The organism is Zoogloea sp. (assembly GCF_041914405.1).
Lineage (GTDB): Bacteria > Pseudomonadota > Gammaproteobacteria > Burkholderiales > Rhodocyclaceae > Zoogloea.
Genome location: NZ_JAYSDK010000014.1, coordinates 57,672 through 112,766, shown reverse-complemented (window position 1 = coordinate 112,766; position 55,095 = coordinate 57,672). Strand labels below are relative to the sequence as shown.

At 63.8% G+C, this 55,095-nt stretch carries 53 protein-coding genes and 1 pseudogene (1 of these 54 cut by a window edge); 26 read left to right on the top strand and 28 right to left on the bottom strand.

Translation table 11 applies throughout. The features are described 5' to 3' along the window. From ACE3RX_RS10845 to ACE3RX_RS10835, 3 genes and pseudogenes are all read right to left on the bottom strand, one after another. Positions 1 to 859 (bottom strand): annotated as a pseudogene (locus ACE3RX_RS10845) (aconitate hydratase B); the annotation flags it as partial. A gap of 216 nt (positions 860 to 1,075) precedes the next feature. Next, positions 1,076 to 1,462, bottom strand: coding sequence for a response regulator (locus ACE3RX_RS10840; protein WP_374483241.1), 387 nt, complete (start codon positions 1,460 to 1,462; stop codon positions 1,076 to 1,078). 7 nt (positions 1,463 to 1,469) lie between these two features. Beyond that, positions 1,470 to 3,998, bottom strand: coding sequence for a sensor histidine kinase (locus tag ACE3RX_RS10835; RefSeq protein WP_374483239.1), 2,529 nt, complete (start codon positions 3,996 to 3,998; stop codon positions 1,470 to 1,472). 211 nt (positions 3,999 to 4,209) lie between these two features. Here ACE3RX_RS10835 and ACE3RX_RS10830 point away from each other — a divergent pair, with 211 nt between their 5' ends. Next, positions 4,210 to 4,593: a YchJ family protein gene (locus ACE3RX_RS10830; RefSeq protein WP_374483237.1), complete on the top strand. Its 384-nt coding sequence runs from the start codon at positions 4,210 to 4,212 to the stop codon at positions 4,591 to 4,593. A gap of 178 nt (positions 4,594 to 4,771) precedes the next feature. On the opposite strand, the gene ACE3RX_RS10825 is transcribed toward ACE3RX_RS10830, so the two are convergent. The 5 genes from ACE3RX_RS10825 to ACE3RX_RS10805 form a co-directional block, all read right to left on the bottom strand. Continuing rightward, positions 4,772 to 5,005, bottom strand: coding sequence for an RNA-binding S4 domain-containing protein (locus tag ACE3RX_RS10825; RefSeq protein ID WP_374483235.1), 234 nt, complete (start codon positions 5,003 to 5,005; stop codon positions 4,772 to 4,774). A gap of 96 nt (positions 5,006 to 5,101) precedes the next feature. Then, positions 5,102 to 5,434 carry a YkgJ family cysteine cluster protein gene (locus ACE3RX_RS10820; RefSeq protein WP_374483233.1) on the bottom strand — a complete coding sequence of 111 codons (333 nt, stop codon included), beginning with the start codon at positions 5,432 to 5,434 and terminating at the stop codon, positions 5,102 to 5,104. Positions 5,435 to 5,437: 3 nt separating this feature from the next. Beyond that, positions 5,438 to 6,151: a UPF0149 family protein gene (locus tag ACE3RX_RS10815; protein WP_374483231.1), complete on the bottom strand. Its 714-nt coding sequence runs from the start codon at positions 6,149 to 6,151 to the stop codon at positions 5,438 to 5,440. Next, positions 6,148 to 6,843, bottom strand: a complete 696-nt coding sequence (locus ACE3RX_RS10810) for a tRNA (guanosine(46)-N(7))-methyltransferase TrmB (protein WP_374483229.1) — start codon at positions 6,841 to 6,843, stop codon at positions 6,148 to 6,150. Before ACE3RX_RS10810 ends, ACE3RX_RS10815 begins: the two co-directional genes overlap by 4 nt. Before the next feature lie 9 nt (positions 6,844 to 6,852). Next, on the bottom strand, positions 6,853 to 7,827 hold the full coding sequence (locus tag ACE3RX_RS10805; protein WP_374483227.1) for a tRNA dihydrouridine synthase: 975 nt from the start codon (positions 7,825 to 7,827) through the stop codon (positions 6,853 to 6,855). 157 nt (positions 7,828 to 7,984) lie between these two features. Between ACE3RX_RS10805 and ACE3RX_RS10800 the strand changes: the two genes are divergently transcribed. Together ACE3RX_RS10800 and xpt are read left to right on the top strand one after the other, a co-directional pair. Continuing rightward, positions 7,985 to 9,313 (top strand): TAXI family TRAP transporter solute-binding subunit, encoded by a 1,329-nt coding sequence (locus tag ACE3RX_RS10800; protein WP_374483225.1) that lies wholly within the window; start codon positions 7,985 to 7,987, stop codon positions 9,311 to 9,313. A 70-nt stretch (positions 9,314 to 9,383) separates the two neighbouring features. Then, a complete protein-coding gene (gene xpt, locus ACE3RX_RS10795; RefSeq protein ID WP_374483223.1) occupies positions 9,384 to 9,995 on the top strand; it encodes a xanthine phosphoribosyltransferase in 612 nt (203 codons plus the stop codon). A gap of 108 nt (positions 9,996 to 10,103) precedes the next feature. On the opposite strand, the gene ACE3RX_RS10790 is transcribed toward xpt, so the two are convergent. The 8 genes from ACE3RX_RS10790 to ACE3RX_RS10755 form a co-directional block, all read right to left on the bottom strand. Continuing rightward, positions 10,104 to 10,919, bottom strand: coding sequence for an extracellular solute-binding protein (locus tag ACE3RX_RS10790; protein WP_374483221.1), 816 nt, complete (start codon positions 10,917 to 10,919; stop codon positions 10,104 to 10,106). Then, positions 10,901 to 11,647 (bottom strand): ATP-binding cassette domain-containing protein, encoded by a 747-nt coding sequence (locus tag ACE3RX_RS10785; RefSeq protein ID WP_374483219.1) that lies wholly within the window; start codon positions 11,645 to 11,647, stop codon positions 10,901 to 10,903. Before ACE3RX_RS10785 ends, ACE3RX_RS10790 begins: the two co-directional genes overlap by 19 nt. Beyond that, positions 11,644 to 12,348, bottom strand: coding sequence for an ABC transporter permease (locus tag ACE3RX_RS10780; protein WP_374483217.1), 705 nt, complete (start codon positions 12,346 to 12,348; stop codon positions 11,644 to 11,646). Before ACE3RX_RS10780 ends, ACE3RX_RS10785 begins: the two co-directional genes overlap by 4 nt. 18 nt (positions 12,349 to 12,366) lie before the next feature. Continuing rightward, complete coding sequence (locus ACE3RX_RS10775) at positions 12,367 to 12,678, bottom strand: hypothetical protein (RefSeq protein WP_374483215.1); 312 nt, start codon at positions 12,676 to 12,678, stop codon at positions 12,367 to 12,369. 3 nt (positions 12,679 to 12,681) lie between these two features. Further along, positions 12,682 to 12,933, bottom strand: a complete 252-nt coding sequence (locus tag ACE3RX_RS10770; RefSeq protein ID WP_374483213.1) for a MoaD/ThiS family protein — start codon at positions 12,931 to 12,933, stop codon at positions 12,682 to 12,684. After that, positions 12,930 to 14,216, bottom strand: coding sequence for an NAD(P)/FAD-dependent oxidoreductase (locus ACE3RX_RS10765; RefSeq protein WP_374483211.1), 1,287 nt, complete (start codon positions 14,214 to 14,216; stop codon positions 12,930 to 12,932). The genes ACE3RX_RS10770 and ACE3RX_RS10765 overlap by 4 nt, the downstream gene beginning before the upstream one ends. A gap of 111 nt (positions 14,217 to 14,327) precedes the next feature. Continuing rightward, complete coding sequence (locus ACE3RX_RS10760; protein WP_374483209.1) at positions 14,328 to 16,175, bottom strand: aldehyde ferredoxin oxidoreductase family protein; 1,848 nt, start codon at positions 16,173 to 16,175, stop codon at positions 14,328 to 14,330. A 10-nt stretch (positions 16,176 to 16,185) separates the two neighbouring features. After that, on the bottom strand, positions 16,186 to 16,659 hold the full coding sequence (locus tag ACE3RX_RS10755; RefSeq protein WP_374483207.1) for a 4Fe-4S dicluster domain-containing protein: 474 nt from the start codon (positions 16,657 to 16,659) through the stop codon (positions 16,186 to 16,188). Between the two features lie 345 nt (positions 16,660 to 17,004). Here ACE3RX_RS10755 and ACE3RX_RS10750 point away from each other — a divergent pair, with 345 nt between their 5' ends. Beyond that, positions 17,005 to 18,321, top strand: coding sequence for an MFS transporter (locus ACE3RX_RS10750; protein ID WP_374483205.1), 1,317 nt, complete (start codon positions 17,005 to 17,007; stop codon positions 18,319 to 18,321). 10 nt (positions 18,322 to 18,331) lie between these two features. Here ACE3RX_RS10750 and ACE3RX_RS10745 read toward each other — a convergent pair whose 3' ends face one another. Further along, positions 18,332 to 19,231, bottom strand: coding sequence for a LysR family transcriptional regulator (locus ACE3RX_RS10745; RefSeq protein ID WP_374483203.1), 900 nt, complete (start codon positions 19,229 to 19,231; stop codon positions 18,332 to 18,334). Between the two features lie 90 nt (positions 19,232 to 19,321). Between ACE3RX_RS10745 and ACE3RX_RS10740 the strand changes: the two genes are divergently transcribed. Genes ACE3RX_RS10740 through ACE3RX_RS10730 form a run of 3 tightly spaced genes read left to right on the top strand, consistent with a single transcriptional unit; the run spans position 19,322 to position 22,549 of the window. Beyond that, complete coding sequence (locus ACE3RX_RS10740) at positions 19,322 to 20,122, top strand: substrate-binding domain-containing protein (protein ID WP_374483201.1); 801 nt, start codon at positions 19,322 to 19,324, stop codon at positions 20,120 to 20,122. Between the two features lie 15 nt (positions 20,123 to 20,137). Then, the gene (locus ACE3RX_RS10735) at positions 20,138 to 21,451 is read left to right on the top strand and encodes an MFS transporter (protein WP_374483199.1); all 1,314 of its coding nucleotides are present in this window, start codon (positions 20,138 to 20,140) and stop codon (positions 21,449 to 21,451) included. Positions 21,452 to 21,469: 18 nt separating this feature from the next. Next, complete coding sequence (locus ACE3RX_RS10730; RefSeq protein WP_374483197.1) at positions 21,470 to 22,549, top strand: AbrB family transcriptional regulator; 1,080 nt, start codon at positions 21,470 to 21,472, stop codon at positions 22,547 to 22,549. Between the two features lie 394 nt (positions 22,550 to 22,943). On the opposite strand, the gene ACE3RX_RS10725 is transcribed toward ACE3RX_RS10730, so the two are convergent. Then, the gene (locus ACE3RX_RS10725; RefSeq protein ID WP_374483195.1) at positions 22,944 to 23,165 is read right to left on the bottom strand and encodes a hypothetical protein; all 222 of its coding nucleotides are present in this window, start codon (positions 23,163 to 23,165) and stop codon (positions 22,944 to 22,946) included. Between the two features lie 93 nt (positions 23,166 to 23,258). Here ACE3RX_RS10725 and glp point away from each other — a divergent pair, with 93 nt between their 5' ends. Then, a complete protein-coding gene (gene glp / locus ACE3RX_RS10720; RefSeq protein ID WP_374483245.1) occupies positions 23,259 to 24,506 on the top strand; it encodes a gephyrin-like molybdotransferase Glp in 1,248 nt (415 codons plus the stop codon). Here the strand turns inward: glp and ACE3RX_RS10715 are convergent. The 5 genes from ACE3RX_RS10715 to ACE3RX_RS10695 all read right to left on the bottom strand — a co-directional run bounded on the left by ACE3RX_RS10715 (position 24,503) and on the right by ACE3RX_RS10695 (position 30,157). Then, on the bottom strand, positions 24,503 to 25,498 hold the full coding sequence (locus tag ACE3RX_RS10715; protein WP_374483193.1) for a CapA family protein: 996 nt from the start codon (positions 25,496 to 25,498) through the stop codon (positions 24,503 to 24,505). The two genes, glp and ACE3RX_RS10715, sit on opposite strands and share 4 nt — an antisense overlap. After that, positions 25,495 to 25,890, bottom strand: coding sequence for a hypothetical protein (locus ACE3RX_RS10710; protein WP_374483191.1), 396 nt, complete (start codon positions 25,888 to 25,890; stop codon positions 25,495 to 25,497). The genes ACE3RX_RS10715 and ACE3RX_RS10710 overlap by 4 nt, the downstream gene beginning before the upstream one ends. A gap of 72 nt (positions 25,891 to 25,962) precedes the next feature. Then, the gene (locus ACE3RX_RS10705) at positions 25,963 to 27,858 is read right to left on the bottom strand and encodes a propionate--CoA ligase (protein ID WP_374483189.1); all 1,896 of its coding nucleotides are present in this window, start codon (positions 27,856 to 27,858) and stop codon (positions 25,963 to 25,965) included. Positions 27,859 to 27,943: 85 nt separating this feature from the next. Beyond that, a complete protein-coding gene (locus ACE3RX_RS10700; RefSeq protein ID WP_374483187.1) occupies positions 27,944 to 29,122 on the bottom strand; it encodes a response regulator in 1,179 nt (392 codons plus the stop codon). Between the two features lie 27 nt (positions 29,123 to 29,149). After that, positions 29,150 to 30,157 carry an oxidoreductase gene (locus ACE3RX_RS10695; RefSeq protein WP_374483185.1) on the bottom strand — a complete coding sequence of 336 codons (1,008 nt, stop codon included), beginning with the start codon at positions 30,155 to 30,157 and terminating at the stop codon, positions 29,150 to 29,152. A gap of 150 nt (positions 30,158 to 30,307) precedes the next feature. Between ACE3RX_RS10695 and ACE3RX_RS10690 the strand changes: the two genes are divergently transcribed. Then, entirely contained in the window at positions 30,308 to 31,195 is an 888-nt protein-coding gene (locus tag ACE3RX_RS10690; RefSeq protein ID WP_374483183.1) for an HDOD domain-containing protein, read from the top strand. A 5-nt stretch (positions 31,196 to 31,200) separates the two neighbouring features. On the opposite strand, the gene ACE3RX_RS10685 is transcribed toward ACE3RX_RS10690, so the two are convergent. Continuing rightward, positions 31,201 to 33,108 (bottom strand): ATP-binding cassette domain-containing protein, encoded by a 1,908-nt coding sequence (locus tag ACE3RX_RS10685; protein ID WP_374483180.1) that lies wholly within the window; start codon positions 33,106 to 33,108, stop codon positions 31,201 to 31,203. A gap of 216 nt (positions 33,109 to 33,324) precedes the next feature. Here ACE3RX_RS10685 and ACE3RX_RS10680 point away from each other — a divergent pair, with 216 nt between their 5' ends. From ACE3RX_RS10680 to ACE3RX_RS10665, 4 genes are all read left to right on the top strand, one after another. Further along, positions 33,325 to 33,516, top strand: coding sequence for a hemin uptake protein HemP (locus ACE3RX_RS10680; protein ID WP_374483178.1), 192 nt, complete (start codon positions 33,325 to 33,327; stop codon positions 33,514 to 33,516). Then, positions 33,513 to 33,683: a hypothetical protein gene (locus ACE3RX_RS10675; protein WP_374483176.1), complete on the top strand. Its 171-nt coding sequence runs from the start codon at positions 33,513 to 33,515 to the stop codon at positions 33,681 to 33,683. The genes ACE3RX_RS10680 and ACE3RX_RS10675 overlap by 4 nt, the downstream gene beginning before the upstream one ends. Before the next feature lie 35 nt (positions 33,684 to 33,718). Continuing rightward, positions 33,719 to 33,949: a (2Fe-2S)-binding protein gene (locus tag ACE3RX_RS10670; RefSeq protein WP_374483174.1), complete on the top strand. Its 231-nt coding sequence runs from the start codon at positions 33,719 to 33,721 to the stop codon at positions 33,947 to 33,949. Positions 33,950 to 34,123: 174 nt separating this feature from the next. Continuing rightward, on the top strand, positions 34,124 to 34,783 hold the full coding sequence (locus tag ACE3RX_RS10665; protein WP_374483172.1) for a TetR family transcriptional regulator: 660 nt from the start codon (positions 34,124 to 34,126) through the stop codon (positions 34,781 to 34,783). Positions 34,784 to 34,824: 41 nt separating this feature from the next. Here the strand turns inward: ACE3RX_RS10665 and glcC are convergent, their stop codons facing one another. After that, complete coding sequence (glcC, locus tag ACE3RX_RS10660; RefSeq protein WP_374483170.1) at positions 34,825 to 35,640, bottom strand: transcriptional regulator GlcC; 816 nt, start codon at positions 35,638 to 35,640, stop codon at positions 34,825 to 34,827. Positions 35,641 to 35,862: 222 nt separating this feature from the next. Here glcC and glcD point away from each other — a divergent pair, with 222 nt between their 5' ends. The 8 genes from glcD to ACE3RX_RS10620 all read left to right on the top strand — a co-directional run bounded on the left by glcD (position 35,863) and on the right by ACE3RX_RS10620 (position 47,100). Further along, positions 35,863 to 37,362 (top strand): glycolate oxidase subunit GlcD, encoded by a 1,500-nt coding sequence (glcD, locus tag ACE3RX_RS10655; protein WP_374483168.1) that lies wholly within the window; start codon positions 35,863 to 35,865, stop codon positions 37,360 to 37,362. Beyond that, on the top strand, positions 37,362 to 38,429 hold the full coding sequence (gene glcE, locus ACE3RX_RS10650; RefSeq protein ID WP_374483166.1) for a glycolate oxidase subunit GlcE: 1,068 nt from the start codon (positions 37,362 to 37,364) through the stop codon (positions 38,427 to 38,429). The genes glcD and glcE overlap by 1 nt, the downstream gene beginning before the upstream one ends. Before the next feature lie 37 nt (positions 38,430 to 38,466). Then, positions 38,467 to 39,690: a glycolate oxidase subunit GlcF gene (gene glcF / locus ACE3RX_RS10645; protein ID WP_374483164.1), complete on the top strand. Its 1,224-nt coding sequence runs from the start codon at positions 38,467 to 38,469 to the stop codon at positions 39,688 to 39,690. Positions 39,691 to 39,734: 44 nt separating this feature from the next. Continuing rightward, entirely contained in the window at positions 39,735 to 40,136 is a 402-nt protein-coding gene (locus ACE3RX_RS10640) for a heme-binding protein (RefSeq protein WP_374483162.1), read from the top strand. A gap of 46 nt (positions 40,137 to 40,182) precedes the next feature. After that, complete coding sequence (locus ACE3RX_RS10635) at positions 40,183 to 41,844, top strand: L-lactate permease (RefSeq protein ID WP_374483160.1); 1,662 nt, start codon at positions 40,183 to 40,185, stop codon at positions 41,842 to 41,844. Positions 41,845 to 41,858: 14 nt separating this feature from the next. Continuing rightward, a complete protein-coding gene (locus tag ACE3RX_RS10630; protein WP_374483158.1) occupies positions 41,859 to 42,305 on the top strand; it encodes a universal stress protein in 447 nt (148 codons plus the stop codon). A 209-nt stretch (positions 42,306 to 42,514) separates the two neighbouring features. Continuing rightward, on the top strand, positions 42,515 to 43,711 hold the full coding sequence (locus tag ACE3RX_RS10625; protein ID WP_374483156.1) for a two-component system response regulator: 1,197 nt from the start codon (positions 42,515 to 42,517) through the stop codon (positions 43,709 to 43,711). Further along, entirely contained in the window at positions 43,708 to 47,100 is a 3,393-nt protein-coding gene (locus ACE3RX_RS10620) for a PAS domain S-box protein (RefSeq protein ID WP_374483154.1), read from the top strand. The genes ACE3RX_RS10625 and ACE3RX_RS10620 overlap by 4 nt, the downstream gene beginning before the upstream one ends. 93 nt (positions 47,101 to 47,193) lie before the next feature. On the opposite strand, the gene htpG is transcribed toward ACE3RX_RS10620, so the two are convergent. Next, complete coding sequence (gene htpG, locus ACE3RX_RS10615; RefSeq protein ID WP_374483152.1) at positions 47,194 to 49,110, bottom strand: molecular chaperone HtpG; 1,917 nt, start codon at positions 49,108 to 49,110, stop codon at positions 47,194 to 47,196. Between the two features lie 104 nt (positions 49,111 to 49,214). Here htpG and ACE3RX_RS10610 point away from each other — a divergent pair, with 104 nt between their 5' ends. Further along, positions 49,215 to 50,996 carry an ATP-binding protein gene (locus ACE3RX_RS10610; protein WP_374483150.1) on the top strand — a complete coding sequence of 594 codons (1,782 nt, stop codon included), beginning with the start codon at positions 49,215 to 49,217 and terminating at the stop codon, positions 50,994 to 50,996. 18 nt (positions 50,997 to 51,014) lie between these two features. Here the strand turns inward: ACE3RX_RS10610 and greB are convergent, their stop codons facing one another. Beyond that, positions 51,015 to 51,569, bottom strand: a complete 555-nt coding sequence (gene greB / locus ACE3RX_RS10605) for a transcription elongation factor GreB (protein ID WP_374483148.1) — start codon at positions 51,567 to 51,569, stop codon at positions 51,015 to 51,017. A gap of 98 nt (positions 51,570 to 51,667) precedes the next feature. Then, positions 51,668 to 51,901 carry a DUF3567 family protein gene (locus tag ACE3RX_RS10600; RefSeq protein WP_374483146.1) on the bottom strand — a complete coding sequence of 78 codons (234 nt, stop codon included), beginning with the start codon at positions 51,899 to 51,901 and terminating at the stop codon, positions 51,668 to 51,670. A gap of 168 nt (positions 51,902 to 52,069) precedes the next feature. Between ACE3RX_RS10600 and ACE3RX_RS10595 the strand changes: the two genes are divergently transcribed. The 4 genes in view from ACE3RX_RS10595 to ACE3RX_RS10580 are tightly spaced (at most 55 nt apart) and all read left to right on the top strand, a layout consistent with a single transcriptional unit that may run on beyond the window. Next, the gene (locus ACE3RX_RS10595) at positions 52,070 to 52,294 is read left to right on the top strand and encodes a YdcH family protein (protein ID WP_374483144.1); all 225 of its coding nucleotides are present in this window, start codon (positions 52,070 to 52,072) and stop codon (positions 52,292 to 52,294) included. 32 nt (positions 52,295 to 52,326) lie between these two features. Then, positions 52,327 to 53,631, top strand: a complete 1,305-nt coding sequence (locus ACE3RX_RS10590) for an O-acetylhomoserine aminocarboxypropyltransferase (RefSeq protein WP_374483142.1) — start codon at positions 52,327 to 52,329, stop codon at positions 53,629 to 53,631. Positions 53,632 to 53,645: 14 nt separating this feature from the next. Next, on the top strand, positions 53,646 to 54,488 hold the full coding sequence (locus ACE3RX_RS10585) for an alpha/beta fold hydrolase (protein ID WP_374483140.1): 843 nt from the start codon (positions 53,646 to 53,648) through the stop codon (positions 54,486 to 54,488). Between the two features lie 55 nt (positions 54,489 to 54,543). Beyond that, positions 54,544 to 55,095: the 5' portion of a DUF2189 domain-containing protein gene (locus tag ACE3RX_RS10580; protein WP_374483138.1), read on the top strand. Its footprint extends 249 nt past the window's final position; the window shows 552 of its 801 coding nt (coding positions 1-552); it begins with the start codon at positions 54,544 to 54,546; its stop codon lies off the right edge, out of view.

The window sequence follows — 55,095 nt, the reverse complement described above, 5'->3', positions numbered from 1 at the left end:
CCATCGTGTTGAAGAAGATCGGGGCGATCTTGGAGCCCAGGCAGACGCCACCGAAACGCTTGTTCGGAACGTAGGGGATGTCTTCGCCGGTGAACCACAGCACGGAGTTGGTGGCGGACTTACGGGAAGAACCGGTACCGACCACGTCACCGACGTAGGCGATCTGGTTACCCTTTGCAGCCAGACCTTCGAGCTGCTTCAGCGGGCCACGGGTACCCGGCTCGTCGGCTTCGATGCCCGGACGCGGGTTCTTCAGCATGGCCAGCGCATGCAGCGGGATGTCCGGACGGGACCAGGCGTCCGGAGCGGGCGACAGGTCGTCGGTGTTGGTTTCGCCGGTGACCTTGAAAACAGTCAGCTTCTGGCTGGCGGGAACGGCGGGACGGGACGTGAACCACTCGCCATCGGCCCAGGACTGGATCACAGCCTTGGCGTTGGCGTTGCCGCCCTTGGCCAGTTCGGCGACGTCATGGAAGAAGTCGAAGACCAGCAGGGTCTTCTTGAGGCCTTCGGCAGCCACGGTGCCCACTTCGGCGTCGGCCAGCAGGTCGATCAGGGGCTTGACGTTGTAGCCGCCCAGCATGGTGCCCAGCAGCTCGGTGGCCTTGGCGCGGGAAACGAGGCCGACGGACAGTTCGCCCTTGGCAACCTTGGCCAGGAATTCGGCCTTAACCTTGGCGGCGTCGTCCACGCCGGCGGGAATACGGTAGGTCAGCAGTTCCACCAGGAAAGCTTCTTCGCCGGCCGGCGGGTTCTGCAGCAGCTCGACCAGAGCTTGGGTTTGCTGCTTGGACAGGGGCAGCGGCGGGATGCCGAGGGCGGCGCGCTCGGCAACATGCTGGCGGTAGGCTTCAAGCATGGATACATCCTTCCTAGACGGTGGTTACATGACGGTGGTGCTGACGCGCGCGACCGGCTGGTTAGGCCCTGGGCGCCTCTCCCTAATGGACTGGCACCATTGTTATAAAAGACCGGAGCCAAGTCTTATATATATTATATTTTATTTCTCTCAGGATTGTGCGCCTGCACCAATCCAATTTTGCAGCTGGCTCGCGGCGTGCAAGACCTGTCCGGCCTACTTGCTGAAACAGGCCACCAGCGCATCTTCGACGGCCTTGAAGGTGATCGGCTTGATCAGCAACTCGTCGAAGCCGGCATCGATCAGACGCTGCTTTTCATCCGGCAAGGCATGGGCAGTATAGGCAATCACCGGCAAACCGCTGAAGCGCGGGTCGGAACGCAGCACAGCCAGCACCTCTTCCCCCGACATGCCAGGCATGCTGATGTCGAGCAGCACGATGTCGAAGTTGCCCGCTCGGAGGCGCTCGAGCGCCGTGGGGCCATCCTCCGCCTCCTGCGCCTGCAGCCCCAGCCGGCTCAGGAAGGCAATGGCAAGACGCCGGTTGATGGCGTTGTCGTCGACAACGAGGACTTTTTTCTGCTCGGGAGACTGCTCGCTCATGGATGACTCAGGAGCCGGGCTCCTGCAAAGGAAGATGGAAGGTGAAGGTCGAACCTTCGCCGACCCTCGACACCACGGTCAAGCCCCCACCCAGAAGATTGGCCAGTTCCCGCGCAAGCGCCAGACCGAGGCCCGAGCCGCCATGATCGCGGGTGACGAAATGGTCCAGTTGCCGGAACTTCTCGAAGACGAGTTCCAGCGCTTCGGGCGGAATTCCGCGACCGGTATCGAAGACCGCGAAGGCCAGCTGGGAACCATCCCGACTGACCCGCAGGCCGATTTTGCCATTTTCGGTGAACTTCACCGCGTTGTTCAACAGATTGTTCAGGATCTGCCGAACCCGCAACACATCCGTGCGCACTGTCGCCGGCAGATCCGATGCCAGTTCCAGTTCGACCCCCAGGCCCTTCGCGCGGGCGTGGGCCCGGTGCGCCGCCACCAGTTCGTTGGCAAGTCGTGCCACTTCCACGTCCGACGGCTTAAGCTCGATCCCGCCGGCTTCGATTTTGGCCAGATCGAGGATGTCATTGACGATGTTGAGCAGGTGCTCACCGGAACTGTGGATGGTCGCGGCGAACTCCCGCTGGTCGGGCTCGGTCAGTTCCAGACGCAACAACTCGGAATAACCGAGAATGCCGTTCAGCGGCGTGCGTAACTCATGGGACATGCTGGCGAGGAATTCCGACTTCAGCCGGTAAGCATCTTCGGCCTTGCTGCGCGCCTCTTCCGAACGCTGGAAGGACTCCTGCACGGTGTCGGCCATGCGGTTGAAGGAGCACGCCAACTGTCCCATTTCGTCGTCAGAGCGCACTTCCAGCCGATGGGACATCTCCCCTTTCTCGAAACGGCCGAGCCCCTGGATCATGTCGGTGATGCGCCGCGTGATGAACTGGGCCATCCAGATCGCGACGACGATCACCAAGCCACCCATCATCAAGGTTGACAGGCCCAAGGCTGTTGCGGTCTCAGCCAGGTTACGCCCGATGGATTCGAGCAGCCCCTGACGACGGGCCTGAAAGTCCCTGTCCCGCTCGGCGATGGTGGCGCCGATGCGCTTGGCAGACTCGGTCGCCGCGCGGTGGAAGTCATCCACGTTGGCGCCGATGGTGACGAAGCCAAAGCCCTGCGGCGTGCGGCCGTACTGGCCGGTGTAATAGGGAATTGCGGCCGCCGTGGTGAGCTTCCACAAGCCCGAGAAGAAAATCTCGAAAGAGCCTGAGCCCCCCTTCTCCGTCAGCTGGTTCCAACCTGTGCATTGAGGCGAGAAATTCAGATAACGGCAGTCCAGCGCCACCGTACCAGCCTTGATCTGGGCAGCGGCCGGCTTCTTCTTCAACGATTGGCCATCGAAGGGCTTCACACCGGCCAGAAAATCCTGCGCCGATTTCCCGGAGGCCTGCCAGGCCTCGTACAGGGACTGATCCAGCCAGGACACCACCGGCTCGCCAGTGGCGGGATCGTAGCCGGGAATGAAGTAGTCCCGCGGGTGGGAAATCGCCCGGCTGTTGTGATCCCACATGAAGGCGTAATTGCCAACAATGGCATCGCTGATCTGGGTATAGCGGCGATCGGTCGGGCTGAGGCGGTCGGTGAACTGGCGGATGTGGTCGTGATCGAGCGCCAGCGTCACATAGCCTGTCACCCTGCCGCCCTGAACCACCGGCATGGCCCAGCGCACGATGGCGCGGAAGTGTTTGCCGACCGGGTTCTCCGTTCCCGCATAGGCTGACTCCTCCGGCTTGAAATCGACACCCGCCTTGCGCGCGCTTTCCGGCAGGTAGGCGCCGATCACCCGGCTGCCCACGTAGGCACCGATGACTTCCGAAACATAGATCTCGCCCGGCTTCAGCCGCTTGAGCTCCGGCCAGTAGCGCTCGGCCTTGAGAAACGTGCCCTCCGGCCGACTCACATCCCGCAGGCCGGGCTGGGTCAGCGTTCCCGTCGTAACCTTGACCCGCTCCCGCCCCTGTGTATCGATGAAGCTCATTTCCACGAACAGCGGACGTTGCTCCGCAACGCCGAGGAACTCGGGCGGCCGCGCACTGAAAGCCTTCGCATTGTCGCCAAGGGCCTGGCGCGGATCAGCAGCCAGCCTGGCATCGGCAGCTTCGGGCTCGACAGGCTCCCAGCGCTTCTGATCCGCAGAAAGCTGCCAGCTACCATGCCCGTAAAGGGTCCGGCTGCGGTGCGCCAGGAAGCGGCGATAGACCGCCGGGTCAGGTGTCAGCTCAGCGGCCTGGCGCACGTCTGAGTCCCGATCGTAAAGAAAGGCCGCCACGGCCCGGGCAGTATCCGTGGTCAGCCGCTCCATGCCTTCCCGGGCCCGGTCGTCGAGGGCGCGGATGGCATCCCCGGTTGCCGCGTCGCCCACCTGCTTGACTGTCGCCAGCATGGCTTCCGCCATGGACTCCGCCTGGCCGCTGACGCTCTGGCCCAACCGTTGCGCCATGCTCCACGCCAGCAAGGCCAGCAACACCAGGGGAACCACCTTGATGACCACGAAAATCGCGATCAACTTGGCGCGGATCCCCTTCATCCACATTCCGAACGCCATTCCTCTCCCCACTGCCGACTTGCCGTTGAAGGACCGTCGACCACCCCGCTATCAATCGGACTTTCCCTGTATCCCGGACTTATCGGCCCTGAGCCGGAAATCTCAAGCGCAGACACCGAATGCCACACACCTTGCTGCCAAGCCGGAATCCCGCCGAAAATACCGGCCCGACCCACGACCACCAGGCCTGCCAATGCCCTCCTGCCCCTGCGGCTCTCCGGCCGATTACGCTGCGTGCTGTGGCCAATACATCGACAGCAGTGTCAGCGCACCGAGCGCCGAAGCCCTGATGCGGTCCCGCTACACTGCGTTCACGCTCGGCAACGAAAGCTACCTGCGTGCCACCTGGCACCCAGACTTCCTGCCTCCCGACCTGCACCTGGCCGAAGATCCACCCACCAAATGGCTGGGGCTGGAGGTGAAGCGTCACGCGCAACAGGATGCGGATCACGCCATCGTCGAATTCGTGGCGCGCTACAAGATCGGCGGACGGGCTCACCGCCTGCATGAAACCAGCCGCTTCGTGCGCATCGACGGACGCTGGCTATACAAGGATGGGGACATCCATCCGCGCTGAAATCGGGACGCAGAATCAACCGCGCCCCGGGCACCCTGGATTCTCATCACGCCGGTGTATGAAACACTAAAGAAATAAGACGACCGCCGGTACCAGAACGCTCCACCGCCCACTCTGCGAGCACAAAAAACAAAGGGGCGATACGCTCGCCCCTTCGTCACTCCGAAAAACCTGCCGCTTACACGGTCTCCGCCACATCCGCGGCAATCAGCTCGATGGTTTCACCGGCAAAATCCACACGCTGGCCTGGTCGCAGCTTGGCCCGCTTGCGGTTCTCGATATCTCCGTCCACGAACACGTCGCCGTCCGCCACCCGCTGCTTGGCCTCGCCGCCGGAACCGCACAGGCCCACGGCCTTCAGGAGCTGGTCGAGCTGGATGAATTCGCCTTCGACGGAGAAACGAATGGTCATGGTGACACCCCTTGCGTGTGTTAAGGAAACGTTGCTGTCGGAGGGGATTGTGTCAGAGCCCGATCGCGCCGCCAAGCGGCTTGATAGGGCATGGATTCACTCGCCGAGCGGGGCCATCCCATGCCGCCGCCGGGCCTTTGCGCAGCCTGCATCGCCAAGGTTGAGGGCCGCGTAGGGCGCGAAATCCCGGCATGGGCCAGGGCGCTTTTCGTAGATCGTGCACTTCACTTCGCGGCCCACCTCACCGGCCAGCGCGATGCAGCGCGGCTCCGCTTCATCGGTACCGCGCATGCGCACCAGCGTCGCGGTGAGCGGCACCGTCAGCGCCACTGGCACGCAGCCGCCGGGCGTGCTTTCCAGATCGGCGATATGGAAATCCACCCGGAAGCTGGCACAACAGGCACCGCAGCTCAGGCAAGGGTCAGCCACAGCTCAGTTCGCTCCGCAGCACTTCTTGTACTTCTTGCCGCTACCGCAGGGACAGGGCTCGTTGCGGCCCGGGCCGCTCTTGGCTGCACCCGTCGCGGCGCTGACCGCCACCGGCTCCGGTGCCGGCAGACCGAGCGCGCGCCAGTTCTGGTAGAGGTGCTGGACCGCAAAGCCCTTCTCTTCCAATTCAGCCAACTGCGCTTCCGTATCGGCCGGCACTGCGACTTCCTCTTCATCCCCGAGGATGGTTTCCAGCAGCGCCTCGGCGATGGAGGTGTCGCCTACCTTGTCCGGCCACTCGGACGGCCACATCTCGAAGCCCTGCTCGAAGCCGTTGCCCCATTCCTCGCCGATGGCGGGATCGTCGTCGCCGCCCTGGGCGTAGCAGAACGGCTGCCAGCCCTCAGCCTCGCCTTCTTCGTCGCCCTCTTCATCGCCGATCATCGCGATCAAGTCGTTGTGGTAGCGGAGCACCAGCTCGATGGCCTTCTGCAGGGACGCGCCGGAGCCGAAGCCCACCTCACCCTCGTCGGCGGTCCACACCGCCGGCAGCCAGTCTTCCACCGGAATCGGCAGCGGCGAGGCGACGATGGCGGCCAGGTAGCCGTCAAGCATCTCCAGGTTCATGCAGTCGGCCGGCACTTCGTCCGACACCAGCAGTTCTTCAAGCTGCTCAAGTTCTTCTTCGGTCAACGGAATGGATTGAGCGGTGGTCATTGCGGGGTTTCCTCCACGGTCGGTTGGCGATCGAGCTCCACCACACACCGGTAAAGGGTCTGGCCGGAATCCCGGTACTTGCGTTCGAATGGGGTCAGCGGCGACGGCGCCTCGAAGGACTCCCACGGCAGCTGGCGGCCGATCAACAGCCCCAGCGCAATGGCGAATTCTTCCACATAAATGTTCCAGTTACTGCGGCACTCCAGCCGTCCGCCGAGGCGCGGCACGAAGGGAAAGACCGGGTGCGCATGCCAGCGCCGCGCCAGGTGGCCGATCTTCGGCCACGGATTCGGATAGAGGATGTAATGGCGCGCCAGGCGGAGGCCAGCGTCGGCCATCAGGCGCCAGTAGTCCACCAGGTCGGCGCGCACGAAGATCATGTTCTTCGGCAGTAGCGCGTCCGGGTAGGGCTTCTTGCGACTCAAGCGGTCTTCCGACTGGTCCACGCCGATCACCCAGTGGTCGGGAAAAGCCCGCGCCAGCTGGATGGTGCTGTGGCCCACGCCGCAGCCGGAATCGAGGATCAGCGGTGCCTTGCCATCCCAGCCGGCCAGGCTGGCCTCGAAGGCCGCCTTGTTGTGGTCGAGGACGGGTTTGCGGAACTCGCAGCTGGCGTGCTTGGCCACCCGCTCGACAAGATGTTCATGGACGCCCTGCTGGGCGCTCTCGGGAATCTTTGAATTGGCGTACATCGGTTTGGGTCAGGCGGCGGCCTGCAGCAGCGGCACGCCATGGCGGCGCAGGACCTGGTCGATGGCCCGGCACTCGGGCTGAGCGCGCAGGTCCTGATAAAGAAGTTCAGCGGCCGGGAAATTGCGCCGTAGCATGTTGATCCATTGTTTCAGGCGGCCAGGCGCGTGGCGCGGCTCGACCTTCAACTGCACCCGCTCCCAGAAGTCGCCGATGAGGTGCAGCAACTCGCCCCACTCCGCGTCCCTGTCAGCCGGCACTTCGGCACCTGCAGCGATACGCCGCGCAAGGAAGGGATCGGACACCGCGCCGCGGCCGAGCATCACGTCGTCCGCGCCACTCACCGAGCGGCAACGCCGCCAGTCGTCCTCGCTCCACACCTCGCCGTTGGCCACCACTGGCAGCTTGACCACGTCGCGGATGCGGGCGATCCATTCCCAATGGGCCGGCGGACGGTAACCGTCGCGCTTGGTGCGGGCATGCACCACCAAGCCTTCGGCGCCACCGGCCTCCAGCGCCCGCGCGCAATCGAGCGCGAGGGAGGTGTCCTCCACGCCGAGGCGCATCTTGGCGGTGAAGGGAATGTGCCGCGGCACCGCGCGGCGCACCGCACCGGCGATCCGGTACAGGCATTCGGGATCGGCCAGCAGCATGGCGCCACCGCCGTGGGAGTTGACGGTCTTGGCCGGGCAGCCGAAGTTAAGATCGACCCCCGGCGGCGACAGCTCGCACAGCCGCTCAGCGTTCTCGGCCAGCGCGGTCGGATCGCTGCCGAGCAGCTGGACCACCACCGGCGTGCCGCCGGATGTGCGCCCACCGTTATCGATCTCCGGGCTGATGCGGCGATAGGTGCGATGGGGCAGCAGGCTGCCGGAGACGCGGACGAACTCCGTCACTGCGCCGTCGTAGCCGCCCACCTTGGTCAGCACGTCGCGCAGCAGGTAATCGGCCAGCCCCTCCATGGGTGCAAGCAAGAGTTTTCCCATCTAATTCAACACACACCGCTCACGGTCGAAGGGCGCGATTCTACGGCGAATCGGCACGCCGATCCCAAGGTTTTTTGCCACCATGCTCACATCACAGGCTGTTGAACAGGCGTAACATTCGCCCCCCTGAATCCACCTGCCATCACAGGAGCTCCCCATGCGCCGCCTGAGCACTACCAGCAGCCGTCGCGACCTCCTCGTCCTCGCCCTGCCGGCCGTCTTGCTGGTCATCGCTGCCTTCGCGCTGGCCTGGCAGTTCGTGCGGCCGGCGCCGCCCAAGAAGATCGTCATCAGCACCGGGGCCGTTGGCGGTGCCTACCAGTTCTTCGGCGAGCGCTACCGGGACAAGCTGGCCCAGGAAGGCATCGAGGTTGAATTGCGCCCCTCCACCGGCGCCGTCGAGAACCTGATGCGCCTGAAGACCGACGACAGCGTGGACGCGGGTTTCGTGCAGGGCGGCATTGCCAACGAACCGGATTCGGAAGACCTGGCCACCCTCGGCAGCATGTACCTGGAGCCGGTGTGGGTGTTCTACCGGGGCAAGGACGACTACGAGCGCCTGACCCAGCTGAAGGGCAAGAAGATCGCCGTCGGCGTGCAGGGCAGTGGCGCCCAGCTCTTCGCACTGCAGCTGCTGTCGGCCAATGGCTTTGCCACCCACGACCCGGCGTTGGTAGCCATCGGCGGCATGGACGCGGTAGACGCCCTCAAACGCGGCGAGGTGGATGCCTTCTTTGTGGTTGGCGCGCCGCAGGCGCCGGTGGTGGACGCGCTGCTCCACACGGAGGGCATCAAGCTGCTCGATTTCGTCCAGGCGGAAGGCTACGTGCGCCACTTCCCGCACCTGCTGACGGTCACCCTGCCCCGTGGCGCCATCGACATCGCCAACGACCGGCCGGCCAGGGACATCCACCTGCTCGCCGCCACCGCCAACCTGGTGGTCAAGGCCGACATTCATCCGGCCATCGTCACCCTGCTCCTCAAGCATGCCCGGGAGATTCACAGCACACCGGGCCTGCTGCAGGCGGCCGGCGCCTTTCCTGCGCCGCAAGACCATGCGCTGCCGCTGCATCCGTCGGCGCGCCGCTTCTATGAGAGCGGCCCACCCTTCCTGCAGCGCTACCTGCCGTTCTGGCTGGCGGTGCTGATCGACCGCCTGATCGTCATGCTGCTGCCGCTGGTGGCGGTGGTGATTCCCCTCTCCAAAGTGTTGCCGGGCATCTACAACTGGCGTATCCGCTCCCGCATCTACCGCTGGTACGGCGAGCTGAAATACCTGGAAAACGAGCTCGACCAGGCGCCGGCTACCGCTCATGACACGGACGCCATCGATGCCTTTATCGTGCGCCTCGACCGCATCGAGCAGCGCGCGCTGCACCGCAAGCTGCCGCTGGCCTTCAGCACCGAGCTCTACACCCTGCGCGAGCACATCGAGCTGGTACGTGGCCGCCTGCAGCGTCTTGCGGAAACTGCCACAGGCCACTGAAAGTCAAATTGATAAACTCGTCGTACAGGCGGCCATCCGACCGCCGGCGCGACGCAAAACGAGCCACACCATGAGTCCCCATCTCGATCTCACCGCCCCTTACGCCCCGCTGGTCCATCGCATTGAAAAGGAAGCCACCGTCGAGAACGGCCAGATCCTGCGCATCGACCACTTCCTGAACCACCGCATCGAGCCGGCCTTCATCTTCGAGCTGGCCCATGAACTGGCGCGGCGCCTGTCCTTCTTCCAGCCCAACGTGATCCTCACCGCCGAGGCAAGCGGCATCGCGCCGGCGCTGATCGTCGCCCAGACCCTCAGCGTTCCGCTGGTGTATGCCAAGAAGTATTCGCCGCAGGTGGAGGCGCCGGCAATCTCCCGGATCATCCCGTCGCCGACCAAGGGCGGCCACACCCGGCTGGTCATCTCCCAGCGCTACATCAAGCCCGGCCAGCGGGTCGTCATCGTGGACGATTTCCTCGCCAACGGCCGCACCGCCACCGCGCTGATCGACATGGTGCGGGAGGCCGGTGCCGAGGTGCTGGGCGCCGGCTTCGTGGTGGAAAAGCGCTTCAAGCAGGGCCGCGAGCACATCGAGGCACTTGGCGTCCCGGTGTCGACCCTGGCCCAAGTGGAGCGCCTGGAGCATGGCCACGCCATCCTGACGCAGCCGAAGGCCGAGTAAGCACACTCCGGCCTCTCCCTTGCGGGGGTTGTGGGGGCGAATTCATTCGCCCCCACAGTCCTGACTCACAACCTTCCCGTCTGCAGCACACAGGCCGAGCCCATCGCCTCACTTCGACAGCGGATAGAACAGCTGTTCATTACCGATGCGATAGGCTGAGATCGCCCGCCGGCCTTCGGCCGAAGTGAGCCAGTCGATGAACTTTTCGCCGGCAACCCGCTTCACGTGCGGATGCTTGGCCGGGTTCACCAACATCACTCCGTAAGGGTTATAGAGCTTGAGGTCGCCCGCGTACAGGATGGTCAGATCCTGGCGGTTCTTGAAGCTGGCCCAGGTGCCGCGGTCGGCCAGCGTATAGGCCCCCATGCCTGCCGCCATGTTCAACGTCGGCCCCATGCCGGAGCCGGCCTCCTTGTACCAAGCCTGCCCCTTCGGCTCCACGCCCGCCGCCTGCCAGAAGCGCAGTTCCGCCGCATGCGTCCCGCTACGATCGCCGCGAGACACCCAGGGGCTGCCCTTACGGGCGATACGTACGAAGGCTTCGGTCACATCCTTCGCCCCCTTCACGCCGGCCGCATCCGCCGCCGGACCGACCAGAACGAAATCGTTGTACATCACGTTGCGCCGGTCGATGCCATAACCGTCGGCAACGAACTTCTCTTCGGCCGGCCGATCATGCACCAGCACCACGTCCGCATCGCCGCGCCGCCCCACGTCCAGTGCCTGGCCGGTGCCAAGGGCGACCACCTTCACGGAGACGCCGCTTTCCTTCTCGAAGATCGGCAGGATGAAATTGAACAGGCCCGACTGCTCGGTGGACGTGGTGGACGCCACCACGATGGTCTCGCCGGCCTGGGCCACGGAAACCAGCGCAGTTAAACCCAGCGCAACCGACCTGAGGAACTTCAAAACGCCATACGCCATGGTAGTTCTCCCTGGATGTAGAGCCGCGCGGCCTGGGAGGCCGGGCGGGCAAAGAAACGTTGGACCGGCGCGTGCTCGCAGACGCGGCCAGCGTCGATAAAGACGATGTCGTCGGCCAGGCGGGTAGCCTGACCAAGGTTGTGGGTGGTCATCAGGATGCGCGTGCCCTCGGTGCGAATCTCCCGCACGATACGCTCAATGGCTTCCACCGAGGACGGATCGAGGCTGGCGGTCGGTTCGTCGAGAAGCAGCAGACGCGGGCGCGTCACCCAGGCCCGCGCCAGCGCCAGGCGCTGACGTTCGCCGCCGGACAGGCCACGGGCGCCGTCATCGGCCCGATGGGCCAGGCCGACACGTTCGAGCACCGCACGGGCCCGTTGCCGCCGCTCCGCTGCCGGCACGCGCTGCGGGCGCAGCGCCAGTTCCACATTGCCGAGCACAGAATCGCGCAGCATCTTGGGCTGCTGGAAAACCATCGCCACGCCAAACTCGGGACGGCTTCCACCGCCCCATTCGATCTCGCCGCTGTCAGCTTCGAGCAGGCCACACAGGGTGCGCAGCAACACGCTCTTGCCCGCCCCGTTGGGGCCGAGCAGGATCGTGATGCCCTCACCGCCCAACTCCATGCTCAGCCCGTCGAGCACCCTGCGTCCTCCGGCCTGCCAACACAGTTCGTGGATGCGCAGCGGAAACAGGGACGGCGCCGGCGCCATGTCGTCTGCCCTCATGCGTAGCGCCTCAGCGCCCACTGGCGCAGCGCATGGGCCAGGCCGTTGAGCAGCAGGATCACCGACAGCAGCACCAAGCCCAGCGCGATCGCCAGCGGCAGGTCGCCCTTGCTGGTCTCCAGCGCGATTGCGGTGGTCATCGTGCGGGTGGAATGATCGATGTTGCCGCCGACGATCATCACCGCCCCCACCTCGGACATCGCCCGCCCGAGGCCCGCCAGCACCGCCACCAGCAGGGAGTGACGACAGTCGTGGAGCAACACGCGGACGCTGTCGAACCAGCCGAAGCGCATCGCCGTCAGCTCTTCCTCATATTCCCGCCAGGCGTCCTCGACGACCTGCCGGGCGATGGCCGCCATCAGCGGCACCACCAGCAGGGTCTGGGCGACAACCATCGCCGTTGGCGAATACAGCAGCCCCAGCTCACCCAGCGGCCCGGAGCGGGACAGCATCAGATAGACCACCACCCCCACCACCACCGACGGCAGGCCCATGCAGCCGTTGAGGATCACCACCAACGCAGTCCGGCCAGGAAAGCGCCCGACGCCCAGGCAGGCACCCAGCGGCAGCCCGACCAGCGTACCGAACAACACCGCCAAGCCGCTGACTCGCAGGGACAGCAGCACGATCCCGGCGACCTGCTGGTCGAAGCCGGCGAGCAAGGCGAAGGCGTCGAAAAAGGCCTGCGTGAGTCCATTCATGCGCAGAACAATACCGGCTCAGCCGCCGCCGCGCTGCATCGCGAGATCGATGCGGGCCAGCAGCGCCGTGCGCGCAGCGCGGTCGCCCGCAGTAAAGCGCAGGCGTGCATGCAGCACTGGCAGGCGGAACAGACCGATGCAGCGCTCCGGCATCTCGCTGAGGTCCACCTCCAGCACCGCGCAGCCGTCATCGGCACGCAACCGACCCGGTTTCAGCGCGCTGACGCCCTGCGGCAGCGCCAGCCGCAGGCCTCGTTCGAACTCCGCCAGCGTCGCGCCGACCTCCCGTACGAAGCCCTCCGGCGCGCACACGTCCTCCCCCCGCAGCAAGCATCAGCCTCCAGCAATTGGCGGCCAGATGGCGAGCTCGTCGCCCTCCTGCAGCGCGTGTTCGGGACGCCCAGCAGGCGCGATGTAATGACCATTCACCAACACGAGGTGCGCGCTCTTCTCCGGCAGCTGGTAGCGCGCGATCAGCTCGCCGACCGTCGTGCCGGGTTGCACGTCGAGCTCGATGCGGTTGCCGCGCCGCTCGGCCGGCAGGTAGTCGGACAGCGACGCGAACAGCTTGAAGACGACTCTCATGCGAAGGCGGCCACCGGGTGATGTCGGGCCACCGAGTCCGGCTGGGTTGCCGCCAGGTAGGCCTCGAAGAAGCGTTGCGGCGCATGCAACAACACGTCCTTCCACGGCCCCAACTTGAGCTTGCCCTGGATCATCCCGCGCAGCGCCCCCACGTGCTGTGTCATGCCGATAGAAGTGGCGCCGATCAGTACGTCGTCCTTGAACTGCAGACTGAGGTAGCGGTAGGCGGCCTCGTCCACATGCTCGACACCCTGCCCGTCCGGCTCACCCCACCATTGCCCGAAGGACGTGGAGATCAGCCCCAGGGTGTCCAGCACGTTGATCGCCAGCACGCCCGGCATGCGCGCGTTGCCGCCGGCCATGTTGATCGCCGCCACGCGGGCCTGGTCGGCCGCGTTCGGCTGGATGGCCGATACCAGGTGGGCACCGGTGAACAGGTCCGGCGCCTCGGCCACGTCGCCGGCAGCGAAGATGCCCGGTACCGAGGTCTCCATGCGCGCATCCACCAGCACGCCCTTGGCCACATGCACCGGCGTCGCGTCCAGGAAGGCGATGTTGGGCGCCACGCCGGCCGCGACGATCAGCAGGTCGCAGGGCAATAGATCGCCGGTGGACAACTTGACCGTCAGGGGCGCGCCGCCGGCGTCGCCCCGCTCGATACGCTCAACCCCCGCCGACGTAACGACACGGATGCCCTTTTCCTGCACCCAGCGCTTGATCATGCCGCCGGCCTTGGGCGTCATCATGCGCGGCACCATGCGGTCGCCCATTTCGACGACGGTCAGCTCGACACCGCGCTTGGCCAAAGCCTCCATGATGATGCAGCCGATGAAGCCGGCACCGAGCTGGATCACCCGTGCGCCGGGTTTGGCATGGGCGGCGATGGCCCGCGCATCAGCCAGGGTCCAGCAGGTTTGTACCTCCGGCAGATCCACGCCGGGGATCGGCGGGCGCACTGGGTGAGAACCGGTCGCCACCAGCAGGCGGTCGTAGCTCTCGAAATGGCCGTCGGCGAACAGCACCCGCTGCTGCGCGGTGTCCAGCGCCACCGCCCGGGCATTGAGCTGACGCACGCCGAGCTTGTCGAAATGGTCCGGCGTCTTGCGCAGCCAGGTGCCGGACTCGTCGATGTTGCCTTCCAGCAGGTAGGGAATCGCCATCCGCGAATAGGACGGCTCGCTCTCACAGCCAACCATCACGATCTCGTCACGCGGCGCCGCGCGGCGCAGGGCTTCGACGGCCACCACGCCCGCCGGCCCGTTGCCCAGGATGAGGTGTTTCATCGGGAAATCCTCGAATCAGGATCGCGCCGACGCGTGCCGTCAAGCAGCATCGGCGCGGGAAGCAGGAAAGGATGAAGAGAGATGGCGGGACACCGCCCGCCATCCGCTTCTTCAGAGCCCCAGGCGCTCCAGGGTTTCGGCGGTCGGCACCCCATCCGGCGTCCACCCGCGCAACTTGTAGTACTCAGGCAGCATCGTCGCGAGGCCGTTCACCAGGCCCTTGGCCGGACCGGTCTTGGCCGGTTCGGTGGTCAGGCGTGGCGGCAGGTTGTCGTCCTTGCTGGTCAGGCCCGCCGCATTGTTGAACAGGCGCTCCATGTTCCAGATCCGCTCGCCCATCGCATTGAGCTTTTCCATCGACCAGTCGCCTTCGCAGGCCGCTTCGATCTGCGGCTGCACATCGGCCACGGTCCATGCGAAGGACGTGAACACGCAGATGCCGGCTGCGTCGAACACCGCCGTCGCATCCTGGAAGGCCTTTACCAGCTCCGGCTTGCCTTCGGTGGTGAGCGGATCGGTCTTGACCGGAATCCCCAGCACTTCCGACGCCACCGTGTAGCCGCGCAGGTGACAGGCGCCCCGGTTGGACGTGGCGTAGGCCAAGCCCATGCCCTGGATGCCACGGGCATCGTAGGCCGGGAATTCCTGGCCTTTGACCGTCATCGACAGTTCCGGGTGGCCGTACTTGGTACACAAGCGCTTGGAACCCTGCCCGATTTCCTTGCCGAAGCCCTCTCCGCGGGCGGTCATCTCAGCCAGGCGCGCCAACGCCTCGGCGGAGCCGAAAGGTGCCTCGATACCAAGCTGCTCCTTGGTCAGCACGCCCGTTTCGTACAGTTCCATAACGGCGCCGATGGTCGCACCGAAGGAGATCGGGTCCATGCCCTGCTCGTTGCACAGGAGGTTGGCGTACTGCAGCGCCTCCAGGTCACCCACGCCGTTGGCGGCACCGAGCGCCCAGGCCGCCTCGTACTCCAGGCCACCGGAGGCGCCCCAGTACTTGGGATTGTTGACCACCGTAAAGTGGCCCTTGTCGATCTCGGAGATACGCCCGCAGGCGATGGTGCAACCGAAGCAGGCCGCGTTGGTAACCAGCTGCGGCTTGCCGTCGGTGGGCCGCTTCTCGTGCATGGCCTCAGCCGAAATCTTGCCCGCGTCCTCGAACTGCACGTCCTTGTGGTTGCGGGTCGGCAGTGCGCCGATCTCGTTGATCACGTTCATCAGCACCTGGGTACCGTACTTGGGCAGACCCTGGCCGGTCACCGCGTTGTCGGCCAGCACCTTCTTCTTCTCGGCAGTGATCTTCATGAAGGCCTTCATGTCCTTGATGCCAGACACGCCCTTGGTACCGCGCAGGGCCACTGCCTTCAGATTCTTCGAGCCCATCACCGCGCCAACGCCGGAGCGGCCGGCTGCCCGGTGCAGGTCATTGACGATGCAGGCGAACAGCACCTGGTTCTCACCAGCCAGGCCGATAGACGACACGCGGATCAGCGGGTCCTGGTGGTGATGCTTGATCGCCTCCTCGGTCTCCCAGCAGCTCTTGCCCCACAGGTCGGTCGCATCGACCAGTTCGGCCTTGTCGTTCTCGACGTACAGATACACCGGCTTCGGCGAGCGGCCTTCGAAGATGATCATGTCCCAGCCGGCAAACTTCATCTCGGCGCCAAAGAAGCCGCCGGAGTTGGAGCACGCGACAGCCCCCGTCAGCGGCCCCTTGGTGACCACCGTGTAGCGGCCGCCGGTGGACGCCATCGTGCCGGTAAGCGGCCCGGTGGACATGATCATTTTATTGTCAGGCGACAGCGGATCGACCTTCGGGTCGATCTCCGACACCAGGTACTTGGTGGCCAACCCGCGGGAGCCAAGGTATTCGTCGGCCCACTCCATGTTGAGCGGCTCTTCCTTACAGGTGCCGGCAGTGAGATCGACACGCAGCACTTTCCTGTTCCAGCCCATGGTCGCCTCCTTATTCCGTGACGGCCGTGTTGGCCTTGGCAGCCCACGCCCGCATGCGGTCGAGGCCGGTCCAGTCGGCGTCCACATAGGTGATCGCACCGGTCGGACAAGCGGTCGCACAGGCCGGATCACCGCCGCACAGGTCGCATTTCTGGACCTTGCCGGTGTCCTGGTTGTAATTGACGGTACCGAAGGGACAGGCGATGGTGCAGACCTTGCAGCCCACGCAGACGTCGTCGAAGACCTGCTTGGCACCCGTCGCCGCATCGAGGCGGATCGCATCCACCGGACAGGCGTTCATGCACCAGGCCTCGGTGCATTGGGTGCAGGTGTAGGGAACCTTGCGCCCCTCGGTCTCGAAACTGAAGACCTTGATGCGCGACTTGGAAGGATTGATGACCCCGGTGTGCTCTACCGAACATGCCATTTCACACTGCAGGCAGCCGGTGCACTTCTTGGGATCAATGTGCAGGGATTTCCACATCGAACGGTACCTCCTCCAGATGGATCACGAACCGGCCGGTGCGGCCACTGCTGGGCCGAAGGGTCACTCCATGGAGCGCCTCGAACATCCGCCGGACTCAATCTCCCGCCATGGCCCACCCGAAATGGGCCGCGTGTCTTTTGAGAATACGCCGCCGCATCGTGATGTCAATGCGCGGCGCGGCAAGGCGGGAGGGGCAGGTTTGAAACGTGATGCGAGGGGGCGGAAGGCGGTCGCTCACAGCGAACGGACAACCGGGCGTGGTCAGTAGTCCGGAAGCTGCCATCGGCACCAACGCAGCGATATCATCCCGAGCACTGACCTCGTCGCCCGCCATGAGAAGAGATGGACCCGGAAAGCCAGGAGAAAAATGCCGAAGAATCCGAGTACGCTCGCCAGTCCCGTGTCAGGGCGATTTTGCGGGTCACCAGCGGCAACTTCCTCGAGCAGTTTGACTTCTTCCTTTTCGGCTTCTTCGCCGTCAGTATTTCCCGGACCTTTTTCCCGTCGGGCAGCGAGTTCGCCTCCCTGATGCTGGCGCTGAGCGTTTTCGGTGCCGGATTCCTGATGCGTCCCCTCGGGGCTGTCGTGCTGGGCGGCTATATCGATGAGGTCGGGCGGCGCCGTGGATTGATCGTGACATTGGCCATCATGGCCTGCGGCACCGGTCTCATCGCACTCGTGCCCTCCTACGCAAGCCTGGGCATTCTGGCTCCGATACTCGTCGTCGTCGGCCGTCTGTTGCAGGGCTTTTCGGCCGGGGCGGAGATGGGCGGGGTGTCCGTCTATCTCGCGGAGATGTCTCCCCCTGGACACCGGGGCCTCTACACGGCATGGCAATCGGCAAGCCAGCAGGTGTCTATCGTCCTTGCTGCCGCTCTCGGCTACGGGCTGCACCACTGGCTTTCCCCCCAGGAGATTGACGAATGGGGCTGGCGCATTCCCTTCTTGATCGGCTGTTCCATCATTCCCTGCATCTTCATGCTGCGAAGAAACCTGGAAGAGACAACCGCGTTTCATGCCTGCAAACACCCGCCGGATACCCGGGAGCTGTTCGCGACCCTGCGTGCCCACTGGGCGACGGTGTTTTACGGAATGCTGCTGGGGGCGATGACGACCGTCACGTTCAACTTGATCACGGTCTACACCCCGACCTTCGGCCGCACCGTCCTCAATCTGTCAGCCACTGACAGTCTGTTGGTCACGCTTTGCATCGGAGTCTCGAATTTTCTCTGGCTGCCGATCGGCGGTGCGCTTTCCGACCGGGTCGGCCGGCAGGCGGTCCTGATGACGATCGCCACGCTCGCGCTGGCGAGCGCCTATCCCGCGTTCGCCTGGCTGGCGGGCAGCCCGAGCCTGCCCCGACTACTGGGCGTGCAGTTGCTCTTCTCCATGTACTACGGTCTCTACAACGGCGCCATGATCCCGGCGCTCATCGAGCTCATTCCATCCAGGATTCGCGTCACGGGGTTCTCGCTGGCATTCAGCCTGGCCGCAGCCCTGTTCGGGGGTGTGACCCTGGCGATGTCCACCTTCCTCATCAATGAGACCGGTGACAGGGCCGCACCGGGCTACTGGATGAGCTTCGCCGCCGGCTGCGGCCTCGTTTCCACGCTGATGCTTTACCGCAAGAAGCCATCGGCACATGCCCTCACACCTTAGCGCCGGCCGCTCATAAGGCCCGGACGGCCTGCTCCAGAAGTTCAGACAGCGCCTGCGCCGCCGGCTGAAGCCGTCCGCCCTTGCGGGTGATCAGTCCCAGCGTCCGGGTGATGTCCGGATCCGTCAGGGGAATGCTCACCAGATTGGGATACACATTGTCGCCGAGCGCCAGCCCCGGCAATACGGCCACACCGAGCCCGGCGGCCACCATGCTGATGGCGCCAGTCACATGGTTGATCTCGTACTGGATGCTGGGCCGTCTTGCGACCTTGGCCAGGGCGTTATCGATCAGCATCCGATTGCCGCTGCTTTGCGAGACGGATACGAGCTTTTCACCGGCCAGGTCCGCCCACACCACCGTTTTCTCCCCCGCCAAGCGATGGTCGTTTCGTGCCATCAGGACATAGTGCTCGGTATAAATGGCCTTGAAATCGATGTCGGCCTCCTGGGTGCCGATGAAATTCACGCCGAAATCCGCCTGTCCGGCCACCACGCAATCCAAGACGTCCCGTGCACTCTCGTCAATGACCTTGACCCGGACGCCCGGGTGGGTTGAGGCAAATTCCTTCAGCACCGTCGGCAAGAGGTAATTCGCCACCGAGGGCACGCAGGCGATCGTAAGGCTCTCCCGGCGTAGCACCGTCCGTTCCGCCATGCCCTGCATGGCCATCTCCAGCTCTTCAATCACCGCCTCGGCGTGCCCCAGAAACTGCCGGCCTTCATCCGTCAGGGAGACACGCCGCGTCGTCCGCTCCAGCAATCGAATCTGCAAGCTGGCCTCCAGTTTCTCGATACGCCGGCTCAATGCGGGCTGGGAAATGAACAGGCTCTCGGCCGCCGCCTTGAAGCTTGATTTCTCCGCCACGGCAATGAAGGCCTGGAGTTCGCTGATCTCGAAGTTGATGCGCACGGCTCATTAATCCATGAAATAAATGCAATTAACCTTTTAATCCGCGGAATGCATTATTGCAGCGGCCCACCATAAACACAAAGGAGACAAATGATGACGTGCTGGACGCCGGGCCGGAGCATGCTGCGGGGAATCATCGCAGCCAGCCTCGGCCTCATGGTTTCAATCGCCGCTGCCGATGACATCCACGTCGTCAGTTCCGGCGGCTTTGCTGCCGCCTACCGGGCACTGGCGCCCTGCTTCGAAAAGCAAACCGGCCACCATCTGGTGATCGCTTGGGGACCTTCCATGGGTGAGACCCCGCAAGCAATTCCGAATCGCCTGGCCCGGGGGGAAGACATCGACGTCGTCATCATGGTCGGCACTTCCCTGGATGAACTGATCAGCCATGGCAAGGTACTGGACGCCCAGCACCAGGTTTTGGCCCGCTCCAGGATCGGTCTGGCGGTCAAGGCCGGAGCGGCCCGGCCGGATATCTCAAGCATGGAGGGCCTGAGGAAAGCCCTGCTGGCGGCCAAGAGCATTGCCTACTCCGACAGCGCCAGCGGCGTCTTCCTGTCGACGGTGCTTATCCCGCGCATGGGCATTGCCGAACAGATCAAGGGCAAGAGCCGAATGATCCCCGCAGAACCGGTGGGGCAGGTGGTTGCCCGGGGGGAGGCGGAAATCGGGCTGCAGCAGATCAGCGAGTTGTTACCGATCCCAGGGATCGATCTTGTCGGCGCCTTGCCTGACGCCGCCCAGCAGATCACGCCCTTCTCCGCCGGCATCGTCGCAGACAGCAAGGCCCGGGAAGCGGCCAAGGCGCTCATCAACTACCTCGCCTCACCCACCGCGGCCCCGCTGATCCGGCAGACCGGGCTCGATCCGGCCAACGACAACGCTCACTAGCCTTTGGAGCCCACCATGAAAAACACCAAAGCAGCCCGCGCCTCGAAGATCTCTACGGTCTTGCGCGTTACCAGCGGCAACTTCCTGGAGATGTTCGACTTCTTTCTGTACGGCTTCTACGCCACGTACATTTCCAAGACGTTTTTCCCGAGCGACAACGAATACGCATCTCTGATCCTGACCTTTGCCACCTTCGGCGCGGGCTTCCTGATGCGTCCCTTGGGGGCGGTTCTCCTGGGCAGCTATATCGACCGCATCGGTCGCCGCCAGGGGCTGATCGTGACGCTGGGCATCATGGCCTTCGGCACCATCCTGATTGCCTTCGTGCCGGGTTACGCCACCATCGGCATCGCCGCCCCCATCCTCGTCCTGATCGGCCGCCTGCTGCAGGGCTTCTCGGCGGGGGTGGAGCTGGGCGGGGTGTCGGTTTACCTGGCTGAAATGGCGACGCCCGGCCACAAGGGCTTCTACGTCAGTTGGCAGTCAGCCAGCCAGCAGGTGGCCATCATGGCGTCGTCGGTCATCGGCTACCTGCTCAGCCAATGGCTGCTCCCGGCCGACATCAACGCCTGGGGATGGCGCATTCCCTTCTTCATCGGCTGCATGATCATCCCGGTGATCTTCATGATCCGCCGCTCCCTGCAGGAGACCGAGGAATTCCTGGCGCGCAAGCACCACCCCACCTTCAAGGAGATCGTCAGTTCCATCGCGCACAACTGGCGCATCGTGATTGCCGGCATGATGATGGTCGTCATGACGACGGTGTCCTTCTACCTGATCACCGTCTATACGCCGACCTTCGGCAAGAGCGTGCTCAACCTGAGTTCCGCGGACAGCCTGCTGACCACATTCTGCGTCGGCATGTCCAACTTCTTCTGGCTACCCGTCATGGGTGCGGTATCCGACCGGTTCGGACGTCGGCCGGTATTGCTGACCTTCACGATCCTGCCGATTCTCACCGCCTATCCGATCCTGTCCTGGCTGGTAGCGAACATCAGCTTCGAGAACCTGCTAGTAACCGAACTCTGGCTGTCCTTCATGTACGCCAGTTACAACGGCGCGGCGGTGGTGGCCCTGACAGAAGTGATGCCCAAGCATGTTCGCACGGTTGGCTTTTCCCTGGCCTATAGCCTGGCGACAGCGGTTTTCGGCGGATTCACGCCGATGATTTCGACCTGGCTCATCGAAACCAGCGGCGACAAGGCGGCCCCGGGATACTGGATGACGTTCGCGGCAGTCTGCGGCCTGATCTCCACCGTGATCCTGTACCACCGGGGCGGGATCGCCGAGCGTGGCGCTCCCGCGCTGGCACCGCAGGGACAAGCCTAGTCCCGGAGTCATGCAGTGATGAACAAAGCCTCCGAACCGGCTACCGCATGGGCTAGCCTATTGCGTCAGCTTCCAGCGATGGCCGGCAGCATCGTGGTCGCCGGAGCGGGGGCGCTTTTGTGGCGATTCGGCAATCTGCCACTGCCGTGGCTGGTGGGGTCCCTGTACGCCATAGCCCTGGCACGCATCACCGGCCTGCCCTTGCTCGCGCCCCCCTGGGCCAGGCAAGGGGGGCAGTGGATCATCGGCAGCAACATGGGCTTGTATTTCACCTCAGCCGTTCTGGTGGAACTGGTCTCCCACGCCCCCCTCATCGTCGGGATGGCGTTCGTTTCCATGATGATGGGCGTGGCCGGCGCCATGCTGATCGTCCGCTGGCGTTTGGCCGATCGACCCACCGCATTTTTTTCGTCCATGCCCGGCGGGGCCTCGGAGATGGCCAACCTTTCCGATCTGTGGAACGCCTCCGTGGACAAGGTGGCAGCGGCCCACGCAACCCGGGTCATGTTGGTCGTGCTGATCGTTCCCCTCGCCTTGACACTGTTTGGCCGCCACGGGGACAGCAATGCATTACTCCATTCCAGGAGCGTCCAGTGGCAGCACTTTCCGCTGATGGTGGCCGCAAGCCTTGGGGGCGTCGGTTTGTTCAAATTGTTGCGTCTACCCAATTCCTGGGTGCTTGGTACGCTTTCGGCCATCGCCGCGCTGTCGGTCCTCGGCCTCCCCCTGTCCGGGCTGCCGGACTGGCTGACGGCCGGTGGGCAAATGCTGATCGGCATTTCCCTAGGCTGCCGGTTCGGCCCCGGATTTCTGCGCAAGGCGCCGGCATTCATCGCGTGCGTTGTTGCCGTCAGCCTGGTGTTTCTGGCTGTGACGGCCTCCCTGGCGTTCCTGCTGGCCGCACCAATGGGCCTGGCCCTTCCCGGCCTCGTGCTCAGTTTCGCCCCGGGGGGCATTGCCGAGATGTCGATCACTGCGAGCCACCTGAACCTCGGCGTTCCACTGGTAGTCGCGTCGCACGTCGTCCGTACGACCATCCTGACGCTTCTGGCCCCCGTCGGCTTTCGTATCTTTTGTCGGCTGAATGGAGGCGGCTGAGAAGTTCAGGTGAAGCCACACGCTTGGTGAGCGGCAGCTTGCGTCACAACTAAGGTTGAACGATCTGACCACCTCGAATTTTGCGACGGCCCGCAATGGATCGGTGACGACCTGTCACATCCCTTGCACTAGAGGTCCGCTTCGGCCGAGATGCACGCACAGGCCACTACGGAACGCGATGAAGAAGGATCTGTCTTCCGCTCACCGGGCCCCGACCGCAGGCGAGGCTTCCGGCCCAATGTGTGCCGGATTCCCTGAGCGTCCGGACTGTCCTGACGGGGCCACATGAAGCTTATGCCCCGTGAAAAAAACACGCTGTGGGGCCGCGAAATGATTGAGCGGCGCCACCCATTCATTTTTCCATATGAAAAAAATTTTTTTCCGCATGGAACATTCAAAATTTCATATGACAGAAGCCATCATTCACGCCACAGAATCCCCCAGCGGCAAGGAATAATGGTTTTTTCACGCCATCCACAGATTCCGTGACGTGAAAAAATGGTCGGGCGACCACGCCGGGGAATTTCGTCATATGACGAAATCTTCCAGTGGCGCCACTGGGTCTTTTTGTCACCTGAAAAATCATTTCTGTCATGCGAAAGAAAGTTCTTTTCATATGAAAAAATCCCTGCGCGCCGCCTCGTGGCCAAGCAGCCACCCGATGTGCTATTAATCCGGCTCCGCCCCCAGCAGGAGACGCGCGATGGACATGGATGCAGGCTGTAGCGGCCCCAACGACCGCAAGTCGATCACCGCCACCGAGGCTAAACGAATCATCCTCGGCCGCGTCCAGCCGCTGGCCGGCTGGGAGCGTGTGGCAATCCGCTCCGCCCTCGGGCGCATCCTCGCCGACGACGTGGTCGCGCCTTGCAATGTGCCGGCCCACGACAATTCGGCAATGGACGGCTACGCGGTACGCGCCGACGATCTGCAGACCGATGGCGAGATGGCGCTGCAGGTAGTCGGCACAGCGCTGGCCGGTCGCGGCTTTTCCGGGCTGGTCGGCCCCGGCCAGGCTGTGCGCATCATGACCGGCGGGGTGATGCCCGCCGGTGCCAACACCATCGTCGTGCAGGAAGTCGCGCGCAGGGACGGTGGCACAATCGTCGTGCCGCCCGGCATCCGCCGCGGCCAGAACGTGCGGCGCGCCGGCGAAGATCTGGCCGAGGGCGCTGTCGCCCTGCCCCGCGGCAAGCTCATCGGCCCGGCCGAGCTGGGACTGGTGGCGTCCCTCGGGCTGGCCGAAGTCAGCGTCCATCGTCGCCTGAGGGTGGCCTTCTTCTCCACCGGCGACGAGCTGGCCAGCATCGGCCGGCCGCTGGCGCCGGGCGAAGTCTATGATTCCAACCGCTACACGCTGTACGGCGCCCTCGCCAAGCTGGGCTGCGACATTGTGGACATGGGCGTCGTCCCGGACCAACCGGAGGCCCTCGAAACCGCCTTCCGCAACGCGGCCGCCTGCGCCGACGTGGTGCTGACCACCGGCGGCGTGTCGGTCGGCGAGGCGGACTTCATCCGCGCGCTGATGCAGCGCCTCGGCGAGGTGAGCTTCTGGAAGATCGACATCAAGCCCGGCCGCCCGATGGCCTTCGGGCGCATCGGCGACACGTGGATGTTCGGCCTGCCGGGCAACCCGGTGGCGGTGCTGGTCACCTACTACCAGTTCGTCGTCGATGCGCTGCTGAAGATCGCCGGCCTCGACCCGCTACCCGAACGCCCGCTGACCCGCGTGATCTGCAGCGAGGCAATCCGCAAGCTGGCGAACCGCCGGGAATTCCTGCGCGGCCGCCTGTTCGAGGATAACGGCGAGTGGAAGGTCCGCCCGGCCGGCAAACAGGGCTCGGGCATCCTGCGCTCCATGTCGGAAGCCAACTGCTTCATCGTGCTAGACGAGAACCAGGGCGACGTCGCGGCGGGCGACGCGGTCCACGTCCAGCTGTTCGACGGACTGGTTTAAGGCTTTCCGACCGGCTCTGCGCCGCTGCGGCACTGGCGCACGTGCCGGTCGCCTCGCGTGCCGCAGGGGGTCAGCGCGTCGGGGGCCAGCGTGGGCAGGCCTTCGCCATCCATGTGCGCCTCGACGGTGTGCCAGCGCCGCACGCCACGCCGGTCGATGCTGAACTGCAGCAGCCAGCCGGTCTGGGCCTCCGGGAAATCGAAACCGTCGAAGACGAAGTTGCCGAGGCTGTAAATGATCGGCCGCCCCTTGTAGATCTCCGCACCCTGCGTGACATGCGGATGGCCACCGACCACCGCCGCTGCACCGGCGTCGATCATCTTGTGCGCAAGCCGGCGTTGCCGTGCTCCGGGCTCCGGCTCGTACTCCCAGCCCCAGTGCATGAAGGGGATCACCAGGTCGGCACCCGCCCGCTTCGCAGCGCGGATGTCCGAGATCACCTCGCTGTCCTCGCTCCATGCAATGCCAGGCGTGTTGGCGCCGGCTTCAAAGGAGCGCGGCTTGAATTCGTTGTAGGCGAGGATCGCAATGCGCAGCCCCTTAGCGTTGATCCACAAGGGCTTGTGCGCCTCGACGAGATTGCGGCCTCCGCCAACCACCTTGACGCCCGCCGCTGCGATGTGGTCCATCGTCTCGACGAAGGCCGCCTTGCCGAAATCACCCGCATGGTTGTTGGCAACCGCCAACGCATCAAAGCGCCCTTTCAGCACCTTCACGACGTCAGGCTCGGCGCGAAAGACGTAGGGCTTGTTCGCCATCGGCGTACCCGCCTTCGCCACCGCACATTCCAAGTTGCCAATGCGGTAGTCCGCGCCGGCAAGCAGCGGCGCCACCGCGGAGAAAGGATCGCGCCCCGCAGCAATGGCCTTGCCCGGACCGTCGGCGAGCATGATGTCGCCGGCGAAAAGAATGCGAAGTTCTCCGGCGTGCACGCCCTGTGCCACACCGCACAGCCCCGCCAGCACGGCAGCGGATGCCAGCCACTTTTTCATCGCGCGCCTTCCTTTGTCACTTCGCACCAGTAGCTCAACTCCCCGTCACGGTACGGTTCGTAGATACGCTGCAGCCCAGTGAAGCCGTAGCGCTGCCCCACTGGCCGTGGCGGCCAAGGATAGCGGGCCTCCTGGATCATCACCGGCTCGTTCTGGCGATTCCAGAACACCTGGATGCGCACGCCGGCCAGATCTGCAGGCATGTCGCGCAGGATCACACGCAACTGGAAATCGTCGTAGATCGGACGCGGCGCCACGGTATAGGGCGTTTCGACGGCGTCGAACGACACCTTCTGTGCGGCTCCGTCGTACTCCGTATGGCAAACGATGCGCGGCGCCGCAAGAACCAACTGCGGCATGACGGCAAAGAGCGCAATGAAAGGGAAACGCATGGAACACCCGTAAATGAAAAAAGCCGACCGGCTCATGACCGGTCGGCTTCATGGATCAACTGCAAGCCTGGCTTACTTCGCGCCGAGGGCCGCCTTGATCTGCTCGAGGGTCGTGGGATCCTCGATGGTGGTCAGATCGCCCGGATCGCGGCCTTCCGCCAGCGCCTGGATGGAACGGCGCAGCATCTTGCCGGAACGGGTCTTCGGCAGACCGGAGATGAAGTGCACGCGGGCCGGACGGGCGATCGCGCCGAGGCTGCCGTCGACAATCTTCATCACAGCCTTCTCGAGCTCGACGACCTTTTCCGGGGTGTCGATGGTGGTCGGGTCCTTGACCACGGCAAAGGCCATCGGCATCTGGCCCTTGAGCTGGTCGGCCACACCGACCACCGCCACTTCGGCGATGGCGGGATGGGACTGCACCGCTTCCTCGATCTCGCGGGTGCCCAGGCGGTGGCCGGCGACGTTGATCACGTCATCGGTACGGCCGAGGATCTTGTAGTAGCCGGCGTCGTCCTTGATGCCCCAGTCGAAGCTGGAGTAAACCAGCGGCTCCTGGAACAGCGTGAAGTAGGTGGATACGAAGCGCTTGTCGTCGCCCCACACGGTGGACAGGCAGCCTGGCGGCAGCGGCGGCACGACGCCGACGATACCCTTTTCGTTGGGGCCGCACTCGGAACCGTCATCGCGGAACAGGCGCACGTCGTAGCCATACACCGGGAAGCCGGGGGAGCCGAGCTGCACTTCATGGTGCTCGACGCCGGGCATCAGGGACAGCATCGCCCAGCCGGTTTCGGTCTGCCAGTAGTGGTCGATGACCTGGATGCCCAGCTCGTCCATCATCCACTGATGGGAGGTCTCGTCCATCGGCTCACCGGCGCAGTACAGGGTGCGCAGCTTGGACAGGTCGTACTTCTTGAGGAAGGCCGGGTCCTGCTTCTTGAGCACACGGATCGCAGTCGGCGCGCTGAACATCACGGTGACTTCGTGGTCCTGGCAGATCTTCCACCAGATGCCGGCGTCGGGGCGCAGCGGCGTGCCTTCGTACATCACGGTGGCCATGCCGGCGATCAGCGGGCCGTAGATGATGTAGCTGTGGCCGACCACCCAGCCGATATCGGAGGTGGAGAAGAAGGTCTCGCCCGCGTTGCCGCAGTAGATGTGCTTCATGGACGCGGCCAGCGCCACGGCGTAACCGCCGGTGTCGCGCTGCACGCCCTTCGGCTTGCCGGTGGTGCCGGAGGTGTACAGGATGTAGCTGGGCTCGGAGGATTCGAGCCAGGTCACCGGAACCTCGGCATTGAGGTGCTGCTCGCGCAGGGTGGCGTAATCGACGTCACGGCCCTCGACGATGGCCATGTCCTTGTCGAGGCCGCGGTTGACCATCAGCACGCTGGCGGGCTTGTGCTCGGCCAGGCTGATGGCTTCGTCGAGCAGGTGCTTGTACGGGACCGGGCGGCCGCCGCGCATGCCGGCGTCGGCGGACACGATGACGGTCGGCTTGGCATCGTCGATGCGGGTTGCCAGGGAGTGGGAGGCGAAACCGCCGAACACTACCGAGTGGATCGCGCCGATACGCGCACACGCCAGCATCGCGAAGCAGGCTTCGGCGATCATCGGCATGTAGATCAGGACGCGGTCGCCCTTCTTGACGCCGAGGCTCTGGTAGATCGCCGCCATGCGCATCACTTCGGTGCGCAACTCGGAGAAGGTGTAAACCTTTTCCTGGTCGGTTTCGGTGGAGATGAAGACCAGTGCCTTGCGATCCGGATGCGTCTCGGCGTGGCGGTCTACGGCGTTGTAGCACAGGTTGGTTTCACCGCCGACGAACCACTTGACGAACGGAGGGTTGGAAAAATCGTAGATCTGGCTGGGCTGCTTGTTCCAGTGCACCAGCTCGGCCTGTTCGCCCCAGAAGCCATTGCGGTCTTCGATCGAGCGCTTGTGAAATTCCTTGTATGAAGCCATCGGATCCTCTCCCTATTCTTGAATAGTCCAAACCACTTTCATGTTTTTTGGGAGCAGTACGTCCGCCCGTTGCAGCGTCTGTCCCTTAGTCGTTTTTCTGTTGCGTATTCAATCCGGTTTCTGCGGCGCGGGCGAGGGCTGCCAGCGGCAGACCGGAAGGAATCTCGGATTCTATCAATTCCAGCAGCGGTAAGAGTGTCCGTATGGCATCGGGAAGCTGTTTGCGGAGATTCCCATCTACGCCGGCCGTGCGCAGGCGCATCAGAATCTGGTCGATGCTGACCGGTGCACGGGCCGGCTGCTCGATCATGTCCGCTGTGACTTCCCCGTCGGCACCGATCACCCGGTTGCCGCCGGCGGCCCGTCCGCTGGCAATGCGCTCCATAGCCACCCCGATCAGATGGCTGACCGTCTGCACCTTGCCGGGTGTCGTGGCCGCCAGACCGATGGTGATCTGGATGCGGATGCGCTCCTCCCGGTAGGTCATCACGATATGGTCGAAGGCTGCCCGCAAGCGCATTGCGAAGGCGCAGGCTCCATCCATGTTGGTGCTCGGCGACACCACCGCGAAACGCGCCGGCGCCAGTTCGGCCACGGTGTCCTCCTGGCGCAGCTTGGTGGCGAGGATCTTCGAAAGCTTGCGGTTGACCAGCTGCGCCACATGGGCGCCGTAGCGAGCTACCAACGCGTCGAAGTGATCGATCTCGATGACCATCACCGACACATCCGCATGGCGTCGCTGTGCCAGGGAGAGCTCCTGCGCTGCGTGGTAATGGAGGTAGCTCGGCGTGGCCAGGCCGGAGGTGGGGTCCACCGGGCTCGCGCTGGCCAGCGCCGCCCTGCTCTCCTCCAGGTCCCGCTGGGTGCGGGCGAGCTGGGTCAGCGCCTCCAGGCGGGCCAGCAACTCCACGTTGCCGATGCTCTTGGAGATGAAGTCAGTGGCGCCCGCGCTCTTGGCGCGGACGCGCACGTCGGGCTCATCGTCGCCGGAAATGACAACCACCGGCAAGGTGTTGATGCGCGAGATGCGCGAGCCGCGGATACGTTCCAGCAGACCGTAGCCGTCCAGGTTGGGCATACCAATATCAGTAATGACGGCCTGGATGGTCGGATCCACCATCAGGGTCTGCCAGCCGGCCTCCCCGTCCGCTTCCTCGCGCACCTCGAAGCGGTCCCGTATGTGCCGGATGATGGAAGCCCGCACCATCCGGGAATCGTCGATGATCAAGACCCTTGGCAGGGTCTGTTCGCTGTCGTCGCTCATGCTGGGACTCGCTGGATAAATGGATCTTCAGGGGTTAACGGCAATCACCGTGCGCCCCTTGACCCGGCCGGCGATGAAGTCGTCGAAGACGCCAGGCAGCTCGGCGAACGGCACGGTCCGGGTCATGCCATGAAGATGGCGCGGCTTGAGGTCGGACGCCAGGCGCTGCCAGACAGTCGCGCGGGTCGGGAAGCCGATGTAGCCCGAATCCACGCCAAGCAGGCTGACCCCGCGCAGGATGAACGGGAACACCGTGGCGTTGAGGGCGATGCTCTGGGCGTTGCCGATGCTCGCCACCGTGCCGGCCTGCTTCATCGTGGACAGCACCCAGGTGAGGATGTCACCGCCCACGTTGTCCACCGCGCCAGCCCACAGCCCCGCATCGAGGGGGCGCGTCTTGGCCGGGTCGATGGTGTCACGCAAGCGAATCTCAGCGGCGCCGAGATCCTTCAGATAGCCCTCTTCATGCGCCTTGCCGGTCAGCGCGACCACGTGATAGCCAAGTCCGGCCAGCATGTCGATGGCCAGGCCACCCACGCCGCCGCTGGCACCGGTGACGATCACCGGGCCGTTCTCGGGACGCAGGCCGTTATCCTCCATACGCACGATGCCGAGCGCAGCCGTGAAGCCGGCGGTGCCGAGGGCCATCGCATCGAAGAGGCTCAGGCCGGCGGGCAGCGGCACAACCCAGCCCGCCGGAATCCGCGCATATTCCGCGTAGCCGCCGTGATGGGCAACGCCGATGTCGAAACTGGTCGCGATGACCTCATCCCCGGCCTTGAAACGCGGATCGCTGCTCTCCACCACCGTACCTGACAGGTCGATGCCGCCAACGCAGGGGAAGCGCCGGATGATCTTGCCGGCACCAGTGGCCGCCAGCGCGTCCTTGTAGTTCACGCTGGAATAAGCCACCTTGATTAGAACCTCGCCAGCATCGAGTGCATCGGCGGCAAGGGTCTCCATAGCGGCGGAAACCTTGCGGTTCTCGTCCTGGCGGATCACATAAGCCTTGAAGGGGGAAAGGGTTGCGGTCATGCGTTTCTCCTCGTTGCCGGGCGCCGGAATGACGCCTCATGTTGGTTATCGGCCGATTATAGCCCTGCCAACTTGACGCCAAGCCGCGCCACGCCTCAATACCGCATGCAAAATGCCGTAAATGGATTCATCGCCCGCAGGAACAACAACATGGCCCTGATCAACGTCCCCTTCGAGACCCTGGATTCCTATATTGCGTTCTTCAGCCAGGAGCCGCTGCCGGTCCTCAAGCACACCGTCAAGGAACTCCAGTCCATGCGCGAACGTGAGGACCACATCAACGGCCGTACCGTGGCCGCCCTGGTGCTGGGAGACCCGATGATGACGCTGAGGGTGCTGGTGCACATCGAGGAGAACCGGCGCGCCCGACAGAACCACGACATCACGACCATCGAGCGAGCGGTGATGATGATGGGCATCTCACCCTTCCTGAAGGAGTTTTCCGACCTACCGACCATTGAGGAGCAGATTGCCCCGTATCCGAAGGCACTGGTCGGCGTTCTGAAGGTCATCAGCCGCGCCCGCCGTGCCGCGCGCTACGCCCGCGACTGGGCCATCGTCCGGCACGACCTGGACGTAGACGAGATCACCGTGGCCGCCCTGCTGTCCGAGGTCACCGAGATCCTGTGCTGGTGCTTCGCACCCAAACTGACTTATCAAGTCTACGAGATGCAGCACATCGACCGGACCCTGCGCTCCTCTTCCGCCCAGAAGTCGATCTTCAACTTCTCGGCACGGGAGCTGCAACTGGCCCTGGTCCATCACTGGCGGCTGCCGGAGTTGCTCGTCTCGATGCTGGACGAAAGGCAGATCGAGAATCCGCGCGTGCGCACGGTTCAGCTGGCCAACAGTCTGTCCCGCCATACCGCACTAGGCTGGGACGACCCGGCCATTCCCGATGACCTCAGCGCGATCACCGAGCTGTTGCATATCAACCGGGAAACACTGCTGAGCCGCCTTTCCGTGCCTCACGAGGCCGTCGAGACGCTGCTCGCCGCCGGTGGCGACCCGTTGGGGGCGATGCCGCCCCCCCTCTGACGGGCTTACTTGCCGGAGCCACGCGACTCCAGCTCTTCCCAACGCAGCATGGCAGCCTCGATTTCCCCTTCCAGCGCTTGCAGGCGGGTGTTGAGGGCCGGCACCTCCTGCGGTGCGTCCCGATAGGTGGCCGGGTCGTTGAGGCGAGCCTGGATGGCGCCCTGCTCCTCTTCCAACGCCGCGATCCGGTCCGGCAAGGCCTCCAGCTCCCGCTGTTCCTTCCAGCTCAACTTAGCCGGCTTCGCAGCCTGGGGCTTGGGCTCCTCCTTCTTCGCCTGAACCTGCTTCGGCGCGGCGGTGGACTTGATGGCCTCGGGAACGGGGCGCACGCGCAACCAGTCCTCATAGCCACCGGCGTATTCCTTCCAGTTGCCGTTGCCTTCCGCTGCGATCACCTGCGTCACCACGTTGTCGAGAAAAGCCCGGTCGTGGCTGACGAGGAACACCGTGCCGTCGTATTGAGCCAGCAGATCCTCGAGCAGGTCGAGGGTTTCGATATCCAGGTCGTTGGTCGGCTCGTCGAGCACCAGCACGTTGGCCGGACGGGCGAACAGGCGGGCCAGCAGGAGGCGGTTGCGCTCACCGCCGGACAGGGACTTGACCGGCGAACGGGCCCGCTGCGGCGAGAACAGGAAGTCCTCAAGATAGCCGATGACGTGGGTCCGGTGGCCGGCGATTTCCACGTAATCGGACCCCGGGCTGATGACCTCGGTCAGCGGCGCCTCGGGGTCGAGCTGCGCGCGCAGCTGGTCGAAGTAGGCCACGGTCTGGCGTGTGCCCCGCTTGATCGTACCTTCGTCTGCTTCGAGCTCGCCGAGAATCAACTTCAGCAGCGTGGTCTTGCCCGCGCCGTTGGGGCCGATCAGGCCGATACGGTCGCCGCGCAGGATGCGCGTCGAGAAGTCGCGGACGATCTGCCGCTCGCCGAAGCACTTGTTCACATGGGTCAGCTCAGCCACCAACTGGCCGCTGCTCTCGCCACGATCCAGCGCCAGCTTGACGTTGCCGAAACGGTCGCGACGCGCGCTGCGCTCCCGGCGCAGAGCTTCCAGCCGACGCACGCGGCCTTCGTTGCGGGTCCGTCGCGCCTCGACGCCCTTGCGGATCCACACCTCTTCCTGCGCAAGCAGCTTGTCGAAGCGGGCATTAGCCTTCTCTTCCGCGTCCAGTTGGTCGGCCTTGCGGAGTTGGTAATCGCTGAAGCGGCCGGGGAAGCTGCTCAGCAAGCCACGGTCGAGCTCGACGATGCGCGTCGCCACATGATCGAGAAAGACCCGGTCGTGGGTAATCACCACGACCGCGCCGGGAAAATCGCGGATCAGCTCTTCAAGCCACAGGATGCCGTCGATGTCCAGGTGGTTGGTCGGCTCGTCAAGCAGCAGCATTTCCGGCTCGCCGACCAGCGCACGGGCCAACGCGACACGCTTGATACCGCCACCGGAGAGGCTGCCGACAATCGCCTCGCCCGACAGCTTGAGCTGGGCCAGGATCTGTTCGACACGCTGCTCCAGGCGCCAGGCCTGGGCATCCTCGACACGGTGCTGGAGTTCCTCCAGCCGCGCCAGATTGGCGGCACTGGCATCGTCAGCCACCGCCAGCATGGCCTCGTGGTAGTCCACCAGCAGGCGGGCCACATCGCCCAAGCCATCGGCCACCGTCTCGAACACCGTGCGTTCCAGGGGAAAATCCGCCTCCTGGGGCACGTAGGCCACCCGCGCCCCCGGCTGCCGCCACAGGCGTCCGTCATCCAGCATGGCCTGGCCAGCCAGGGCCTTCAGCAGGCTCGACTTACCGCTGCCGTTGCGGCCGATCAGCGCCACCCGCTCGCCAGGATCAAGCTGGAAACTGGCCTTGTCGAGCAAGGCGACATGGCCGAAGGCGAGGCAGGCGTCATCGAGGGTGATCAGCGGCATGGTGCAAATAGATAAGACTTCAGAAGGGCCTGGATTCTACCCCGCGGCGGCGACCTTCCGCCGTCGAAACGACCTTCTCGATGCGTAGACATCCTGTCGTTTCCCGGCAATGCGACGCCCCGTACATAGCAACGAAGATTTTTCTTCACAAGCCTGTTGACGAAAGCAATTCCCATCTATTTAATAGGAACCGTTCTCATTAGCATTCGTATCCAAGTGGAAAACCTCAATGCTCCGGCGCAGTTTCCGACCTCCGACGCAGCGCTCGATGCCGACGCCGGCCAGTTCGAGTCGCCGATCCGGAGCAAGGACCTCTTCAACGAGCGCAGCTGCGTGTTCATCGAGCACGAAGGCATGATTTATGCACTTCGAGCGACACGTGCCGGCAAACTGATACTGACCAAATGACGACATCCGCCCAACTCCGCCACCGCGACGGCCTCCCTGGCCACTGGACCGAAACCACCGGCGAACGGCCGCTATCTGCCGCGAGCCTCGCAGCCCTGCTGTGCATTGGCATCGCCGGCTGCGTGACCGCGGCCAGCCTGGTTCTACGCCTCTATCCGATCGTCTGAGTAACCCCCCAACCGGGTGTGAAGGAAACAAGACAATGTACGTTTGCATCTGTCGCGCGGTGACCGAAAAGCACATTGAATCCGCCGTCCAGGGTGGCGCCCGGCGTTTGCGCGACCTGCGGCAGCAACTTGGCGTCACCGAGGAGTGCGGCCGTTGTGCCCAATGCGCCAAGCAGTGTCTGGATGGTGCCGTAGAACAGGTCTGCGCCTCGGCGTGCAGCAGCGTTGACGACTACGAATACGCTCCATTGCTGATCGCCGCTTGAACCCGGCTTTCCACCCGAAGCCGGTTCATTCGGACGGAAAAACCACGCCGCGTTCGGCGCCTCCAGGCACTTAGCGACCAAAATGTTTTTAGGCTAACGCCCTAAAGCCGGTGGCAGGCGAAGGGCGTATCGGTTATCTTTATGGGCTCATCAAATTTAACCGGGCCCAGCCACATGCCCACCAGCATCGCTCCCAGTGCCGACATCGCCGCGCGCCGTCCGCGCAAACGCCTCACCCCCGACACCCGCATTCCCCTGATCCTCGACGCCGCCTTGGCTGAATTCTCGGCACACGGCTATAGCGCCACGCGCATCGACGACATCGCCAACCGGGCAGGCCTCTCGAAGGGTGGTTTCTACGCTCATTTCTCCGGCAAAGACGCCGTTTTCGAGGCCCTGCTGCGACGCTCGCTCACGGCCCCGACGCTGGACGTGGATGCGCTACTGGAAGCCGCCACCGATATCCGCAGCCTGGTCGAGCAACTGGTGGATCAGTTGCACACCCATCTGGGCGACACCACCCTGCGTGCCACCGCCCGTCTCCTACTGACCGACGGCCACCGTCTGCCCGACGTCGTGACCCTATGGCGGCAGAACACCGTGGACAATCTGCACGTACAGCTGGGCGCCTTGCTGCGCCGCTGCGTGGAACGTGGCCTGTGCCGGGACAGCACGGTGGTCCATCATCCCTGGCTGATCGTGTCACCGGTCATTCACCAGTTGTTCCAGCAGCTTTCCTCGGCTGCCGTCGTACCAATCCAGCTGCGAGAGGCACGCAGCACCCACGTGGACATGCTGTGCGAACTGCTGACTCCGCATCCGCAAGCAGCCTGACCAACAGGCGCTGACCACGCGCCTGCTGGCGAGCAGGCATCCTAGCGATCAGCCCCCAGCCGCATCGATGCCCGAACCAGGCGCTGCTCCTCCTGCTCGATTTCCAGGAAGGTGTCACGCAGGCTGTTGATATGCTCGCAGGCAACCCGGTAAGCCTTGTCGGAATCCCTGTCGATCAACGCCCTGTAGATCCGCTCGTGGTGGCGGTCCAGCACGCGCTTGTGGGCCGGGCGGTGATAAAGATTGCTCACCGACGCCAGCACGCTGCTGAGCATCAAGTCGGACAGTGACTGCAGCGTGTGCACCAATACCGGGTTATGCGACGCATCGTTGATCGCGCGATGGAACGCATGGTCCGCGCGGGCATGTTCTTCCAGGGTCACCCCCTCCCCCTGCTCCTGCAGGCTTTGTAGCTCCTCGTAACGCCGCCGGATCAGCAGGAAATCCGCCGGTGTCCCGCGCTGGGCGGCCAGACGCGCAGCCTCGCTTTCCAGTATTGCCCGCACCTCCAGCAGATCGTACAGAGTGCGCGGCTGGGAATTGAACAAGTGCATCAGCGGCGTCATGTCCCGATCGGCGGACAGGCGCGCCACGTAGGACCCGCGCCCATGCTGTGTGTCGATGATGCCCAGCCCGCGCAGCACGCGCAGCCCCTCCCGCAGGGCCGTTCGCGACGTACCCAGCTTTTCGCACAGGCGCCGCTCCGATGGCAACGCCTCCCCCACCTTCAGGATGCCGTCGATGATCAGGCGCTCGATCCGTTCGGCGACCACATCGGCTACTTGCTTGCGTTCGGCCGCCTCAAAAGGGTCTCCTGCGGGCTTTTTCAAAGTGGTCGGACCAGTTGATTCAGGCACTGCTACATGTCTCCTCTGAATGTCTGATCACATTGAATTCAAAGGATTTATCTTTCAATAAGGGAAAACATGTATTCGAAAAAACTGGTACGACCACTTTAAAAGTGCTTTGTTTTCAGTGTCTTCGAAACTTAGTATCGCCCATCCCATGCGCTCGGCCGGGTCATCATCGACTGCCGAAAAATGCGCGAAACCGATCCGGAACCTTCAGGGCCGCCTGCCATGAACATCCTCTACGACGAAAAGATCGACGGCGAACTTCACCATGTGGACCGCGCCGAGTTGATGGCCGCCATGCGCGCCGCCATGCCCGATCTGGAAATCCTGCACACCCGAGAAGACCTCAAGCCCTTCGAGTGCGACGGCCTGTCGGCTTATCGCACCACGCCGCTGCTGGTCGTGCTTCCCGAGCGCCTCGACCAGGTGGAAACACTGCTCAAGCTATGCCACCGCATGCACGTGCCGGTGGTCGCCCGCGGCGCCGGCACCGGCCTGTCCGGTGGCGCTCTGCCGCTGGAACAGGGCGTGCTGCTGGTGATGGCACGCTTCAACCGTATCCTCGAAGTGAATCCGGAAGGCCGCTTCGCCCGCGTGCAACCGGGCGTGCGCAACCTGGCCATTTCCCAGGCCGCGGAGCCCTTCGGCCTCTACTACGCACCAGATCCGTCGTCGCAGATCGCCTGTTCCATCGGCGGCAACGTGGCCGAGAACGCCGGCGGCGTGCACTGCCTGAAGTACGGCCTGACCGTGCATAACCTGCTGAAGGTCGAGATCCTGACCATCGAAGGCGAGAAGGTCACCCTCGGCAGCGATGCGCTCGACGCCGCCGGGTTCGACCTGCTGGCGCTGTTCACCGGCTCCGAAGGCCTGCTCGGCGTCGTCACCGAAGTCACCGTCAAGCTGCTGCCGAAGCCCCAGGTGGCCCGCGTGCTGATGGCCAGCTTCGACTCCGTCGAGAAGGCCGGCAAGGCGGTGGCCGACATCATCTCCGCCGGCATCATCCCCGGCGGTCTCGAGATGATGGACAAGCTCGCCATCCAGGCAGCCGAGGACTTCATCCACGCCGGCTACCCGGTAGAGGCCGAGGCCATCCTGCTGTGCGAACTCGACGGCGTCGAAGCCGACGTGCAGGACGACATCGAACGTGTACGCACGGTGCTCACCGCAGCTGGAGCCACCGACGTACAACTGGCACGAGACGAAGCCGAGCGCATCAAGTTCTGGGCCGGCCGCAAGAACGCCTTCCCGGCCGTCGGCCGCATGTCGCCAGACTACTACTGCATGGACGGCACCATCCCGCGCAAGCAGCTACCGGCCGTGCTGAAGGGCACCGCCGAACTGTCCGGCGAATACGGCCTGCGGGTCGCCAACGTGTTCCACGCCGGCGACGGCAACATGCACCCGCTGATCCTCTTCGATGCCAACCAGCCCGGCGAATTCGAGCGGGCCGAAGCCCTCGGCGGCAAGATCCTCGAACTGTGCGTCGCGGTGGGCGGCACCATCACCGGCGAGCACGGCGTCGGCCGCGAAAAGATCAACCAGATGTGCGTGCAGTTCAACAGTGACGAGCTGACCTTCTTCCACGCCGTAAAGGCCGCCTTCGATCCGGCCGGCCTCCTCAACCCCGGCAAGAACATCCCGACTCTGCACCGCTGCGCCGAGTTCGGTGCGATGCACATCCACCACGGCCACCTGCCCTTCCCCGAACTGGAGCGTTTCTGATGAGCGAGCACACCCACGACGCCGACCAGGGCGAAGCCCTGCTCGCCCAAGTCCAGGCGGCTTTGCTCGCAAACTCGCCACTGCGCATCACCGGTGGCAACAGCAAGGCCTTCTATGGCCGCGAGGTGATCGGCACGCCGCTCGACATCCGCGCTCACCGCGGCATCGTCAGCTACGATCCGGCTGAACTGGTCATCACCGCCCGCGCCGGCACGCCGCTGGCCGAACTAAATGCGGCCCTCGACGCCGGCGGCCAGATGCTGCCCTGCGAGGCACCGGATTTCACCGGCAACGCCACCGTCGGCGGCATGGTCGCAGCCGGCCTGTCCGGCCCGCGCCGCCCGTGGGTCGGCTCGGTACGCGACTTCGTGCTCGGCTGCCGCATCATCACCGGCCACGGCAAGCACCTGCGCTTCGGTGGCGAGGTCATCAAGAACGTGGCCGGCTACGACGTGTCCCGCCTGATGACCGGAACCCTCGGCTGCCTCGGCCTGATCACCGAAGTGTCCTTCAAGGTCCTGCCCAAGCCCCGCGCCAGCCTCACGCTGCGCCTCGAGATGGATCGCCCACGCGCCTTGCGCAAGTTCGCCGAATGGGGCCAGCAATCCCTGCCGATCAGCGGCGCCTGCCAGGATGGCGGCACCACGCTGCTGCGTCTGGAAGGTGGCGAAAGCTCCGTTAAAGCCGCCCGCGAGCTGCTCGGTGGCGAAGAAGTGTCACCGGCCTTCTGGGATGCACTGCGGAACCACCAACTGGATTTCTTCAAGGATCCGCGCCCCCTGTGGCGCCTGGCGGTGGGCAACAACCGCACGCCGGCAGAGCTGCCCGGTGATGCGCTGATCGACTGGGGCGGCGCCCAGGTCTGGCTGAAGAGCACCGCCGACGCAGCCCAGTTGCGTGCGCTGGCAACCCAGGCCGGCGGCCACGCCGACTGCTACACCCCCGGCGTCACCGACGGCCCGCTGCCGCCGCTGCCCGACGCGTTGATGCGTTACCACCGCCAGCTCAAGGCCCAGCTCGATCCGCAGTGCATCTTCAACCCCGGCCGCATGTACGCCGGGCTGTAAACGCCTCCGTGCCCCCCATTTCCGGACCAGATACGCCATGCAAACCAACCTGAGCGAAGCGGCCCGTCATCGCCACGGCGCCGAAGTGGCCGAAAGCGTGCTGCGGAGCTGCGTGCACTGCGGCTTCTGCAATGCCACCTGCCCCACCTACCAGCTCCTCGGCAACGAGCTTGACGGCCCCCGCGGCCGCATCTACCTGATGAAGCAGATGTTCGAGACCGGCGAGGTCAGCGAGAGCACCCGCAGCCACCTGGACCGCTGCCTCACCTGCCGAAACTGTGAGACCACCTGCCCGTCAGGCGTGCAGTACCACAAGCTGCTGGACATCGGCCGCGCAGCCGTGGAGGAACTGGTGCCACGCAGCACCGGCGAACGCCTGCGTAACCTGGCGCTGCGCGCAATCGTTCCCAACCCGGGGCGCGTCAAGGCCGCGCTTGGCATCGCCTCTACGCTGCGCGCCTTCCTGCCTGCTTCGGTAGCCGAAAAGCTGCCGCGCCACCAATACGCTCCCAAACCCCGGCCCACCGCACGCCAGAGCCGCGTCGTGCTGATGCTGGAAGGCTGCGTGCAGCCCGGCGTATCGCCCAACACCAACGCCGCCGCGGCGCGCATCCTCGACCGCCTGGGCATCTCCGTCCAGCCCGCACCGGAAGCCGGCTGCTGCGGCGCCGTGGATTACCACCTCAACGCTCAGGACGCGGGCCTGGAGCGGGCCCGCCGCAACATCGACGCATGGTGGCCAGCCATCGAAGGCGGCGCCGAGGCGATCGTGCAGACCGCCAGTGGCTGCGGCGCCTTCGTCAAGGAATACGGCTTCCTGCTGCGCGACGATCCGGCCTATCGGGACAAATCCGCACGCGTCAGCGCGCTGGCCAAGGATCTCGTCGAGGTACTCGCCCACGAGCCACTGGAGCAGCTTGGCGTACAGGCAGACAAGCGCCTCGCCTTCCACTGCCCATGCACGCTACAGCACGCCCAGAAGCTCGGCGGCGCCGTGGAAGGCGTGCTGCGGCGCGTTGGCTTCTCACTCACCGCCGTGCCGGATGGCCACCTGTGCTGCGGCTCTGCCGGTACCTATTCGATCACCCAGCCCGAGCTGTCCCGCCAACTGCGCGACCGCAAGATGGACGCACTGGAAAGCGGCAAACCGGAGCTGATCGCCACCGCCAACATCGGCTGCCAGATGCATCTGGACGGTGCCGGACGCACCGAGGTCCGCCACTGGATCGAGATCGTCGAAGACGCCCTGCCCGCCCAATAAGACCAATCCCAACCCCGACAGAGACCACAAAAGGGAAAACCACCATGCAAACCAAGTCCTTCCTGACCCGTGAAGACGCCATCCGCATCCTCGACGCCGCCCGCAGCGAGGCGCACCACAACAACTGGGCCGTCGCCATCTCGGTGGTGGACGACGGCGGCCACCCGCTGATCTTCGAACGCCTTGACGGCTGCGCGGCGATCGGCGCCTACATCGCCACCGAGAAGGCCCGCACTGCCGCCCTCGGTCGCCGGGAATCGCGCCTCTATGAGGAAATGATCAACGCCGGGCGCAATGCCTTTCTTTCCGCGCCCGGCCTGAACGCTATGCTGGAAGGCGGCGTGCCCATCACGGTCGATGGCCACGTCGTCGGGGCCGTCGGGGTGTCCGGGGTCAAGCCCGACCAAGACTCCCAGGTGGCCCGCGCCGGCGTAGCCGCGGCCTGACAAGCCGCAAGCGCAGCACCACACCAAATAAAAGAGGAGACAAACGATGGTATGGCAACAGACCTACGACCCGCTCGGCAGCATGCTGCTGAGTACGCTGGTCGCTGCAATCCCCGTGGCGGTAATGCTGATCGGCCTCGGCTTCTTGCACCTGAAAGCCCATATTGCGGCGGCGGCTGGCCTGGCCAGCGCGCTGCTGATCGCAATTTTTGCCTATGGCATGCCGGCCGAAATGGCCGGCAAGGCAGCCTTCATGGGCGGCCTCACCGGCCTGCTGCCGATAGGCTGGATCGTGCTCAACATCATCTTCCTGCATCAGCTCACCGAGCAGAACGGGTCATTCAAGATCCTGCAGGACTCCATCGCCGGCATCACTGAAGACCGGCGCCTGCAACTGCTGCTGATCGCCTTCGCCTTCGGCGCCTTCTTTGAAGGCGCGGCCGGCTTCGGCACCCCGGTGGCAGTGACGGCGGCGATCCTGATCGGCCTCGGCTTCTCGCCGCTGGCCGCATCCGGCCTGTCCCTGATCGCCAACACCGCCCCGGTGGCCTACGGTGCCCTCGGCACACCGATCATCACGCTGGCCAAGGTCCACAACTATGACGTGATGGCCGTATCGGCGATGGTCGGCCGCCAGCTGCCGTTCTTCTCTGTGCTGGTACCGTTCTGGCTGATCTGGGCCTTCGCCGGGCGCAAGGGCATGCTGCAGATCTGGCCGGCCATCCTGGTTGCCGGCGTGACCTTCGCGATCCCGCAGTTCATCGTTTCCAACTTCTTCGGCCCCGAGCTTGTGGATGTGATCGCCGCCATGTGCTCGATGATCTGCCTCGTGCTGTTCATGAAGGTCTGGCAGCCCGCCGAGATCTGGCGCTCCACCTCCCTCCGTGGGCACGAGGAAGACGGCGGCAAGGCGGCTCCCGCCACGGCCATCGCCCGGCACGCCACCGGCGACGTGGTGCGCGCCTGGATGCCCTGGTTCATCCTGACGGTGTTCGTCTTCATCTGGGGCCTGCCCGCGGTGAAGGCCTACTTCAACGGCATCTACGCGCCGAAGTTCCCGATCGAAGGCCTGCACAAGCTGGTCGAGAAGGTTCCGCCGGTTGTCGCTACGCCGACCAAGGAAAGCGCCGAATACGTCTTCGGGCTGCTGTCCGCCACCGGTACCGGCATCTTCGTAGCGGCGATCGTCGGTGGCCTGGCGATGAAGTACAACCCGCTGGCCCTGCTGCGCACCTATGGCAAGACGATCTGGCTGGTTCGCTACTCGCTGATCACCATCGTCCTGATGCTGGCCCTCGGCACCCTGACCCGCTATTCCGGCCTCGACACCACCCTGGGCCTGGCCTTCGCCTCCACCGGCGTGCTGTATCCCTTCTTCGGTACCCTGATGGGCTGGCTGGGCGTCGCACTGACCGGTTCAGACACCGCCTCCAACGTGCTCTTCGGCGGCATGCAGAAGGTTGCGGCGGAACAGCTCGGCCTCAGCCCCAACCTGATGGGCGCAGCCAACAGCGCCGGCGGCGTGATGGGCAAGATGGTGGATGCCCAGTCCATCGTGGTGGCCTCGACCGCCACGCGCTGGTTCAACCACGAGGGTGACATCCTGCGCTACGTGTTCTTCCACTCCATCGCGTTGGCTTGCCTGGTGGGTATCTTCGTGACGCTGCAGGCCTATGTCTGGCCGTTCAGCGCCCTCGTCATCAAGTAATCGGGAGAGTCCACATGTACAAGCGCATTCTGGTTGCCATCGACAGCAGCGACACCGCCCGCAAGGCCCTCGACGAAGCCGTGCAACTGGCCAAGCTCTCCGGCGCCGCCCTGTGCGTGGCCCACGCCCTCGACGAGGCACCGCTGGTTCAGCACGCAATGGGTATCGGCACCTTCATCGACGCAGACAAGATCAAGGACGAAATGCGCCAGGTCGCCGCTCCTGTGCTCGACGAAGCCGTCGCCAAGGCGGCGGCGGCCGGCATCACGGCGGAGCGCCTGCTTATCGAATCGGAAAACAAGCGGACCGCAGAGCAGATCGTCGACGCAGCGCAAAACTGGAACGCCGACCTGATCGTCGCCGGCACCCATGGCCGCCATGGCCTGGACCGTCTGCTGGTTGGTAGCGTCGCCGAGAACCTGACCCGACTGGCCAAAAGCTCCCTGCTGCTAGTGCGCTGAGGTCAATTTGAAAGGGAAATAAAGGGCGAACCCACGGGTTCGCGCCCTTGCCCTACGAAGCCCCCGGTTTTCCGGGGGCTTTTTTTGTGCCTGGAGAATGAACGCAAGGGCGTCATTCCGACTTCCGCTTCATACACTGAACTCAAGACAGAATCGCAATAATTTAATAAAATTGCTAAATACGCACAAAATCTTAAAATCAACAAAGCATGAACAGTTCGGATGCGGTGAGTTCAGAGGTGTCAACCATCCTGATCGTGGATGACACGCGCACCAATCTATCGGTCATTGGCGGCATTCTCAGCAGCGAATACCGGGTCCGCGTAGCAAATTCAGGAGAACGCGCCCTGAAGGTGGCGGCTACGGTCCCCAAACCGGACCTCATTCTGCTGGATATCATGATGCCGGGCATGGACGGGTACCAGACCATCAGTCTCCTGCGGAAAAACCCGGCGACTCGCAACATCCCGGTCATCTTTGTAACCGCCATGACCTCGGACGAAGATGAAGAGATCGGCCTGCAACTGGGTGCCGTCGATTACATCACCAAGCCCATCCGCCCCTCCATTCTGCTCGCTCGCGTGCGAACCCACCTGGCCCTGAAAGCCGCACAAAGCGAACTGGCCAGCATGAATCAACAGCTTGAAGCCCAGGTACGGCAACGCACGCGCGATTTGGAACTGGTCAAGGACGTCAGCATGCAGGCGTTGGCAACACTAGCCGAGAAGCGCGACCAGGAGACGGGCAACCATTTGGTCCGCACCCGCAGCTACATCGAATTGCTGATGCAAGACCTCTGCCGCCAACCACGCTTCGCCCAGCAGCTTCGCTTGGTCGATCAGGAAATGATCGCCAAAGCTGCCGCGCTTCATGACATTGGGAAAGTTGGGATTCCGGACCATATCCTGCTCAAGCCGGGCAAACTGACCCCGGACGAATTCGCAATCATGAAGACGCATGCCCAGATCGGGGCAGATGCCTTGAGCGCGGCCATCGAGCGGGTACTGGCGGCACGACACGAGGGGAACGCTCATGACAGCGGCCACTATGCCCTCACCTTCCTCGAGGTCGCACGGGAAATCGCGGGCAGCCATCACGAAAAGTGGGATGGCTCCGGCTATCCACATGGGTTGGCAGGAGCATCCATCCCGCTGTCCGCCCGCCTGATGGCCTTGGCCGACGTATTTGACGCTTTGACTTGCAGGCGCCCATACAAGGCAGCTGTCCCTCTCGATGAAACGATCGAGATCATTCGTCGGGGCCGTGGAAGCCATTTCGATCCAGACATCGTCGATGCATTCCTGGCGCGGATCGAAGATTTTGCCACCGTCGCCCATCGCTATGCCGATACCGGACACCCCGAATACATCGCCAGCCAGGTTCCGAGCAACGAGTCTGTCCGATGATGTTTACACGCAACCAAATCAAGGCGTTTCTGCTCTTCTTCATGCCCCTCGTCGTCGGCATTGGCACGGCGTTTCTGCATGAATGGCAGAGTTTCACCGAACTGCAGGCCGAAAGCCTTGTTCAGTTGAATGCCGTTAGCAGCCCACAAAGTCTGATCAATGAGCGCTGGAACGTCCTGAAGTTCTCACTCATGGTCTATGCCTTGATGTTTGCGCTTTGGGGCGTTCTCTGTCTGATCATGACGCGCAACCTGGCGTTGATCACGTCAGCCATGGACCGCCTTGGACGCGAGCAGCCCCTTGCCACGGAAGAGATTCATGCCTTGAAGGGCATTCGTGGTTTCATGCTGCGCGACCTCGCCCATGCCGCACTGGCCTTCGCCGAGACCCGGACCGCTCGCGACAGCGCCGAAAAGGCACTCCGGCAGGAACGCACCCAACTCGGTTTGCTCATCAGCTCGATGCCTGACTTGGTCTGGTTCAAGGACGCCGAAGGGCACTACGTGTACGGCAATCCACGCTTTCAGGCCTTGCTGGGCTTGCCCGAATCCAAAATCCGCGGCAGAACCGATTTCGAGCTGTTTTCCGCCGACGATGCCCGTCGACAGCACAAACGTGATGCAAACACGGCCTACGCGCCTTCCGGCATCGTGGTGCAAGAAGAATGGCGAGATTTCGCCGATGGCCACCGGGAATTGATCGAGGTCATCAAGGTGGCCGTTCGTGAAGAAGGACGACTCATCGGGATCCTCGGTGTCGGCCGCGACATCACTGCCCAGCACATGACTCAGATCGAACTTGAGGACAGCCAGGCCGCACTGACTCGCACCCAGGCCGTCGCCCAGATCGGCAGCTGGGTTTACGACTACCGCTTCAACACCGTGATCGGCTCGGAACAGGCATGCCAGGTTCTCTGTACCCCACTGGGAGAAACCTTCACCGCTCGCCAGTTTTTCCGGCGCATCGACCCGCGCGACCGGCGACGCGTCCAACTAGCCTGGCAGGCTTCGCAGCACTCGGGCATTTTCCACGTTGAGCACCGGATCTGGTGCAACGGCACGCTGAAATGGATCGCCCAACGCGCCGAGATCGAGTGGGACGCCGAGCGCCGCCCGGCGCGCGCTATCGGCATGCTCCAGGACGTAACCTCGCTGAAGGCTGCCACTGAAGCACTGCGTGAGCGCGAGGAAGTCTTCTCGGCCATCGCCGGCCAAGCAGAAAGCGGCATCCTGCTGCTCGACCTGGAGACATTGCATTTCCTGGAGTTCAATGATGCCGCCTGCCGCCACCTGGGCTACACGCGTGAGGAACTTGCGAGCCTGAGCCTCTACGACATCCAGGGCGGTGTCGCATCAAGGGATCTGGCGGCCATGCTGAAGCGCATCCAACGGGACGACGGTGCATCCTTCGAAAGCGTGTACTGCGGTCGCGACGGTACCCGACGCCACTTCTGGATTTCCGCAAAGCCGATTGTAGTAAATGATCACCACTGCCTCTCTGCCGTGTGGTCCGACATCACCGATCAAGTCAAAGCCAATGCAGAACTCGAGGGCTACCGCAATCACCTTGAGGATCTGGTAAGCGCACGCACAGCCGAACTGGCGGAGGCACGCGATGCTGCGCAGACGGCCAACCGCGCGAAAAGCAGTTTCCTGGCCAATATGAGCCACGAGATCCGCACGCCAATGAACGCGATCATCGGCCTGACTCATATGCTGCAAAACGAGATCACCGATGCCCGTCATCGGCAGCAACTGACCAAGGTAATCAGCGCATCGCGGCATCTGCTCGGCATCATCAACGACATTCTCGATTTCTCGAAGATCGAAGCCGGGAAGATGAAGCTCGAAGCAACGGATTTCGATTTGAGGCAGGTGGTCGCCAATGCCTGCACACTCGTTTCACCAAAGGCGCAGGCCAAGAATCTGGCGCTGATCGCGGACGTCCACAGCTTGCCGCAGGTGCTGCATGGCGACGGTCTGCGCATTGGCCAGATCCTGCTGAACTTCATTTCCAATGCCGTCAAGTTCACCGAAACCGGACAAATCCTGATCCGCGGTCATTCCGTCCGTGAGGACGACGAAAAGCTGTGGGTACGCTTCGAGGTGCAGGACAGCGGGATTGGCATGAGCGATGAACAGTGTGCCCGGCTGTTCCTGCCCTTCGAGCAAGCAGACACTTCAACCACCCGGCGTTTCGGTGGCACGGGTCTCGGCTTGGCCATTTCCCGACGCCTGGCCGACATGATGGGCGGAACGATAGGCGCGAAGTCGGTACGTGGCGAGGGCAGCACATTCTGGCTGGAAATTCCCTTGAGTCGCTCGAGCATCGACTGTCTGCCGACAGGCGACCGCTCCTCCCACCCACCCCAGTTCAACAAGCACTACCGCGTACTGCTTGCCGAGGACAATCCCGTCAATCAGGAGGTCGCCATCGCCATGCTGGACGATAGCGGCATCAGCGTCGACGTTGCTGACGACGGACTAAAAGCGGTTGCGATGGCAGCAAACACGCGGTATGACCTGATCCTTCTCGATGTGCAAATGCCCCACCTTGACGGACTGGAAGCCGCTCGCCGCATCCGCTCGCTGCCCTCCCATGCCGACACACCAATCGTCGCCTTGACCGCCAATGCTTTCGATGAAGACAGGCAAAGGGCCCTCGATGCGGGGATGAACGACCACCTTGCAAAGCCAGTCGTACCTGAAGTCCTTTATCAGACCCTTGCCCGCTGGCTTGGCGAAGACACCTTCACAGAGCAAAGCCCGGCCAATCAGGCGAAGCCCGGACTTGAGCAACTGAGCTGCATTGACGCGGCAGTCGGCCAACGTCTGCTCGATGACGATCAGCAACTCTTGCTAGAACTGTTGGAAATATTCGTCGAAGAACATGCAGAAGATGCCGCACGGATCAGACACAAGCTTCGAGAAGGAGATGAAAAGGGAGCACGCCGCCTGGCTCATTCGCTCAAAGGCGTATCTGGAACCCTTGGCCTTCGGACCATCCACCAGCTGGCGGCATCTTTCGAACTGTGTTTACTCGAGGCAGCCAGCACAGAAGCACGCGACAAAGCCCTGTCCGAACTCGCCCTGGCCGTTGATCACGCCTGCGGGGAACTAGCGACTGTCCTCACACCAGCGGACGAGACAAGCGGGCTCTCCAACCCGGTCGACCTCGTCACGTTGCGCGCCGAGATTACCCAGCTTCGTCAACTTATTGCGACTGACGACCTCGAAGCACGCGATCTGTTTCTCCGACTTGAGTCCCGTCTCACCACCGTAGCAGGTCGTGCGGCCGCCCGCCTGGGCAATGAACTCGAGGACTTTGCCTACGAAAACGCTTTGATCACACTGGACGCCATCATCGGCGCCCACCCGGAACTGACCTGAACAGAAGCGGGACACGAATGAATAAGGGCGGCCCTTCAGAGGGCCGCCCTTGGATCACACAGGCGGACTGCAATCAACCGCCCATCCAGCTGCTCATGCGGCGTTCATCGCCAGCATCAGCTGGTTGATACGCTTCACGAAGCTTGCCGGGTCGTCCAGCGTACCGCCTTCGGCCAGCAGAGCCTGATCGAACAGCACCGCAGCCCAGTCCTCGAACTGCTTGTCTTCGTACTTGAGGCGCAGCACCACCGGATGAGCCGGGTTGATCTCAAGGATCGGCTTGGAGAGCGGCATGTTCTGGCCGGCTGCCTTCATCAGGCGAGCCAGGTTCATCCCCATGTCGTGCTCGTCGGCCACCAGGCAGGCGGGAGAGTCGGTCAGGCGATGAGTGACGCGGACTTCCTTCACCTTGTCGCCAAGGCTGCTCTTCATCTTGTCGAGCAGTTCCTTCAGCTCTCCGGTTTCCTTCTCAACGGCAGCCTTCTCGGCTTCGTCTTCCAGCTTGCCCAAATCGAGGCCGCCCTTGGCGACGGACGCCAGTTGCTTGCCGTCAAACTCGGTCAGATTGCCGACCACCCACTCGTCGACACGATTGGAGAGCAGCAGCACCTCGATGCCCTTCTTGCGGAAGATTTCCAGGTGCGGGCTGTTCTTGGCGGCATTGAAGCTATCGGCGGTGACGTAATAGATCTTGTCCTGGCCCTCTTTCATGCGACCGATGTAATCGGCCAGCGACACCACTTCCTCGGCGGTGTCCGCATGGGTCGACGCAAAACGCAGCAGGCCGGCGATCTTCTCCTTGTTGGCGTGATCCTCGCCGACGCCTTCCTTCAACACCTGGCCGAACTCCTTCCAGAAGGTGACGTACTTTTCCTTCTGGTTCTCGGCGAGGTCTTCGAGCAGGCTCAGCACCTTCTTGGTACAGCCGGCACGCAGGGTGTCGATGTCCTTGGATTCCTGCAGGATCTCGCGAGACACGTTGAGCGGCAGGTCGTTGGAATCCACCACGCCGCGCACGAAGCGCAGGTACATGGGCATCAGCTTCTCGGCGTCGTCCATGATGAAGACGCGGCGCACGTAGAGCTTGACGCCGTGGCGGGCCTGGCGGTCCCACATGTCGAAGGGGGCGTGGCCGGGCACGTAGAGCAGCTGGGTGTACTCGTGGCGGCCTTCGACCTTGGCGTGAGTCCACGCCAGCGGTTCCTCGTAGTCGTGGCCGACGTGCTTGTAGAACTCGGTGTATTCCTCGTCGGTGATGTCCGACTTGGCGCGCGCCCACAAGGCGTTGGCCTTGTTGACGGTCTCGTCTTCGTCGGTGAGGACCTGCTCCTTCTTCTCCTCGTCCCACTGCTCCTTCTTCATCACGATGGGCTGCAGGATGTGGTCGGAGTACTTCTGGATGATCGAACGCAGCTTCCAGCTGGACAGCAGATCGTCCTGGTCATCGCGCAGGTGCAGGGTGATCTCGGTACCGCGGTCGGCCTTCTCGACGGCTTCGACGGTGTATTCGCCGGCGGTGTCGCCGGTCATCGAACAGGTCCACTGCACCGCGGCGTCAGCACCCAGGCCGGCGCGACGGGTACGCACGGTGACCTTGTCGGCGACGATGAAGGCAGAGTAGAAACCGACGCCGAACTGGCCGATCAGGTGGGCATCCTTCTTCTGGTCGCCGGTCAGCTTGCCGAAAAATTCCTTGGTGCCGGACTTGGCGATGGTGCCCAGGTTGGTCACCACTTCGTCACGGCTCATGCCGATGCCGTTGTCGGCGATGGTCAGCGTGCGGGCTGCCTTGTCGTAGCCCACGCGGATCTTCAACTCGGCATCGTTCTCGAACAGCCCACCGTTCTCGAGGGCTTCGAAACGCAGCTTGTCACAGGCGTCGGAGGCATTCGAAACCAGCTCCCGCAGGAAAATCTCCCGGTTCGAATACAACGAATGGATCATGAGGTGCAGCAGTTGCTTGACCTCGGCCTGGAAGTTCAAGGTTTGCGCGGACGTATCGACAGTCATAAAGCTTGCTCCATAAGAACCGTTAACGATCCCCATATGGGTATGCCCCGCTGACTTTCAAGCCCCCTCGCCACCGGATGGAACATTCCCGACTTCCTGAGTCCGTGCTGCCTCCAACGCAGCCCGCCGCCCCCGGGGCCGATGGCCCCATCCCGGCACATTCCCTGCGGTGGCTTCGCCTGGCCATCTGGGGCACCTTTGCGCTGCTTGCCACCCTCATCATCGCCGTCACCACTTCACTGGTCCGCTATGACCGGGACCAGGCCCTCCGGCGTTCGGAATCTGAACTGCTCAACCTGACCCGAGTACTGGAGGAGCACATTGCACGCACCTTCGGCGAAGCCGAGGGTGCCATCAACGAAATTGCCGGGCTGGTGGCCATGCGGGGGGGAATCGACGCCTTCGGGCCCGGGGAGTTGCAGGCTCTTTTGCACCAGCGCGTGCCGCACCTGCCGGAGGCCGAAACCCTGTTTGTGGAGCGGGAGGACGGTCGCCTGGCGGCCGACGCGAACAGCGATACGGCGGCGCCTGATGAAACGGCTACCGACAAGATGGCCATGCCCCCAGTCCTCAAAGATGGCTTCGATATTGGCAACCCTGGCCACCCACAGGTAGGCAGCCGCGTCAGCACGCCACTCACACGACAGATTTTCGACGCCGCAGGCAAATACCTGGGTACGGCCGGCGCCGCCATCAGCCATGCCTACTTCGGAGCGGTGTATCGGGAAGCAGGACTGTCGGATCGGGATACGATTCTCGTGATACACGCAACCCGCCAGACGGTGCTCATTCACCACCCCCAGAAAGACGCCGTCGTCGGCACCTCAGCCCCCTTGCCGGCCGCCCTCGACGCGTCCCCCGGCGTGCGCAGCCTGGTCTTGACAGGCACCAACGAGGCCGACCCCATCGAGAGCATCCGGGCCTACCGCCGCCTGGCGGAGCGCCCGCTGATCGTCGCCGCGAGCCGGCCGGTGGAGGACGCGCTGACGGACTTTTACGTGCACCGGCAGTATGTGGTGGCCGCCGCTGCCCTGATGCTGGCCCTTCTCGGCTCGCTGGCTTTCAGCCTGCACCGCTTCGCCAATCTCCGTGACGCGGAACGGGAGGCTCTCGCCGAACTCAATGCATCCCTGGAAGAGCGGGTCCGCCAGCGCACTGAAGAACTGGAGCAGTCCAACCGGGAGCTGCTCAGCTTCAGCTATTCGATATCCCATGACCTGCGTGCGCCACTTCGGGCAATCAACGGCTTTGCCCACGCCCTTGCCGAGGACTATGGCGAGCGCCTCGATGCAACCGGGCGCGACTACATCGCCCGCCTCAGCCGGGCGAGCCTGCGGATGGGGGAGCTCATCGACGCCCTGCTGAAGCTCGCGAGCGTGTCGAGACAAGCGCTCAAGATTACGCCGACCGATGTGAGCGCTATTGCCCGGGAGATTCTCGATGAGATGGCTGCAACCACGCCGGAACGACTGGTGCAATACCACGTGGAGGACGAACTCCTGATTGATGCCGATCCGACCCTGATCCGCAACGCGCTACAGAACCTGCTTGGCAACGCCTGGAAATTTTCCCGCGACAGCAGGCCATCGATCATCCAGGTCGGAGGGCGCCCCCACGGAGAGGAGCAACTCTTCTACGTAACCGACAACGGGATCGGCTTCGACATGGCCCACGCGGGCAAGCTCTTCGAGCCCTTCCAGCAATTACATGCCCGCAGCGGCTTCGAAGGCTCCGGCATCGGGCTGGCCAGCGTGCGCCGCATCATCGAACGCCACGGGGGCACGATCTGGGCGGAGTCGGCCCCGGGGGCTGGCACCACCATCTTTTTCACGCTCCCGCGAAGCCCCGCCATCGTGCGCCGCCCACGTGCCAGACCTGCAGACTGAGGCTGCGCAAGCCTGCACTTACTCGTAACGGATCTCCACGACCTCGATTTCGCGGATACCGGCAGGACTGGCAAAGCGCACCACATCCCCTTCCCTGGCTTTCAGCAGGGCACGGGAGAGGGGGGCAATCCAGCTGATCCGCCCCTCAGAGGCATTGGCCTCGTCCACCCCGACGATCTGGTAGGTCTGCTCGTCGTCACCATCCACGTCGCACACCGTCACCGTCGCGCCGAAGAAAACCTGCTCGGTATTTTCCTGCTCGGACGGTGTGACCACCGTCGCCCCTTCGAGGCGCTTGATCAGGAAGCGAATGCGGCGATCAATCTCCCGCAGGCGCTTCTTGCCATAGATGTAGTCACCATTCTCAGAACGGTCGCCATTGGACGCAGCCCAGCGCACCGTCTCTACCAGCTTGGGGCGCTCATCGCGCACGAGTTCATCGAGCTCGGCCTTGAGTCGCTCGAACCCGTTGCGCGTCATGTAATTGCGGGTGCCAGGCGGCAGGCTGGGCACACCCGGCGCGGACTCGTCGTCCTCGTCCTGGTCGCTTTCCTTGACGAAGGCCTTATTCACCCTGAAACACTCCGGAAACAAAAACGGTCGGCAATAGTAGGAGCCACCTGCCCGCATGGCAAGCGACTCCAGCTGCCCACACATGGTTTGAATACGCGTCAGTGATAGATCGCCGGTTGGTGCATCAGCGAGCCATATGCAGCAATCCACGCCTCGAAATCATCCATCTCGGTCGCCGACGAGGCCACGTCGCGCAGTTCACGGCGGAAGCGCTGGGCGGCTTCGTCGCGGAACAGTGCCCCGAGACCGCGCCGCTTGTCTATGACCTCGACCGCGTCGAGATTGGGATAGTCCACCACATACAGGACAGGGTTGTTGAGTACCACGTTCATGACAGGCCTCCCGATAGCTAGGTTTTGCCTTTTGGGCATCGTGCTACTGAAGATGGGAACACAATCCGGTACTTCAAGTTCCCGGCTGCCGTTGTATTTCCTGCCACCCGCGCCTAAGATTCCACCGAATCCGCTCGCAGCCGTGCCCTTACCATACTCCGATCAGGCATGAACGACAGCAACGAACCCAGCGCCGACGTCACCAGCCTCACATCCCGGCTGGCGACTCTGACCACCGAGCATCGAGATCTTGATGCCGTCATCTCCCAGATTTCGTCGGCACCGCCGCCTGGAGATGAATTGCTGCTGCGTCGCCTCAAGAAGCGCAAGCTGTTGGTAAAAGACCGGATCGCGATCATTCAGCGACTGCTCGATCCTGACATACCCGCCTGAAATAGCCCACCCGACCCTCAGCCAGAGACCGCATGTCCATCCACCGCAATGCCGGGGCCGACACCCTCGCCCTGCACGCCGGACAGACGCCCGACCCTGTCCATCGTTCCCGGGCCACCCCGATCCATTTCACTACCAGCTACGTTTTCGAGGATAGCGAGCATGCAGCTTCGCTTTTCAACCAGGAACGGGCCGGTCATGTCTATTCGCGCATTTCCAACCCCACCAATGCGGTGCTGGAAGAGCGCATAGCAGCACTGGACGGTGGCATCGGCGCGATCGCCTGCGCCAGCGGCCAGGCTGCCCTATTGCTGGCAATCACCACGCTGATGGGTAGTGGCGGCCATATCGTGGCGTCACGCGCGTTGTATGGCGGCTCCCACAACCTGCTCGCCTACACACTCCCCCGGTTCGGGATCGAAACCACCTTCGTTGCCCCCGGCGACCATCAGGGCTGGCGGGCGGCCATCCGTCCGGAAACCCGCCTGCTGTTCGGCGAAGCCATCGGCAATCCCGGCCTGGAAGTCCTCGACATCCCCGAACTCGCCCTGATCGCCAGTGATGCGCGCATCCCCTTGCTCGTCGATGCCACGCTGGTCACACCCATGCTGCAGTGCCCATTAGATCTCGGTGCCAATCTGGTGGTGCATTCCGCTACCAAGTTCCTCGGCGGCCATGGGGTGGCGATTGGCGGCCTGCTGGTGGATGGCGGCAACTTCGACTGGGAGGGCTCGGGCGGCCACTTTCCGACGCTCACGGAGCCTTACGAGGGCTTCCATGACATGGATTTCGCCGAGGAATCCCCCGTCGCAGCTTTCCTGTTGCGAGCCCGACGCGAGGGTCTGCGTGACTTCGGAGCCTGCCTGTCGCCGATGAATGCCTTCCAGATCCTGCAGGGTATGGAGACCCTGGGCCTCAGGATGGAACGCCACGTAGCCAATGCGCGCGCGCTAGTAAGCCACCTGGCCGGACACCCGCTGGTGGAGTCCGTCGCCTGGCCCGAGCTCGAAAACCATCCCGATCACCAACTGGCTGCGCGCCTACTGCCGAAGGGCTGTGGCGGTGTCTTCAGTTTCAGCCTGAAGGGCGGACGGGCTGCGGGTGCCGCATTCATCGAGGGACTAAGGGTCTTTTCCCATCTAGCCAACGTCGGTGATGCCAAGTCCCTGGCCATCCATCCGGCCAGCACTACCCATTCCCGCATGTCCCGCAACGCCCTGCTTGCCGCCGGCATCACCGAAAGCACGGTTCGCCTGTCCGTCGGCCTGGAAAGCGCCCCGGATCTGATCGATGATCTGGACCGCGCGTTGTACGCCGTCCAGAAAGCAGCCGCCTGACCCCGGAAGCCTGCATGAGACTCAACCTGTCCGGTCACCTGAGCGACCACATCACCTTCTGCTATACCGGCGGTCAGCGCCTGGAGCGCGACCGTCCGACGGCCCTGTTCATCCATGGCGCCGGCCACGACCACAGCGTGTGGGCGCTGCAGTCCCGCTACTTCGCCCATCACGGCTGGAATGTCATCGTTCCCGATCTGCCGGGTCACGGTCGCTCCAGTGGCCCCGCCCTCGAAAGCATCGAAGATCTGGCCAACTGGATCATCGCCCTCGCACACAAGCTGGACGTCGAGCACCCCCTCGTCGTCGGCCACAGCATGGGCGCACTGATCGCCCTGCAGGTAGCGGCCACGGCACCCGAACTGGTAAGCCGGCTGGCCATGGTGGGCGCTGTCGTACCGATGCCGGTGGCGCCCGCCTTGCTGGAGTCGACTCTGTCGAACCGCGAGAAAGCCCATGTACTGATCAACCAGTGGTCCTTCGCACCGCGCAGCCAGATTGGCGCGAGCAGTATCCCCGGCATCAATCTCACCGCACTCAACGAACGCCTGATGCAACGCCAGGCGCCTGGCGTTCTGCATGCCGACATGGCGGCCTGCAATGCCTACGTCGGAGGCTTCGAAGCGGCAGCGCGGGTCTGTTGCCCCAGCCTGCTGCTGAGTTCTGCACAGGACCGGATGACGCCCCCCAAAGCCCTCGCGCCGCTGGTCGAGGCCTTTGGCAGTAAAGTGCGGCTCACCCGGACCGTGCTGCCCGAAGCGGGTCACGCGATGATGTCGGAAGCCCCGGGCCAGGTACTGGATGCACTGTGGGCCTTCGCAAATTCCCCCCACGCAAGCGGACAGCCCCCGACATGAACTGATCCGCTTGTTGCAGGCCATTGAGTTCCAATAACCATAACGGAGACAAAGCATGGCTCAGCACAATACCCCTTCGGACGAGGAACAGGCCGCCGCCGCACTGCCCTTCCCCACGGTGCGCATCATCGGCGTCGGCGCACCGTTCCAGTGGATCGCTCAAGGCCTCAGCGACCTCAAGGCCTGCCCGGTCGCCAGCCTGTTTTACGGTTTCTGCTTCACTGCCATGGGGCTGCTGCTGACCTTCGTGTTCGAGCACGCCTACCAATACACCTCCGCCCTCACCACCGGCTTTTTGCTCCTCGCCCCCTTTCTCGCCATGGGGCTGTACGAGCTCTCACGCCGTCGGGAGCTCGGCGAGAAGTGCGCACTCGTACCAACACTGACGGTTTGGCGCCGCAACGCTGGCAACCTGGCCGTCTTCGCGGCGGTGCTGACCGTCATATTCCTGATCTGGGCGCGCGCCTCCCTCGTCATCTTCGCCATCTTCTACACGCGGGAGCTCCCAAATCTGTCAGGCTTCCTCGGACAGGTACTGTCCTTCGAGAACCTCGACTTCCTGCTGGTCTATTTTGGCGTCGGGCTCATCTTTGCACTGCTCGTCTTC

Bases quoted from the DNA above. Each gene is read 5' to 3' on its own strand.
- ACE3RX_RS10730 (WP_374483197.1), top strand. From the start codon at position 21,470: ATGAACAAAGCCTCCGAACCGGCTACCGCATGGGCTAGCCTATTGCGT.
- xpt (WP_374483223.1), top strand. From the start codon at position 9,384: ATGAGTCCCCATCTCGATCTCACCGCCCCTTACGCCCCGCTGGTCCAT.
- ACE3RX_RS10725 (WP_374483195.1), bottom strand. From the start codon at position 23,165: ATGAAAAGAACTTTCTTTCGCATGACAGAAATGATTTTTCAGGTGACA.
- ACE3RX_RS10765 (WP_374483211.1), bottom strand. From the start codon at position 14,216: ATGAAACACCTCATCCTGGGCAACGGGCCGGCGGGCGTGGTGGCCGTC.
- ACE3RX_RS10705 (WP_374483189.1), bottom strand. From the start codon at position 27,858: ATGGCTTCATACAAGGAATTTCACAAGCGCTCGATCGAAGACCGCAAT.
- ACE3RX_RS10755 (WP_374483207.1), bottom strand. From the start codon at position 16,659: ATGTGGAAATCCCTGCACATTGATCCCAAGAAGTGCACCGGCTGCCTG.
- ACE3RX_RS10780 (WP_374483217.1), bottom strand. From the start codon at position 12,348: ATGAATGGACTCACGCAGGCCTTTTTCGACGCCTTCGCCTTGCTCGCC.
- ACE3RX_RS10700 (WP_374483187.1), bottom strand. From the start codon at position 29,122: ATGAGCGACGACAGCGAACAGACCCTGCCAAGGGTCTTGATCATCGAC.
- ACE3RX_RS10805 (WP_374483227.1), bottom strand. From the start codon at position 7,827: ATGGGAAAACTCTTGCTTGCACCCATGGAGGGGCTGGCCGATTACCTG.
- ACE3RX_RS10620 (WP_374483154.1), top strand. From the start codon at position 43,708: ATGATGTTTACACGCAACCAAATCAAGGCGTTTCTGCTCTTCTTCATG.
- ACE3RX_RS10740 (WP_374483201.1), top strand. From the start codon at position 19,322: ATGATGACGTGCTGGACGCCGGGCCGGAGCATGCTGCGGGGAATCATC.
- ACE3RX_RS10625 (WP_374483156.1), top strand. From the start codon at position 42,515: ATGAACAGTTCGGATGCGGTGAGTTCAGAGGTGTCAACCATCCTGATC.
- ACE3RX_RS10770 (WP_374483213.1), bottom strand. From the start codon at position 12,933: ATGAGAGTCGTCTTCAAGCTGTTCGCGTCGCTGTCCGACTACCTGCCG.
- ACE3RX_RS10800 (WP_374483225.1), top strand. From the start codon at position 7,985: ATGCGCCGCCTGAGCACTACCAGCAGCCGTCGCGACCTCCTCGTCCTC.
- ACE3RX_RS10735 (WP_374483199.1), top strand. From the start codon at position 20,138: ATGAAAAACACCAAAGCAGCCCGCGCCTCGAAGATCTCTACGGTCTTG.
- ACE3RX_RS10685 (WP_374483180.1), bottom strand. From the start codon at position 33,108: ATGCCGCTGATCACCCTCGATGACGCCTGCCTCGCCTTCGGCCATGTC.
- ACE3RX_RS10665 (WP_374483172.1), top strand. From the start codon at position 34,124: ATGCCCACCAGCATCGCTCCCAGTGCCGACATCGCCGCGCGCCGTCCG.
- ACE3RX_RS10600 (WP_374483146.1), bottom strand. From the start codon at position 51,901: ATGAACGTGGTACTCAACAACCCTGTCCTGTATGTGGTGGACTATCCC.
- ACE3RX_RS10670 (WP_374483174.1), top strand. From the start codon at position 33,719: ATGTACGTTTGCATCTGTCGCGCGGTGACCGAAAAGCACATTGAATCC.
- htpG (WP_374483152.1), bottom strand. From the start codon at position 49,110: ATGACTGTCGATACGTCCGCGCAAACCTTGAACTTCCAGGCCGAGGTC.
- ACE3RX_RS10585 (WP_374483140.1), top strand. From the start codon at position 53,646: ATGAGACTCAACCTGTCCGGTCACCTGAGCGACCACATCACCTTCTGC.
- ACE3RX_RS10590 (WP_374483142.1), top strand. From the start codon at position 52,327: ATGTCCATCCACCGCAATGCCGGGGCCGACACCCTCGCCCTGCACGCC.
- ACE3RX_RS10710 (WP_374483191.1), bottom strand. From the start codon at position 25,890: ATGCGTTTCCCTTTCATTGCGCTCTTTGCCGTCATGCCGCAGTTGGTT.
- ACE3RX_RS10695 (WP_374483185.1), bottom strand. From the start codon at position 30,157: ATGACCGCAACCCTTTCCCCCTTCAAGGCTTATGTGATCCGCCAGGAC.
- ACE3RX_RS10675 (WP_374483176.1), top strand. From the start codon at position 33,513: ATGACGACATCCGCCCAACTCCGCCACCGCGACGGCCTCCCTGGCCAC.
- ACE3RX_RS10825 (WP_374483235.1), bottom strand. From the start codon at position 5,005: ATGACCATTCGTTTCTCCGTCGAAGGCGAATTCATCCAGCTCGACCAG.
- ACE3RX_RS10715 (WP_374483193.1), bottom strand. From the start codon at position 25,498: ATGAAAAAGTGGCTGGCATCCGCTGCCGTGCTGGCGGGGCTGTGCGGT.
- ACE3RX_RS10840 (WP_374483241.1), bottom strand. From the start codon at position 1,462: ATGAGCGAGCAGTCTCCCGAGCAGAAAAAAGTCCTCGTTGTCGACGAC.
- glcE (WP_374483166.1), top strand. From the start codon at position 37,362: ATGAGCGAGCACACCCACGACGCCGACCAGGGCGAAGCCCTGCTCGCC.
- ACE3RX_RS10640 (WP_374483162.1), top strand. From the start codon at position 39,735: ATGCAAACCAAGTCCTTCCTGACCCGTGAAGACGCCATCCGCATCCTC.
- ACE3RX_RS10785 (WP_374483219.1), bottom strand. From the start codon at position 11,647: ATGAGGGCAGACGACATGGCGCCGGCGCCGTCCCTGTTTCCGCTGCGC.
- ACE3RX_RS10835 (WP_374483239.1), bottom strand. From the start codon at position 3,998: ATGAAGGGGATCCGCGCCAAGTTGATCGCGATTTTCGTGGTCATCAAG.
- glcF (WP_374483164.1), top strand. From the start codon at position 38,467: ATGCAAACCAACCTGAGCGAAGCGGCCCGTCATCGCCACGGCGCCGAA.
- ACE3RX_RS10810 (WP_374483229.1), bottom strand. From the start codon at position 6,843: ATGTACGCCAATTCAAAGATTCCCGAGAGCGCCCAGCAGGGCGTCCAT.
- ACE3RX_RS10750 (WP_374483205.1), top strand. From the start codon at position 17,005: ATGGACCCGGAAAGCCAGGAGAAAAATGCCGAAGAATCCGAGTACGCT.
- ACE3RX_RS10830 (WP_374483237.1), top strand. From the start codon at position 4,210: ATGCCCTCCTGCCCCTGCGGCTCTCCGGCCGATTACGCTGCGTGCTGT.
- ACE3RX_RS10690 (WP_374483183.1), top strand. From the start codon at position 30,308: ATGGCCCTGATCAACGTCCCCTTCGAGACCCTGGATTCCTATATTGCG.
- ACE3RX_RS10595 (WP_374483144.1), top strand. From the start codon at position 52,070: ATGAACGACAGCAACGAACCCAGCGCCGACGTCACCAGCCTCACATCC.
- ACE3RX_RS10815 (WP_374483231.1), bottom strand. From the start codon at position 6,151: ATGACCACCGCTCAATCCATTCCGTTGACCGAAGAAGAACTTGAGCAG.
- ACE3RX_RS10790 (WP_374483221.1), bottom strand. From the start codon at position 10,919: ATGGCGTATGGCGTTTTGAAGTTCCTCAGGTCGGTTGCGCTGGGTTTA.
- glp (WP_374483245.1), top strand. From the start codon at position 23,259: ATGGATGCAGGCTGTAGCGGCCCCAACGACCGCAAGTCGATCACCGCC.
- glcD (WP_374483168.1), top strand. From the start codon at position 35,863: ATGAACATCCTCTACGACGAAAAGATCGACGGCGAACTTCACCATGTG.
- ACE3RX_RS10760 (WP_374483209.1), bottom strand. From the start codon at position 16,175: ATGGGCTGGAACAGGAAAGTGCTGCGTGTCGATCTCACTGCCGGCACC.
- ACE3RX_RS10630 (WP_374483158.1), top strand. From the start codon at position 41,859: ATGTACAAGCGCATTCTGGTTGCCATCGACAGCAGCGACACCGCCCGC.
- ACE3RX_RS10635 (WP_374483160.1), top strand. From the start codon at position 40,183: ATGGTATGGCAACAGACCTACGACCCGCTCGGCAGCATGCTGCTGAGT.